Origin of the sequence: Streptomyces sp. NPDC005784 (assembly GCF_042871525.1) — a bacterium.
GTDB lineage: Bacteria > Actinomycetota > Actinomycetes > Streptomycetales > Streptomycetaceae > Streptomyces.
Window position 1 is genome coordinate 1 of record NZ_JBIAIQ010000043.1, and the last position, 56,799, is coordinate 56,799.

At 69.5% G+C, this 56,799-nt stretch carries 49 protein-coding genes and 7 pseudogenes; 32 read left to right on the forward strand and 24 right to left on the reverse strand.

The window, feature by feature from the left end:
- Positions 1-159: 159 nt before the first annotated feature.
- From ACFYR3_RS38675 to ACFYR3_RS38710, 8 genes are all read left to right on the forward strand, one after another.
- Positions 160-651: a GNAT family N-acetyltransferase gene (locus ACFYR3_RS38675; protein WP_389286710.1), complete on the forward strand. Its 492-nt coding sequence runs from the start codon at positions 160-162 to the stop codon at positions 649-651.
- Positions 652-878: 227 nt separating this feature from the next.
- Entirely contained in the window at positions 879-1,262 is a 384-nt protein-coding gene (locus ACFYR3_RS38680) for a hypothetical protein (RefSeq protein WP_389286712.1), read from the forward strand.
- Between the two features lie 82 nt (positions 1,263-1,344).
- Complete coding sequence (locus tag ACFYR3_RS38685; protein WP_389286713.1) at positions 1,345-2,430, forward strand: tyrosine-type recombinase/integrase; 1,086 nt, start codon at positions 1,345-1,347, stop codon at positions 2,428-2,430.
- On the forward strand, positions 2,427-2,747 hold the full coding sequence (locus ACFYR3_RS38690) for a helix-turn-helix transcriptional regulator (RefSeq protein ID WP_067344253.1): 321 nt from the start codon (positions 2,427-2,429) through the stop codon (positions 2,745-2,747). Before ACFYR3_RS38685 ends, ACFYR3_RS38690 begins: the two co-directional genes overlap by 4 nt.
- Before the next feature lie 245 nt (positions 2,748-2,992).
- Positions 2,993-4,462 (forward strand): hypothetical protein, encoded by a 1,470-nt coding sequence (locus ACFYR3_RS38695; protein WP_389286715.1) that lies wholly within the window; start codon positions 2,993-2,995, stop codon positions 4,460-4,462.
- Between the two features lie 62 nt (positions 4,463-4,524).
- Positions 4,525-5,094 (forward strand): DinB family protein, encoded by a 570-nt coding sequence (locus tag ACFYR3_RS38700; protein ID WP_356786868.1) that lies wholly within the window; start codon positions 4,525-4,527, stop codon positions 5,092-5,094.
- 257 nt (positions 5,095-5,351) lie between these two features.
- A protein-coding gene (locus ACFYR3_RS38705; protein WP_389286717.1) for an IS5 family transposase occupies positions 5,352-6,169 on the forward strand; the annotation gives its coding sequence in 2 pieces (ribosomal slippage) (positions 5,352-5,694 and positions 5,694-6,169; 819 coding nt in all).
- A gap of 431 nt (positions 6,170-6,600) precedes the next feature.
- Positions 6,601-7,287: a hypothetical protein gene (locus ACFYR3_RS38710; protein ID WP_389286719.1), complete on the forward strand. Its 687-nt coding sequence runs from the start codon at positions 6,601-6,603 to the stop codon at positions 7,285-7,287.
- Between the two features lie 413 nt (positions 7,288-7,700).
- On the opposite strand, the gene ACFYR3_RS38715 is transcribed toward ACFYR3_RS38710, so the two are convergent.
- The 5 genes and pseudogenes from ACFYR3_RS38715 to ACFYR3_RS38735 all read right to left on the reverse strand — a co-directional run bounded on the left by ACFYR3_RS38715 (position 7,701) and on the right by ACFYR3_RS38735 (position 11,151).
- A complete protein-coding gene (locus ACFYR3_RS38715; protein WP_389286721.1) occupies positions 7,701-7,964 on the reverse strand; it encodes a hypothetical protein in 264 nt (87 codons plus the stop codon).
- Between the two features lie 37 nt (positions 7,965-8,001).
- The gene (locus tag ACFYR3_RS38720; RefSeq protein ID WP_389286723.1) at positions 8,002-8,478 is read right to left on the reverse strand and encodes an NUDIX hydrolase; all 477 of its coding nucleotides are present in this window, start codon (positions 8,476-8,478) and stop codon (positions 8,002-8,004) included.
- A gap of 97 nt (positions 8,479-8,575) precedes the next feature.
- Positions 8,576-8,896, reverse strand: a pseudogene (locus ACFYR3_RS38725) (carbamoyltransferase C-terminal domain-containing protein); the annotation flags it as partial.
- Positions 8,897-9,119: 223 nt separating this feature from the next.
- Positions 9,120-9,701: a carbamoyltransferase N-terminal domain-containing protein gene (locus ACFYR3_RS38730; RefSeq protein WP_389286725.1), complete on the reverse strand. Its 582-nt coding sequence runs from the start codon at positions 9,699-9,701 to the stop codon at positions 9,120-9,122.
- Positions 9,610-11,151: a hypothetical protein gene (locus ACFYR3_RS38735; RefSeq protein ID WP_389286727.1), complete on the reverse strand. Its 1,542-nt coding sequence runs from the start codon at positions 11,149-11,151 to the stop codon at positions 9,610-9,612. Before ACFYR3_RS38735 ends, ACFYR3_RS38730 begins: the two co-directional genes overlap by 92 nt.
- 344 nt (positions 11,152-11,495) lie before the next feature.
- Between ACFYR3_RS38735 and ACFYR3_RS38740 the strand changes: the two genes are divergently transcribed.
- The 3 genes from ACFYR3_RS38740 to ACFYR3_RS38750 all read left to right on the forward strand — a co-directional run bounded on the left by ACFYR3_RS38740 (position 11,496) and on the right by ACFYR3_RS38750 (position 12,715).
- On the forward strand, positions 11,496-11,744 hold the full coding sequence (locus ACFYR3_RS38740; protein ID WP_356781560.1) for a hypothetical protein: 249 nt from the start codon (positions 11,496-11,498) through the stop codon (positions 11,742-11,744).
- A 150-nt stretch (positions 11,745-11,894) separates the two neighbouring features.
- Positions 11,895-12,176, forward strand: a complete 282-nt coding sequence (locus ACFYR3_RS38745; RefSeq protein ID WP_389286800.1) for a hypothetical protein — start codon at positions 11,895-11,897, stop codon at positions 12,174-12,176.
- A 26-nt stretch (positions 12,177-12,202) separates the two neighbouring features.
- Positions 12,203-12,715, forward strand: a complete 513-nt coding sequence (locus tag ACFYR3_RS38750) for a hypothetical protein (protein ID WP_389286728.1) — start codon at positions 12,203-12,205, stop codon at positions 12,713-12,715.
- A gap of 71 nt (positions 12,716-12,786) precedes the next feature.
- On the opposite strand, the gene ACFYR3_RS38755 is transcribed toward ACFYR3_RS38750, so the two are convergent.
- Positions 12,787-13,173, reverse strand: a complete 387-nt coding sequence (locus ACFYR3_RS38755) for a hypothetical protein (RefSeq protein WP_389286730.1) — start codon at positions 13,171-13,173, stop codon at positions 12,787-12,789.
- 352 nt (positions 13,174-13,525) lie between these two features.
- Here ACFYR3_RS38755 and ACFYR3_RS38760 point away from each other — a divergent pair, with 352 nt between their 5' ends.
- Positions 13,526-14,365 (forward strand): IS5 family transposase, encoded by an 840-nt coding sequence (locus ACFYR3_RS38760; RefSeq protein ID WP_389286732.1) that lies wholly within the window; start codon positions 13,526-13,528, stop codon positions 14,363-14,365.
- Positions 14,366-14,687: 322 nt separating this feature from the next.
- Here ACFYR3_RS38760 and ACFYR3_RS38765 read toward each other — a convergent pair whose 3' ends face one another.
- The gene (locus ACFYR3_RS38765; RefSeq protein ID WP_389286734.1) at positions 14,688-15,839 is read right to left on the reverse strand and encodes an ISAs1 family transposase; all 1,152 of its coding nucleotides are present in this window, start codon (positions 15,837-15,839) and stop codon (positions 14,688-14,690) included.
- 327 nt (positions 15,840-16,166) lie between these two features.
- On the opposite strand from ACFYR3_RS38765, the gene ACFYR3_RS38770 reads away from it, so the two are divergent.
- From ACFYR3_RS38770 to ACFYR3_RS38805, 8 genes are all read left to right on the forward strand, one after another.
- Positions 16,167-19,088, forward strand: coding sequence for an AAA family ATPase (locus tag ACFYR3_RS38770; RefSeq protein ID WP_389286736.1), 2,922 nt, complete (start codon positions 16,167-16,169; stop codon positions 19,086-19,088).
- A 93-nt stretch (positions 19,089-19,181) separates the two neighbouring features.
- Complete coding sequence (locus ACFYR3_RS38775) at positions 19,182-22,301, forward strand: AAA family ATPase (protein ID WP_389286738.1); 3,120 nt, start codon at positions 19,182-19,184, stop codon at positions 22,299-22,301.
- Between the two features lie 168 nt (positions 22,302-22,469).
- Positions 22,470-23,573: an MBL fold metallo-hydrolase gene (locus tag ACFYR3_RS38780; protein ID WP_389286740.1), complete on the forward strand. Its 1,104-nt coding sequence runs from the start codon at positions 22,470-22,472 to the stop codon at positions 23,571-23,573.
- 232 nt (positions 23,574-23,805) lie between these two features.
- Positions 23,806-24,609, forward strand: a complete 804-nt coding sequence (locus ACFYR3_RS38785) for an alpha/beta hydrolase (protein ID WP_389286742.1) — start codon at positions 23,806-23,808, stop codon at positions 24,607-24,609.
- Between the two features lie 108 nt (positions 24,610-24,717).
- Entirely contained in the window at positions 24,718-25,506 is a 789-nt protein-coding gene (locus ACFYR3_RS38790; protein ID WP_389286744.1) for an SDR family NAD(P)-dependent oxidoreductase, read from the forward strand.
- Between the two features lie 58 nt (positions 25,507-25,564).
- Entirely contained in the window at positions 25,565-26,578 is a 1,014-nt protein-coding gene (locus ACFYR3_RS38795) for an alpha/beta fold hydrolase (protein ID WP_389286746.1), read from the forward strand.
- Positions 26,575-27,054: a cupin domain-containing protein gene (locus tag ACFYR3_RS38800; protein ID WP_389286748.1), complete on the forward strand. Its 480-nt coding sequence runs from the start codon at positions 26,575-26,577 to the stop codon at positions 27,052-27,054. Before ACFYR3_RS38795 ends, ACFYR3_RS38800 begins: the two co-directional genes overlap by 4 nt.
- 85 nt (positions 27,055-27,139) lie before the next feature.
- Positions 27,140-28,012, forward strand: a complete 873-nt coding sequence (locus ACFYR3_RS38805; protein ID WP_389286750.1) for an alpha/beta fold hydrolase — start codon at positions 27,140-27,142, stop codon at positions 28,010-28,012.
- 25 nt (positions 28,013-28,037) lie between these two features.
- Here the strand turns inward: ACFYR3_RS38805 and ACFYR3_RS38810 are convergent, their stop codons facing one another.
- Both ACFYR3_RS38810 and ACFYR3_RS38815 read right to left on the reverse strand, forming a co-directional pair.
- Positions 28,038-28,370, reverse strand: coding sequence for a hypothetical protein (locus ACFYR3_RS38810; RefSeq protein WP_389286752.1), 333 nt, complete (start codon positions 28,368-28,370; stop codon positions 28,038-28,040).
- A gap of 358 nt (positions 28,371-28,728) precedes the next feature.
- A pseudogene (locus tag ACFYR3_RS38815) lies at positions 28,729-30,000 on the reverse strand (IS256 family transposase).
- 144 nt (positions 30,001-30,144) lie between these two features.
- On the opposite strand from ACFYR3_RS38815, the pseudogene ACFYR3_RS38820 reads away from it, so the two are divergent.
- Positions 30,145-30,688 (forward strand): annotated as a pseudogene (locus tag ACFYR3_RS38820) (DUF2637 domain-containing protein); the annotation flags it as partial.
- 1,467 nt (positions 30,689-32,155) lie between these two features.
- Positions 32,156-32,305 (forward strand): hypothetical protein, encoded by a 150-nt coding sequence (locus ACFYR3_RS38825; protein WP_389286754.1) that lies wholly within the window; start codon positions 32,156-32,158, stop codon positions 32,303-32,305.
- A gap of 444 nt (positions 32,306-32,749) precedes the next feature.
- Here the strand turns inward: ACFYR3_RS38825 and ACFYR3_RS38830 are convergent, their stop codons facing one another.
- The 5 genes and pseudogenes from ACFYR3_RS38830 to ACFYR3_RS38850 form a co-directional block, all read right to left on the reverse strand.
- Complete coding sequence (locus ACFYR3_RS38830) at positions 32,750-33,151, reverse strand: DUF6009 family protein (RefSeq protein WP_389286756.1); 402 nt, start codon at positions 33,149-33,151, stop codon at positions 32,750-32,752.
- Positions 33,148-33,330 (reverse strand): annotated as a pseudogene (locus ACFYR3_RS38835) (DNA primase); the annotation flags it as partial. The pseudogene ACFYR3_RS38835 and the gene ACFYR3_RS38830, both read right to left, overlap by 4 nt.
- A 518-nt stretch (positions 33,331-33,848) precedes the next feature.
- Positions 33,849-34,886 carry a hypothetical protein gene (locus tag ACFYR3_RS38840; RefSeq protein ID WP_389286758.1) on the reverse strand — a complete coding sequence of 346 codons (1,038 nt, stop codon included), beginning with the start codon at positions 34,884-34,886 and terminating at the stop codon, positions 33,849-33,851.
- 11 nt (positions 34,887-34,897) lie between these two features.
- Positions 34,898-35,818, reverse strand: coding sequence for a hypothetical protein (locus tag ACFYR3_RS38845; protein WP_389286760.1), 921 nt, complete (start codon positions 35,816-35,818; stop codon positions 34,898-34,900).
- 6 nt (positions 35,819-35,824) lie between these two features.
- Positions 35,825-36,286 carry a hypothetical protein gene (locus ACFYR3_RS38850; protein WP_389286762.1) on the reverse strand — a complete coding sequence of 154 codons (462 nt, stop codon included), beginning with the start codon at positions 36,284-36,286 and terminating at the stop codon, positions 35,825-35,827.
- Between the two features lie 239 nt (positions 36,287-36,525).
- Here ACFYR3_RS38850 and ACFYR3_RS38855 point away from each other — a divergent pair.
- The 5 genes and pseudogenes from ACFYR3_RS38855 to ACFYR3_RS38875 form a co-directional block, all read left to right on the forward strand.
- Positions 36,526-36,666, forward strand: a pseudogene (locus ACFYR3_RS38855) (thioredoxin); the annotation flags it as partial.
- Positions 36,667-37,868: 1,202 nt separating this feature from the next.
- A complete protein-coding gene (locus tag ACFYR3_RS38860) occupies positions 37,869-38,255 on the forward strand; it encodes a hypothetical protein (protein WP_389286804.1) in 387 nt (128 codons plus the stop codon).
- Between the two features lie 224 nt (positions 38,256-38,479).
- A complete protein-coding gene (locus ACFYR3_RS38865) occupies positions 38,480-39,019 on the forward strand; it encodes a 2Fe-2S iron-sulfur cluster-binding protein (RefSeq protein ID WP_355846153.1) in 540 nt (179 codons plus the stop codon).
- Positions 39,016-40,011, forward strand: a complete 996-nt coding sequence (locus ACFYR3_RS38870) for a xanthine dehydrogenase family protein subunit M (RefSeq protein ID WP_355846150.1) — start codon at positions 39,016-39,018, stop codon at positions 40,009-40,011. The genes ACFYR3_RS38865 and ACFYR3_RS38870 overlap by 4 nt, the downstream gene beginning before the upstream one ends.
- Positions 40,012-40,045: 34 nt before the next feature.
- Positions 40,046-42,364, forward strand: coding sequence for a xanthine dehydrogenase family protein molybdopterin-binding subunit (locus tag ACFYR3_RS38875; protein ID WP_389286764.1), 2,319 nt, complete (start codon positions 40,046-40,048; stop codon positions 42,362-42,364).
- 358 nt (positions 42,365-42,722) lie between these two features.
- Here the strand turns inward: ACFYR3_RS38875 and ACFYR3_RS38880 are convergent, their stop codons facing one another.
- Positions 42,723-43,601: a helix-turn-helix transcriptional regulator gene (locus ACFYR3_RS38880; RefSeq protein ID WP_355846144.1), complete on the reverse strand. Its 879-nt coding sequence runs from the start codon at positions 43,599-43,601 to the stop codon at positions 42,723-42,725.
- Between the two features lie 102 nt (positions 43,602-43,703).
- Here ACFYR3_RS38880 and ACFYR3_RS38885 point away from each other — a divergent pair, with 102 nt between their 5' ends.
- Positions 43,704-44,399 (forward strand): SDR family NAD(P)-dependent oxidoreductase, encoded by a 696-nt coding sequence (locus tag ACFYR3_RS38885; RefSeq protein WP_355846141.1) that lies wholly within the window; start codon positions 43,704-43,706, stop codon positions 44,397-44,399.
- Between the two features lie 198 nt (positions 44,400-44,597).
- Here the strand turns inward: ACFYR3_RS38885 and ACFYR3_RS38890 are convergent, their stop codons facing one another.
- From ACFYR3_RS38890 to ACFYR3_RS38900, 3 genes and pseudogenes are all read right to left on the reverse strand, one after another.
- Positions 44,598-45,326, reverse strand: a complete 729-nt coding sequence (locus ACFYR3_RS38890; protein WP_389286767.1) for a hypothetical protein — start codon at positions 45,324-45,326, stop codon at positions 44,598-44,600.
- A gap of 59 nt (positions 45,327-45,385) precedes the next feature.
- The gene (locus ACFYR3_RS38895; protein WP_389286806.1) at positions 45,386-45,628 is read right to left on the reverse strand and encodes a hypothetical protein; all 243 of its coding nucleotides are present in this window, start codon (positions 45,626-45,628) and stop codon (positions 45,386-45,388) included.
- Positions 45,629-45,748: 120 nt separating this feature from the next.
- A pseudogene (locus tag ACFYR3_RS38900) lies at positions 45,749-45,994 on the reverse strand (ATP-dependent DNA ligase); the annotation flags it as partial.
- 465 nt (positions 45,995-46,459) lie between these two features.
- On the opposite strand from ACFYR3_RS38900, the pseudogene ACFYR3_RS38905 reads away from it, so the two are divergent.
- Positions 46,460-47,307: pseudogene (locus ACFYR3_RS38905) on the forward strand (DNA polymerase III subunit alpha); the annotation flags it as partial.
- A 70-nt stretch (positions 47,308-47,377) separates the two neighbouring features.
- Here ACFYR3_RS38905 and ACFYR3_RS38910 read toward each other — a convergent pair.
- The 5 genes from ACFYR3_RS38910 to ACFYR3_RS38930 form a co-directional block, all read right to left on the reverse strand.
- On the reverse strand, positions 47,378-48,073 hold the full coding sequence (locus ACFYR3_RS38910; protein WP_389286769.1) for an MBL fold metallo-hydrolase: 696 nt from the start codon (positions 48,071-48,073) through the stop codon (positions 47,378-47,380).
- Positions 48,074-48,157: 84 nt separating this feature from the next.
- Positions 48,158-48,679 (reverse strand): 3-isopropylmalate dehydratase, encoded by a 522-nt coding sequence (locus ACFYR3_RS38915; RefSeq protein WP_389286771.1) that lies wholly within the window; start codon positions 48,677-48,679, stop codon positions 48,158-48,160.
- Positions 48,679-49,932 carry an aconitase/3-isopropylmalate dehydratase large subunit family protein gene (locus tag ACFYR3_RS38920; RefSeq protein ID WP_389286773.1) on the reverse strand — a complete coding sequence of 418 codons (1,254 nt, stop codon included), beginning with the start codon at positions 49,930-49,932 and terminating at the stop codon, positions 48,679-48,681. The genes ACFYR3_RS38915 and ACFYR3_RS38920 overlap by 1 nt, the downstream gene beginning before the upstream one ends.
- Positions 49,932-50,957, reverse strand: a complete 1,026-nt coding sequence (locus ACFYR3_RS38925) for an oxaloacetate decarboxylase (protein WP_389286775.1) — start codon at positions 50,955-50,957, stop codon at positions 49,932-49,934. The genes ACFYR3_RS38920 and ACFYR3_RS38925 overlap by 1 nt, the downstream gene beginning before the upstream one ends.
- On the reverse strand, positions 50,845-52,290 hold the full coding sequence (locus ACFYR3_RS38930; protein WP_389286777.1) for an MmgE/PrpD family protein: 1,446 nt from the start codon (positions 52,288-52,290) through the stop codon (positions 50,845-50,847). The genes ACFYR3_RS38925 and ACFYR3_RS38930 overlap by 113 nt, the downstream gene beginning before the upstream one ends.
- 124 nt (positions 52,291-52,414) lie before the next feature.
- Between ACFYR3_RS38930 and ACFYR3_RS38935 the strand changes: the two genes are divergently transcribed.
- Positions 52,415-53,107 carry a GntR family transcriptional regulator gene (locus ACFYR3_RS38935; protein WP_389286779.1) on the forward strand — a complete coding sequence of 231 codons (693 nt, stop codon included), beginning with the start codon at positions 52,415-52,417 and terminating at the stop codon, positions 53,105-53,107.
- A 198-nt stretch (positions 53,108-53,305) separates the two neighbouring features.
- Here ACFYR3_RS38935 and ACFYR3_RS38940 read toward each other — a convergent pair whose 3' ends face one another.
- On the reverse strand, positions 53,306-53,461 hold the full coding sequence (locus tag ACFYR3_RS38940; RefSeq protein WP_389286781.1) for a hypothetical protein: 156 nt from the start codon (positions 53,459-53,461) through the stop codon (positions 53,306-53,308).
- Positions 53,462-53,559: 98 nt separating this feature from the next.
- Here ACFYR3_RS38940 and ACFYR3_RS38945 point away from each other — a divergent pair, with 98 nt between their 5' ends.
- Both ACFYR3_RS38945 and ACFYR3_RS38950 read left to right on the forward strand, forming a co-directional pair.
- The gene (locus ACFYR3_RS38945) at positions 53,560-54,018 is read left to right on the forward strand and encodes a hypothetical protein (protein WP_389286783.1); all 459 of its coding nucleotides are present in this window, start codon (positions 53,560-53,562) and stop codon (positions 54,016-54,018) included.
- A 44-nt stretch (positions 54,019-54,062) separates the two neighbouring features.
- Complete coding sequence (locus tag ACFYR3_RS38950) at positions 54,063-56,723, forward strand: DEAD/DEAH box helicase family protein (RefSeq protein ID WP_389286785.1); 2,661 nt, start codon at positions 54,063-54,065, stop codon at positions 56,721-56,723.
- Positions 56,724-56,799 lie beyond the last annotated feature (76 nt).

Sequence of the window (56,799 nt, forward strand, 5' to 3'; positions counted from 1 at the left end):
AGCGGGGAGATATCTGGCCATCCGCGGGGAAACCGCTGGCCATCAGTGGGGCCGTAAATGGCCGCCTATGGGGAGTATGCCGAGGCCACGGTCAGCTCACCCCCGCCGCCTGACACGAAGCGATGTCCTCCACGTCGTCGACCGGGCACTATCAGGCACATGACACACACCAGGCGTGCTCGTCTCCGGCCCGTTTGGACCATAGCTCCCGCTCTGTACGACGATCCTGCGGTCCAGCGGCTCCTGCTGGGATTACACGACGAACAGCGCTCGATATACGGCTTCGCCGACAACCCCGCCGATACGCCCGTCTCCCAGTTCACTCCCCCGCGCGGACTGCTCCTGCTGACGCGAGACGAAGACGGGAGCCCCCTCGGGTGCGGCGGATGGTCGTTCCTGGACACGCAGACCGCAGAGATCAAACGGATGTATGTCCACCCCGCAGCCCGATCCCAGTCCCTGGGACGGAAGATCCTGCAGCGTCTGGAAGCCGACGCGAAACTCAGGGGCGCCACCCGTGTTCAGCTGGAGACGGGTATAGACAACACGGCGGCCTTGGCGCTGTACCGATCTCAGGGGTACACGCCGATCACTTCATACCGGCCCGACAGGAACCCCGACGTAAACCGGGCCCTCCGCAAGGATCTCTAACGTGCTGCCGCCTCGGCCAGGCCGGCGTTCACCGGCGATCAGGTTGGCCGTGTCGATGTGACGGTCCGCTGCTCATGCCGCTGCCCGGAGAGTCCTGGTCTCCACGAGCCGTTCGAGGAGGCCGTCGACAGCCCAGCCGATCCGACGTACCTGACCCACGACGATCTTGGACACCCGCGTTCTCGTCTCCGCAGGCACCCCTTGGACCACACCACCAGGAGGAACTAGTGTCATACCCGCAACTGCTTACCCCCGAGGAGAAGCTCGCCGACGCGAAGAAGTTGCTGAGTCTCCCGCGTATCGTCGTGATCTGCGGCTCCACCCGCTTCATGACCGAGATGACCGAGGCCGATCTGCGGGAGACCAAAGCCGGAAGGATTGTCGTCAAACCGGGCTGTGACATGAAGTCGCCGCACGAATTTTGGTCCGATCCTGTCGAGGCCGAGGCGCTGAAGGTTCGACTCGACGATCTGCACCGGGCGAAGATCCGGCTCGCTGATGAGGTGCTCGTTGTGAATGTGTGCCTGAGTTCCCCATCGCCCCGCTCCCCGCGGGCGGTGCCCCCGGTCCTGCGGAGTGCCTCGACGGCCCTGTGTCACCCTCAAGGGTGAACAGCGAGGAAGTCTCAGAATTCATGAGCTTCTATCCGGCAGCCTGAGATTCCGCTGGATATGGCGAAGTTGAGGGGGCGGGATGTCGCTCGCTGTCGTTGCACCGATCCGATCTCGACCGCTGTTGGAGTCGCCGCAGGACATAGCGGACTTCGAGCAGGACCTGCTGTCTGAGTTCGTGCTCGCCCGGGCTGCGGCCGGGATCGCCGACGAGACGATCTCCGGCGACGTGGATGCGCTGATGGAGGTGCGCGGCTGGTGCGGCCGCCCGTTCTGGGAGCTGGTCCCGACTGACCTCGACCGGTTCTTCGGTGAGGACCAGCGACGGCTGGCCACGCTGACGAAGGTCCGCAAGGCGCAGTCCCTGGCGACGTACTTCGAGTTCCTGGAGGTGCGGCATCAGGCCGATATCCACGCGGCGACTGGCGTGCTGGTGCAGTGCCCGGTTGATGAGATTAACCGCCCACGAGGCAAGACCAACATGCGGGTGCGGATCCCGCCGCCGGCCGCAGACGTCGATCGGCTCTTCGCCGGATGGCGCGACGATCTACATTCGGCTCGGAAGTACGCGCCGTGTGTCCGTAATTACACCGCATGCCGCCTGGCCAGCCTCATTGGCCCGCGGGTCTCGGAACTGTGCCTGCTCGAAGTCCACGACATCCGCTGGGACCTGGGCACCTTCGGCAAGGTGCTGCTGCGCGGCAAGGGCAGCCGCGGTCAGAAGAAGGAGCGCCTGGTCCCGCTCATCAACGGTTCTCGTGAACTCCTCGAATGGTGGCTCCAGGGCCCGCGGTGGGAGTTCGACGGGCACCTCGATGAGCCCGGTGCACCCCTGCTCCCCTCCGAGCGCCGCGATCCCGGTGGCCGCTGCAAGCGCGTGAGCACCAGCGCGATTCGGGGCGCGATGGCGGAGGCAGTGGAGCGCCACCTGCCTCGCTGGTCCGGCCGTGCTACTCCGCACGCGCTCCGGCACTTCGCCGCGTCCGATCTGTACGCACAGGGCATGAACGTCGTCGCTATCCAGGAGCTGCTCGGCCATCGCTGGATCAACACCACGATGATCTACGTGAACACGTCAACAAGACCCACATCGAGGACGCCTGGGCTTCCGCCGGCCAGCGGGCCGCATCTCGGTTCACCGGATAGCCCAGGACAGGAGCCGTCATGAAGTGGAACCTGCGGCTGGCCGCCGCGCAGCGCGACATCTGGAAGTCCTCGCAGCTGCAGTCGATGCTCGCCGACGCCGGCCTGACGATCAGCGCGGGGAAGATGTCCAATCTGTGGTCCGGGCAGCCGGTCACCATCCGTCTGGACGACCTCGACATCATCTGCGAGGTCCTGGGCTGCCAACCCAACGACCTTCTGGCCCCGGAGCCCGAGAAGGCTCGCGCTCGGCGTCCCGCAAGCACGTCCGCCCCGGCGGCGGTCGCGGGCGAGCACCCCAGGATCGAACGTCGGGTCGGTCGGACGGAACCACCGCTGTGAACCTGCGGCCCCGGCCGTGCAAGCAGTGCGGCGACAAGGTCGCGGAGTACGGCCGGCTCCGCTGCTTCAGCTGTCTGCATCCCGACCTTCCGCCGCCGACCTGCAAAGCATGCGGCAGCGACGCCCACTACGTCGGCGGCTACTGCCGTCGCTGTCATCCCCGTGTGCCGTACGCGGACAGCTGCAGCGACTGCCTCGCCTGGGGCACCTGGCACCGCCACGGCCGCTGTGCAGCCTGCACCTCCTTGCGCAACCGCGGCCACGAGACCGGCACTTGCGCGACCTGCCGCCGCACCGTGCCGCTCCTCAAGCACGGGGTGTGCCGGCTGTGCCGCTGCCAGGCCCAAGCCGTTCCACGGACGTGGCAGCGACCGGACCTCACCACTGCGGCCACCACCGGGCAGCAGCTGTTCATCGCCGATCTGGTCCGGCGGGTCCACCTTGCCGCCCTGACGCGGAAGCGCGGCTCACCCGAAGCGTACCGGCCCGTCGGCGGCTCATTCTGGGCGATGCCTCGGTGGCGTCAGGAGCCGCTGTTCATCGCCGAGCGGGACATGTCGCGCGTCACCGTGCCCGATGTCGAGCCCATAGACTCCGCCTTCACCGCCTACGTCTCCGCGCGGGCCGAGGCCAGCGCCGAGGCTCAAGGCTGGTCACCGGCCTTGCGCGAGCGGGTGCTGCGAAGCCTGTACCTGCTGACCGCCGTCCACGGTCCGCACGAAAGCATCAAGGCCAGCACCGTTGCCACTCTGCCGCGCCAGCAAGTCAGACGTGCCATCACCCGGGTTACCGAGGTCCTCGCTCACCTCGACCTCCTCGACGACGACCGCATTGACCCTCTCGACGCGTGGATCCACCGTCGGCTCAGCGACGTGCACCCGGAGATCCGTGCAGAAGCCCTCGTGTGGATCCGCATCGTCCGATACGGCGGGCCCCGTCGCCGGCCCCGTTCAACCAACACCGTCCGCAACCAGGTCAACGCCTCGGCCCCATTCCTCCTCGACTGCTCGAAGCGCTACCGCACCCTTCGTCAGGTCACGCGCGCCGACCTCACGGAGTGGCTTGCCCATTGCTCATCACCGCACAACGAAGCCGTCGCGCTGCGCAACATGTTCAAGACCCTCAAGAGCCAACGGTTGCTGTTCGTCGATCCCGCACGCGGCCTGCGCTTGGGGCCGAAGCCCACCTCGGTGCCCACGCCACTGAGCGCCGAGGCGATCCAAACTCTCGCCGCGGCCGCCGCCACGGACCCCGCCCTCAAGCTGCTGATCGCCCTCATCGGCATTCATGCGCTCTACCCCCACCAGGCCCGAGCACTGCCCTTGGCTGCCATCGACTTCACCGGCGGCCGACTCTCGTTCGGCGACATCGACCATCCCCTCGACGCCTTCACTCGCCAGGCCGCCTCCGATTACATCTACCTCCGGAACGCACGCTGGCCACACACCCGCAACCCCCACCTGTTCCTCAGCTCGCAGACCGCGCACTCTCGCACGCCGGTCACCATCGGCTGGATGCAGCCCCTGCTCAAGGATCTCCCCGTCACCGCACGACGACTTCGCGAGGACCGAATCCTCGAAGAGGCCGCCGTCACCGGCGCCGACCCGCAACACCTGTGCGCGGTATTCAACATCACCCCCGACACCGGACTGCGCTACACCAGGCCATTCCACCCCGACCCCATATCCGACCAAGACCAGGAGGACACCCCGTAGACGGCCGGTGACGGCGTCTGCGAGGGGCGCAGCCAGGTCTCCGTTGTATGTAGTGTGCGGCGATGACAAGAAGCGAGCGGCTCGCGGAGCAGTTGGACTGGTACTGGCGCAAGAACCTGCGGCCACGGCTGGAAGGTCTCACCGACGAGGAGTACTTCTGGGAGCCGGTGGGGGGCTGCTGGAGCATCCGCCCACGTGGCACGTCGGCCGCACCGATGTCGGACGGTTCGGGGGAATGGACGCTGGACTACGCGTCCCCCGACCTGGTGCCGGAACCGGCGCCGGTGACCACGATCGCCTGGCGCCTTGGGCACATCATCGTCTCGTGCCTGGCCTATCGGGTCGAGTGGTACTTCGGCGGCCGGGACTTCGACTCCGAGGCGTTCGCCTACGCGGGGACCGCTGACGAGGCGCTGAAACAGCTCGATGAGATGTATGGGCGATGGAACGCGGGGGTCCGCGAACTCTCGGACGCTGACCTGGACAATCCGCCCACGGTGGGTCCCGAGCGGTTTCCCATGGAGAACAGGGTCCTGCACGTCAACAGGGAACTGATCCATCACGGCGCCGAAATTTCCCTGCTGCGCGACCTCTATCGCTGGCAGGACGGAGCTATGCCGCGCCGAATGTGACCTTTCGGTAACCGGCGATCGAGCTTCGGAACCTTCGTGGACTCCGTGATGCTCCGCGGCTGCGAGCTTCACTGACCGTCTCGCTCCGGCCCCATGACCGACGCCAAGAATTCGACCTCGAATCCGCCGGAACCGAGCCGCCCACGGCCGAGAAGCCCGGGCGGCAGGGGCCAAGTTCGTGGTACCAGCGCCTCAGAAATCGCGAACTCAGGCGCTTTAGACGGTGTCCTACATGGCGGTTGGTCGTTGGGCTTTGTATGGGGCGGGGTACGTGGAGTTGGATTGTTCCGGACGGCTTGTGGGAGCTCGCCAGGCCGTTGATCCCGGAGGATCGGGTACGGCCGCAAGGCGGCGGGAAGCAGAACACGCCTGATGAGACGCTGTTCGCGGCGATCATCTACGTGCTGGTCAGTGGATGTGCCTGGCGAGCCCTGCCGCCGTGCTTCGGGATATCGAAGTCGACCGCACACCGTAGGTTCATGATCTGGTCGAGGGCCGGCGTGTGGGGCCGCCTGCATGAAGCCGTCGTTCACCGGCTCGATGACGCGGGCCTCGTCGATGTCTCCCGTGTGGTCCTCGACTCGGCTCATGTGCGCGCTAAAAAGGGGGCGAACACACAGGTCCGAGCCCCGTGGACCGAGGCAAGCCGGGTTCCAAGATGCACATCCTGTCGGACGCGCACGGACTGCCCCTGGTCGTGGGCGTCTCGGCCGCCAACGTCCACGACAGCCAAGGCCTGAAGCCCATGGTGGAGGGTCACCAAACGAAACATGACCCCTACCGCGGCCGCTACTTCAAGCCCCAACGCCTCCACGCCGACAAGGCCTACGACATCCCCGACCTGCGAAAATGGCTCCGCGGCAAGCGGATCGGAGTACGTATCGCCCGCAAGGGCATCGAGTCCAGCGAACGATTGGGCCGACGCCGATGGGTGATCGAACGGACCATGTCCTGGCTGTCCGGCTACCGCAGACTCAGCCCCCGCTACGAACGAGATCCCCGCAACTACCTGGCCTTTCTCGGCCTCGCCGCAGCACTCTGCTGCTACAAACGGCTCCTCAAACTCACCATGTAGGACACCGTCTTTGTGAATGTGTGCCTGAGTTCCCCATCGCCCCGCTCCCCGCGGGCGGTGCCCCCGGTCCTGCGGAGTGCCTCGACGGCCCTGTGTCACCCTCAAGGGTGAACAGCGAGGAAGTCTCAGAATTCAGAACGGTGGACCGGCCACCCCTCGATCGGCTACCAACAGGGCTACACGGCGGGGAAGTTGAGTACAGACACCACGGAGCAGGACTGCAGCCACGACGGCGGTCCGTTTCTCCTCTGAAGGTCTGACGCACCGACCATCGGACGTCAAACCTGGTTCGGGGCGGCGACCGGTTCGTCGGGCGCTCTCGACGGAGGCGCCGGGGGGCCGGTAGCCGAGGGAGGGCTGAGCCCGCGAAGGCACAGAACTAGCGACAAGAATACTTGTCACCTCACCGGGCGACAAGTATTCTTGTCGTTATGGAATCTACTCTGGACGCCTTCTGGCGTGACGTCATGACCCTGCATGAGCCCCCGTACCGGGAACCCGGCGATGACGAGGTCCTGCAACTCCAAGACGAGGTGGCTGAAGCCGCCCGCGTCCTGGCCCATGCGATCTCCACGCGCGAGTTCGCCTACCGCGCCGACGGCCAGGAAGTCCCCGACGGCATCATGACCTCGCCGGACTGGCAACTCTCGTACCTGTACGCCCTTCACGAGATCGAGGGCATCGCCAGGCGTCTTGCCGACGGCGCGGCGCGTACCGCCGGTGCTACCGGAGCCAGCTACGCGCAGCTCGGGGCGGCGTGGGGGATCACCAAGCAGGCGGCGAGGCTGCGCTGGCCCGGCGCCGTGCGCAAGCCCGACGGCACCAGTGGCGAAGGCGAACCGTTCGAGCTGCGGCTCGGCGGGGGTGTCGCCGAGATCATTCAGCTCCCTGGCGAGGAAGGATTCACCTGGGAGGCCACTGGAGCCAACGGCATCAGCGGCCAGGCCGGGCAACCATACGGAACCCGGACCGAGGCCGCAGCCCACGCCGGCGCCTTCCTTGCCCGGCACGCGACCCCGGGCGACGAAGCAGACGTTCCCGACGGAGCGCACGACGGCTGCGTCGAACCCCACCTCGGCCCCGACGGCTACGTCGACTGCGACGGCACGCCCCTCTGAATCCACGCGGCACGACGTCGTGGAAACGCCGCCGGGCTGGTGTGAAGCGAACATGCAAGACCGGCCCGGCCCCCGACAAGGCCGTATAAGGAGCGTCATGGACTTCCGCCGCATCTCGCGCGCCCCGAAGCCTTCCAGCAGTCCGCCACGGCCGAGGACATCGAGGCGATCGCCCTGCATGCCCCGACGCGTTCGGCGGCGATGCGGTAGACCCTGGGATCGGGTTTCGCGATGCCGATCCGGGCGGTGTTCACCACGGTGTGGGCAAGGCTGTCCAGTCCCTGGAAAGGAGAGGTCCTGCTCCAGCCATGTGGTTCCGTTCGGGCCCAGGGCGACGCGAGCGACGTCACGGACCTGGGTGAGCAGAGCCACCAGTTCCAGGTCCACGGACGGGGTGCGGTCGGGCCAGGCGGTCACGGCAGCGCCCGCTTGTAGGAGCCGCAGATGGTGGCGAGGTCGGCCGCCACCGCGGACCGCCACTGCTCGTCGGTGATCTCGCCGCTGATGGCGGGGTTGATTCGAGCAGGTGCGAAGGCTGCGGCCGCGAGGGAGCTAGCGGGCAGTCCATGGGCGTGCTCGATCTTGATGTCGGCGGGCCAGTGCCGCAGCACGCCGTCGACGTCGCAGAGTACGGCGGCATAGGGCAGGCAGCAGCTCGCTGGGCAGTTCTCAGTCACGCCCGCAGGCTGCTCCCCCGCACGGTGCCGGGACGGTTCATCCGGTCAACACGACGGGGCGCACGGGCGGACCGTGCTCGAGTGTGGCGGTGACCAGGTCGGCGAGTCCCACGGGGTAGACGGTCTCTTGGGCGGCGCGCAGTTCGGCGATGGTCCACCAGCGGTGCTCGCGGATGTTGTCGGGTTGCGTGGTGTGGGCCGGGTTGACGTCGGCTGCGCGGACGCGCGCAAGGAAGTACTTTTCCACCTGCCGGACTTCGCGCCCGCCGACCAGGTGATCCTGGCTGCGCTCGGCAAGCTGCGCCCCCAGTTCGACGGCCTTCGCGTCGAGACCGAGTTCTTCACGCAACTCGCGGAGCGTCGCCGTGGCGTGGTCCTCTCCGCCCTCCAGCGAGCCGCCCGGCGTTGCCCAGAAGCCGCCGTTCTCGTCGTAGCGCAGCAGCAGGACGCGGTCCTCCGTGTCGAGGACGATGGCGCGGGCGGCTTCCCTCAGCGGCGGAGTGGAGGTCGGCATGTCTTTCAGTGTGGCAGCCCCCGGTGCGAAGCCAGGACCGTTCGACCAGGTATGCGCCAATGCATGCCGCATCCAGATCACAGTCCTGGAGTGTGGCGAGCGTGTGGGCTGGGGTCTCGACGATGGGCTCGCGGTCGTTGAAGGACGTGTTCAGGACGACGGGTACTCCTGTCATCTGGTGGAAGTGGTCGATCAGCGCGCCGTAGGCGGGCGCGGCTTCGGGGTCGACGGTCTGGACGCGGGCGGTGCCGTCGACGTGGTCGGCGTGGTCCTTGCGTACGGGTGGGGCGAGCAGCATGAACGGGCTGGTCCCGTCGAAGTCGAACCAGGTCGTGGCGTGGTCGGTGAGGACGGCCCGGGCGAATGGCCGGAACGGCTCGCGGTGCTTGATCCCTGTGGTTGAGGGCGTCGGCGCCAGCGGTGGTGCGGGGGTCGGCGAGGATGCTGCGGGCCCCCAGTGCGCGGGGCCCGAGTTCGCTGCCGCCCTGGAACCATCATCTGGGCGGCTGTTTGGGCGATGTCGCTCTCGCGGCGCCAAGTGAAGGGTGTGCGGCGGCGTTCGACGAGGCCGGAGCGGGGGTTCCTGTTCAGGGCCTGCAGGATCTCCTCGTCGGTGTAGTCGCGGCCGAAGTAGTTGTTGGTCAGGGGACGTTTGGGCAGGTCGCCGGTGAGTCGGTGCCAGGCGAGCCGAGAGCCTGTCCGCGATCGGACGCGGTGGGTGGGGCGAAGTAGCCGGTGACCGTGTCCAGGCGGCGGATCTTGTCGGCGGCGACGCAGTTGAGGGCGACCCCGCCCGCCAAGCACAGGTTGCCGAGCCCGGTCGTGGTGATGGTCTGTTCGGCGAGGGCACACAGGGCGCGTTCGGTCTGTTCCTGGATGTAGGCGGCGGCGTTGACGCCGAGCTCGTGTCGGTCGCGGCTGCCCTGGGGGCCGAAGTCGAAGCCGGTCCGTTCGGCGAGGTCGGCGACCCCAGGTGCGTGGGTGTGGGTGAGGCGTCCGTGGACGTGGGTGTCGACGTCGAAGAGCGGGGCGAGGTAGTGGCCCGCGTCGCCGTACGAGGCGAGCTTTCGGCCAGTGCGGCGAGAGAGCGAGCCAGGCGTTGCGACGGGGCGAACCCTGGCTGACGCGGCACTAGCGTCGGCCGACCGGTCGGATGTGGCTCTCGGCGAGGTTGCGCAGTTCGGCGCGCGTGAATGCGGGGTCGGCAGCGGTCTCGACGGCACGGCCCCTCGGGAGGTAGCGGACGCCGTCGATCTCGCAGATCAGCGGGCCCACGCCAGTGTCGTGCACCAGAGCGTCGCCGACCGGAGCAGGGCCGCCGACGGTACGGCGCTCACTTCCGCGGGACCGTGAGATTCGCTGGAGGAGTACCGGTGCCGCCACGTCTCCGCCGTCCGGGCGGAACAGGACCAGTACCAGCTCTCCGGGGTTCGGCCGCAGCCGGATGTAGCGCATGGGCTGCCATGTGCCGTCCCCGGCCGCGGAACGGGCGGCACGCAGTACCGGGCCGCAGAGGGCGGACCGGTCCACGATGAACCAGCCGAGCCGGGCGAGGGAGACGATGGCGACCGTTCCGAACACGAGGAAGCGGCGGTGCCCCAGGTGGAAGGGGTCGTCGAGGACGGCGCCGCAGGAGCCCAGCAGGAAGTACCAGGCGCCGGTGCCGAGGACGGTGGTCAGCACCCAGATGCGCGGCGAGAGGGACGTACGGCCGAAGCCGCGGCGCGGCGAGGTCACCCGGGGACCCGGAGCGTGGCGATCGCCGTGACGGGCCGCGGCGGCGAGGCCCGCGTAGTTCAGGTCGTCCTCGAGGGTGGGCCATCTGTCCTCGCTCTCCTCGTCGTCCTTGTCGCTCGCGGCCGCCTGTGAGGTGATGGCGGGGCCGGCTTGGCGCGCCCTCCGGACGCGTCGGGCGCAGGCCAACGGGCTGATGACCAGCGCACCGCCAAGGCCGAGCAGACCGGGGCCGCCCCCGAGGACGGCGACCACGATCAAGGAGGTCCGCGTATCCATGGCCTCCCCCAGGAAGGGCCAGGGCAGCGCGATGATCGGGACGTGATCGCCGGAACGTACGTCTGCCCTGTCGCAGTCCACAGTCGTATGTTGCGAACCGCCGTCCCAGCTGACAATGCAGCCGTCCTCGGCCCGGTTCGGACGGACGACCTCGGCGGAGGTGTGTTTCCCGAGCAGGGCGAAGTCCGCTGCGGCCAAGCCCACGAACAGCGACGCCACTAGCGCCACCACCGCCCAGAGCGGCGCGGTCGGCAACAGCGGCCGGCGAGAGGGTGCGAGGGTCGGGTGGGCCTGTTCGCTCAGCCAGGCACCGATCGTCCGCGCGTCGTGTGTGCCCAGGCCCAGCCGCAACACCTGGCCGTCGGGTGTCCGGTAGCGCAGGCCGACCTTCTCGAAGGCGCCCTGGCCCATGGTGGTGACCGTCGCGTCCAGGGCCTCACCGCCGCGCGGTAGAGCAATGACACTGCCGGAGCGGTCGAGGAAGACGGGTCCGTCGAGGCGCGGGTCGGCCAGCAGCCGGCCCTTACGGCCGTCGAGTCGGCAGCGGAAGTGAACGGCCCGGCCCGCTGCCAGGCCGTGCCGCCTCCTTGCCGCCGCCCATCGAGCCAGCCCGGCCATGGCCAAGGGGGCCACCACGAGGGCCATAATGCTGCCGATCATCGATTCCGTCGTCTCTTCACTGTGTCTGATTGAGGTGAGTGAACGAAGAGTACGAGTGCTTCCAGGGGATCTGGACCGGCGGGCGTCCGGTTCCCGAGTACGGCTCCGTCACCGGCACCGCGTCGGCGCTCTAGGCCGACGGCGAGTCCACCGACGGCCTGGCGGACGTCACCTACTGGGGCAAGTACGAAGACACCGTCCATGCTCTATTCGGCGGCGACCGCATCCCACACCACGCCAGCGGACACGGACCGCGCGGATGGCTCGACCTCCCGTTGGTCGAGGCCGGGGCGGTCGCGGAACGGCTCCGGACCTGGACCCGCGAAGGGCCCGGGAACGGCCTGATGGTCTCCGTCGATGCCCACACCGACTTCCACCGGTTCCACCGGGCCGGATGGAGCCACCCACTGCTTGCGGGCACTATCGACCTCGGCGGGTGCGAAGTTCTCGGTCTCGGCTGGGACGGCGGGGACCACTCGATGCGCCACCGTGGAAAGCGGGCCTACGGTCAGGTCTACCCCGCCACCCTCGAATCCCGCGCAGGCGAAGCGATACTGCGCTGGAGCATCCCGCCGTACGACCCCGACAGGTGAACCGCACTCCGACTGGAAGCACGCCAGAAGAACCCAGTTGAGCAGGGCCGGTTCGGCCCGGCACACTCGCCCGATGAGCCCAGCACGCAGCCGGGCCGCTGGGATGGGCCCTGGTACCGGGTTCGCACGGAGCACTTCGAAGCCGCCTACCTGCCAAACGCCGGCGAGGACCTGGAGTCGGTGGACAACGTCGACGTCTTTGTGGACCTCAACGACGGATCCCGCTGGAGCGCGACCATCATCACCCTCGGACAAGTCGAGGTCATCATGGCGAGATGGGCCGAAAGCGGAGAAGCCCTGGGAGGTCGCTACTTCTGGTGCTCGGACGGCCTCATCGTCCGCGATCCCGGCATCAGCAACATGACCCAGGTACTCACGGGTCTGATCGAGTCCGACGAGTTCACGCAGATCCTTCACCGGCTCGACGTCTGATCCACTGATCAATGAAAGGGCCAATCGTGGCTGGTCAACGACTTGAAGCGGAATGGGTTCGGGCCTGGTGCGAGCAGGCGGATGAAGCACTCACGGAGCTGATGCGGTCGTTCCAGGAACGGCACGGCTTCCCTCCCGGCAAGAACGCGGTGGTGCTCGCGACCGAGGCGAACCACAATGCGACGGATGCTCTGGTGGAATTGACGCCGATTCCCTCCGACCTGACCACGATGTTCTGGGTGATCGACGAGGTCTCCCTGCCGGATGTGGACAGCGGCTACTTCATTCATTCGTCCTCGATGGTCGCGAGCCACTTCCGCGAGTACGGGGCCGTCCCGATCGATGGGGAGGAACCTGCCCTGGTGTTCGCCAGCGACGGCGGCGGCCACCTGTTCGCACTGGCGGGCTCTGGGCAGGTGTGGAGGTCGACTACCGCCTCTTGGTTCGATCAGTTCGACCTTGCTGCAGCCAGTCTTCAAGAGCTCTTCGAAGGACTGGCTCGCCGGATCAGCAGTCAGCGTTCGTCCGGTCAGGACTGACCGGGTAGGTCCCCGCTGCCATCGACGGTGGCGGGGAGGGACCTGGCTTCACCCCGAGGGGCAGGCGAGGGTTACCCCTCTTCCGTGGCCTGCCGCCCGCCACGTTCGCTGCGGAACTCATCCAGGAAGGAGAAGAACATCTCCATCGCAGGCACCTCTGCGATCTCCGCCGCCCGCTCGATCTCGACGGCCCAGCCCAGCGCGCTGGGGTACGACATGCCGAGCCGCTTCCACAACCACTCAGCGAACGGGCCACCGTTCCAGAACTCAAAACTCTCATCGATGCCGTGGATCTCCGAAGCGACCCTGTAGCCGACCAGCATGGAGTCCAGATGCTGCAGCGAGCTACGGCGGACCCACATGCCTGGACGAAGCCGCACCTCCCCCAGGAACTCGTAGACGTCACGTAGCTCACTCGGCTTCCGGGGCGCTCTCCTGCCCTTCGCTGACTCCGTCATGCGTGCACCCTACGCGTGTCAGCGCGGCCTGTGCCGGGTGAGGTGCGGCTGCTGGAGCAGTCGATCCTGTAGTAATTCGTCATGGACGTCGCAGCTTTGGAGCGCGCTCTCGATGAGGCGTTCGATCACGCCGTGGTCTATCACGGCTTCACCGACTACATGCGGGACTACGAGGTCATCGTGCACATGACCGCGGACCCCGGGACCGGGATCGCCCCTGCGTATTTTCGATACCTGTTCCGGTACTGCGTCGAGGCTGACTGCCGGACCACGGTGCGGCCCGAGGTCTGGCGTGACTCCCTGGACGACCGGCTGATTGATCACGAGACGGGCGTCGACCTGGAGCCCTTTCGTGAACCAGCGCAAGCCGTACCCCAGCGACCTGTCCGACGCCCGATGGGCGTTGATCGAACCGACCTTATCCGCCTGGAGGAACGCCCGACTCGATCGCAGACCCACCGGCCGGCCGGCCCAGGTCGAACTACGCGATGTCTTCAACGCAATCCTCTACATCAACCGCACGGGAATCCCCTGGAAATACCTCCCACACGACTTCCCGAACCACGGCACCGTCTACGCCTACTACGCCGCCTGGCGTGACGAAGGAATTCTCGCCCAGCTCAACTACGACCTGACCGGCCTGGCCCGTGTGAAAGAGGGGCGCAAGCCCGAACCGACCGCATCCGTGATCGACACCCAGAGTGTGAAGACCTCCACCAACGTGCCCCTGACCAGCCAGGGAACGGACGCCGCAAAGAAGATCGTCGGCCGGAAACGGGGCATCATCACCGACACGCTCGGACTCATCCTCGCCGTGACCGTCACCGCCGCAAGCCTGTCGGAAAACGCCGTCGGAATACAACTCCTCGACCAGGCCAAGAAGACCTACCCGACCATCTCCAAGAGCTGGGTCGACACCGGCTTCAAGAACGCTGTCGTCGAGCACGGGGCACAGCTTGGAATCGACGTCGAAGTCGTCAAAAGAAACCCTGAGATCCGCGGCTTTCATATCGTCAAAAGGCGCTGGGTCGTGGAGCGGAGCATCGGATGGATCATGATGCACCGCCGCCTCGCCCGCGACTACGAGACCCTGCCCACCAGCTCCGAAGCCATGATCCACGTCGCCTCGATCGACAACCTCACCAAGCGCATAACGGACGAGACCACCCCTACCTGGCGAGGAACCTACTAGGAAATAAACAGCAATTCGCCTACACCAAACGCCCTCTCAGAGGTCGTTTTCACCCAATTTGCATCGCCACACGCGCCTCAGGGCCGCATTCGCGCCTCTCGTGTGTCCGGTCCCGCGTGGGACACGGCGAGGGAAACCGTCGATATGCACACCCCTTGGAATGAGACAGACTTCAAAGGATGAAACCGTCAATACGGTCTCTTGTCGAGTTCCACCAGCCACGTTGGTGCACTGGCGCCCCAGGAGTTGCACTCCGACCCCAGAATGAGTTGGGATGAAACCAGGGCGATTGCAAAGTTCGTTGATCGTGCGTTGATGCAGGTCAGTTGAGGCCGAGGAGGGCCAGCGGTCGTTCGTAGGGGCGGAGGGCTGTCGTGCGGAGTCCGGCGGCGATGTTGGTGTGGCCCGCGGCACGGAGCCGGTTGATGGCGAAGCTGCGCAGGGTGGCCATGTTCTCCGGGCTGTGCCCGGTGCGGATCTTGGAGGCGTCTTCGCGGAAGGCGGTGTCGCGGACGAAGTGGAGCCTGTTTTCGATCACCCAGTGCGCCCTGAGGATCGTCGCGATGCGTTCCGGGGACGCCTGGCGGCTGGGCAGGTCGGTGATCACGTAGACCGTTTCCCGGCTCTGCTTGCCGGTCCGGGTGTCGGTGCGGTGACGTACGACCCTGGCGACCTGAGCGGCATGGGGGAAGTCGACGCCGAGGTCGGTGACGGTCAGCACCTGCACGACCCGGGTCTCCTTCCGGCCGTGCCCCTGGGTGCGGTCGTAGAACTTCGCCGTCGCCTCGCCCCAGGGCAGGGTCCGCATCTGTTCGTAGAGATTCTTCTGGTTCCGCTTCACCGTGAAGGCGTAGTGCGCCTTCTTCGCCTCGACGAGGAAGCGGGCGTGGTCGCGCTGAGTGTGCAGTGCGTCGCCGGTCACCGTGACTCCTTGCAGGTCATAGGGGTCCAACAGGGCGGCGAAGCACGTGATCTCGTTCGTCTTCTCGGGGACCCTGAGCTGGGTGACGGTCATGCCCGTGCCGGTCATCGCGGCCAGCAGATGGGCGGCCGGGGTGCTGCCCAGGCGCGAGCCGCGGGCGCTCTTGCCGTCGATCGCGAGGGTGTCGGTGCCGGCCGGGTCGTGTCCGAGGAGGTCGGCCAGGCCGCCGGGGCAGGTGTCTTTGATGACCCGGCGGATCGTCGCACCGCTGGGCGGGACCCGCACGGCCAGGACAGTCGCGGTGCGGGCACCGAACCGGGCCAGGGCATCCTGCGGGGCGTCGGCCGCCCACTCATCGATCGCCACGAAGCTCCTCGCCCCCGTCACCACGGCGGAGCAGGCGATCAGCAGCACTGCCACGAAGGGGTGACGCTTCCCGCGCCGGCACCGCGGATCGGCCAGCGTAGCCAGCCGATCGGCCAGCGGACCCGTCGCGCAGTGCTGACGAGTCGGCGACTTGACCAGGCAGACGGTGGCAGACTGACGGCACATCGAAGCTCCGTTGGGCGCAGGCGACTTGGCAAGGTCACCTCCACAACGGAGCTTCGATGCGTCCGGTCGCGCACCCTTCCGGCATCGTCACGCCGCCGTGACCTGCACACTCACGAGATCACCGCGACTTTGCAATCGCCCTGGGGATGAAACAGGCTTAACCGATAAAAACGCCCACTAAACAACAAGCTTAGCTCTGGACGAGCACGCGTCCGACCGGTGGGATCACTCCTCAACTCCCTGCCCCGGCAATGGCGTCGACGATAAGATGATCTCGCTCGTACCTGCGGCGCACGCACCGATCCGACCTCTCTGGGAGACCAAGACATGAGCGTGGCCGGCAGTGCGTCCGACGCGAGCACGAACGATGAACGTGAGGTTTTCGTCGGGCGGCGGTCCGAGTCCGAGCGGCTCGCGGCGTGTGTGGACAAGGTGCGCGGCGGTGAGGCGTGGCTGGCGGTCGTCGAGGGTGAGGCGGGGATCGGCAAGAGCGCTCTGATACGCCGGGTGGTCTCCTCGCTGGAGGACTTCACGATGCTGTGGGCGGTGGGCGATCCCTCGGAGACCGATCTGCCCGGTGGTGTGCTGAGCCAGCTGGTGAGGCGGGTGGACAGGGATCTGGCGGCCCGGTTCCCGCTGCTGGCGCGGCCGGACGCGGCGGGGGTGTCGCCGCACGCCCTGGGCGGGCAGTTGTTGCTGCTGCTGGGCGCACTGCAGGAGTCCGGGGGCAGGGTCGCGGTCGTCGTCGACGACGCGCACTGGGCCGATCCGCTGTCCTCGCAGGTGCTGGGATTCGTGGTGCGCCGCCTCTGGGCCGACCGGGTGCTGGTGCTGATGGCGACCCGTACGGACAGCGAGCAGAGCGTGGAGGCGCTGGAACGGCTGGTGCGGTCCGTCGACCGGGCGGCGCGGGTCGAGGTCGGCGGACTCGGACAGGACGAGGTCGACCAGTTGGCCCGGCGGCTGTTGGCGGTGCGTGTGACACCGGAGCTGGTGACACGGCTGCACGGCTACACGAAGGGCCATCCCCTCTACGTGCGCACGGTCCTGGCGGAGGTACCGCTTCAGGTGCTGGGCGACGAGTCGGCACGGCGGTGGCCGGTCCACCAGTCGCTGCGGGCGGGGATCGGGGCCGCACTGGGGCGCCTTCCCGCCGATTCGGTGGCCCTGGTGGAGGCGCTGGCGGTGCTGGACGGCCGGTTCCCCCTGGTGGGTGTGGCGCGGGTGGCCGGGGTGGACGACGCCGTGCGGGCGCTCGAACCGGCGCTGGCGGCGGGTCTGGTGCGGTGGTGGCCGGCGGATTCCGTGGGGCCGGTGGCCTTGGTGCACGGGTTGCAGCGGGACGCGGTCTACGCGGGGATCGGTCCCGAGCGACGGCGCGCGCTGCACAGCGCCGCGGCCGAGGTGGTGGGTTCGGGGGCAGCCTGGGCTCATCGTGTGGCCGCGGCCACGTCCGATGACCCTGTTCTGGCGGCCGACCTGGAGCGTTCGGCGAACGCCGAGGCCCTCGCCGGCCGCAACGCCCTGGCCGCCACCCGGTTGCTGTGGGCATCGTCGTTGTCCGACGACCGCCTGGAACGGGAGCGGCGTCTGCTCACGGCCTGTGCGCAGTGGCTGCTGACCTTGCAGCCGTGGGCCGCCGTGCGGTTGAGGGCGCAGGTGGAGGAGTGCGCGGAGGGAACGCTGCGCAGTTGCGTGCTGGGGGTCATGGACCTCCTGGAGGGCCGGCTGGCCGCGGCCGAGGCTCGGTTGACCGAGGCCTGGCAGGAGGCGCTCGCCGATCCGGACGCGAGCTGGGTGGCGCTCCTGGCCGGTACCTTTCTGACCGTCATCACGATCCGGCAGTGCCGGGGCGCGCGGACGGCCGACATCGCGGGCAAGACGCTGGCGATCGGTGACCTCGACGCGGGCACGTCCGATTTCATCCGCGCGGTGCTGGCCACGGGCCGGATGTGGGACCAGGGGCCCGGTGCGGCGCTGCTGGACATGGCGCACCTTCCCGTCGAGGCCGCCGAGGCGTCAAACGACCAGCTCGCGACGCTGGCCACCCGTGGTGTCATGCACCTGTTCCTGGGCCGGCTGGCCGCGGCGCGGGCCGATCTGGTCACCGTGGCGCACCGCGACCGGCTGGGCGCGGGGTCCAAGCTCAGCCATCTGGCGTCGTCGCTGCTGGCGGTGGTGGAGTACCTCGCGGGTGACTGGAGTGCCAGTGAGAGCGCGGCGGACCGGGCGCTCGCGATCGCCGCGGCCCACGACCACGTCCTCGGCGACGCGGCCACGTGGTTCGCGGCCGTGTGCGTACAGGCGGGGCGCGGGCACTGGGAGGCGGCCCAGGAGTCCGTCGAGGCCCTGGAGGGGATCAACCGGATGCTGGGAGATCCACCGGCGGAGCGTGTGTACGCCGGACTGGCGGGGGCGGTGCTGGCGCAGGCCCGGGGTGACCACGCCGCCATGGTGAGGTCGTTGGCTCCGCTGGTCGAGCCGGTGACCGGAGCCGAGGACGGGGGCGGGAACGGGGACGAGGCCGGGGCCGAGGGCGATCGAGTACGCCTGCGGTTCAAGCCCCTGTGGTTGTGGCAGCAGTCCCTGCTGGTCGAAGCGCTCACCGGGACGGGACGGCTGGCGGCCGCCGCCTGGGCCCTCGACGACTTCTGGCGCGGTTACGACGGCAGTGGATATCTGCGGGTCGTGGGAGCCCGGCTCAGCGGCCAACTCGCCGAAGCCCAGGGGCGGCCGCGTGAGGCGCTGGCGATCTACGCCCAGGCTCTGGGCGGGAAGACGGACGGCACCGATGGGCCCGACACCGCCGGGAGCCCCGTCGAGACCGGCGGGGTCGGTGACGCCGGCGAGGACGCCCCGCTGTTCCGCGCGATGCTGGAACACGGTTACGGCAGGCTCCTGGTGGCGACCAGGACCGGCTCCCGGCGGGAGGCCGCACGGTGGTTCAAGTCGGCCCACGACCGATTCGACGCCCTGCGGGCAGAACCGTTCCTGCGGCGCTGCGAGACGGACCTCGCCGCCATGGGACTCACCGCTCCCGCCCACGCCCGGCAGCACGTACTCGCGCTGACCGAGCGGGAGTTGTCGGTCGCCCACCTCATAGCCGGCGGAAAGACGAACCAGGAGGCCGCGACGGAGCTCTACGTCACCCAGAAGACCGTCGAGTACCACTTGTCGAACATCTACGCCAAGCTCGGCATCACCTCACGCCGCCACCTCGCGCAGGCGCTCCGAACCCCGCAGCCTTGACGGCATCGCAGCGGCGGAGGCAGCGGCACGTCGGCGGCCACACTAGGGGCGACCCCCAGGGGCTCGGGGACCCCGGGGTGGTCTCCTGAGGGAATGACTGAACGCTCCCGGGCCGGAGCCCGCACCCGCCGGGTTCCGCTCACCGGTCGACAGGAGGAACTGCGGGTCCTGTCCGACCTGGTCGCGGGCGTGCGTGACGGTATGAGCGCGGCGCTCGTCGTCGTCGGCGAGGCCGGTATCGGCAAGACCACGCTGCTGGACCACCTCGCTGAGACCTCGAACGACCTGCGGGTCGTACGCACCGCCGGGACGGAGTCCGAGGCGCGGCTCGGATTCGCGGGCCTGCACCGTCTGCTGCGGCCCTTCCTGGACGGTCTGGAGTCGCTGCCGGCCCCCCAGCACGAGGCGCTGGCCTCCGCGTTCGGAATGCTGGCCGCGCCTCGGGCCGATCGCTACCTGGTGGGTATGGCCGCCCTGACGCTGCTGGCCGACGCCGCCTCGGCACGGCCGCTGCTGTGCCTGGTCGACGACGTGCAGTGGCTGGACCGCGAGTCCCGCGACGCGCTGGCGTTCGTGGCCCGGCGGCTGGGCGCGGAGGCTCTGGGCCTGGTGATCGCGGGCCGCGAGGAACCGGGCGGACCAGGCGCGTTCGAGGGGCTGGAGACTCTGACGGTCGGCGGACTGGCCGGCGCCCAGGCGCACGAGCTGCTCGGGCACAGCGTGGAGGGGCGGGTGGACGCGGCGGTGGCCGCGCGCATCGTGGCCGACGCTGGCGGCAACCCCCTGGCACTGATGGAGAGCGCCCAGGCGCTGAGCCCCGCGCACCTGGCCGGGACGGCTCCGCTGCTCGAACCGCTGCCGGTGGGAGCCCGGCTGGAGAACCACTTCGGACGTCTGGTGAGGGGCCTGCCTCCGGAGACCCGGACCTTCCTGGTACTGCTGTCGGCCGCGCCGCCCGAGGACGCGCTGCTGCTGTGGCGGGCGGCGGCGGAACTGGGCGTCTTCGCGCAGGCCGCGGACGCGGCGGTATCCGCGGGCGTGCTCACCGGCGGGCGGCTGCTGGAGTTCCGGCACCCGCTGATCCGCTCGGCCGTCTACCGCAGCGCCCCGGCCGGTGAGCGCAGGCGCGTCCACGCCGCGCTCGCCGCCGTCAGCGATGCACTGCGCAACCCCGAGCGGCGGGCCTGGCACCGCGCCGAGGCGACAGTCGGGCTCGACGACGAGGTGGCCGACGAACTGGTCGCGGCGGCGGAACTGGCCCGCGGGCGCGGCGGCTATGCCGAACGGGCCGCCCTCCTGGCCCGAGCGGCACAGCTCTCCCAGGCCAACCGGGCGGTGCGGCTCGTCGAGGCCGCCCGGGCCCATCTCGTGATGGGCGATCCCGCTACCGCCCAGTCCCTCCTCGCGCAGGCCCAGCCGCTCCTGGCCGGCGGCGACACCGTCCTGCGGGCCCGTGCCCTGCTCACCCAGGCCACCACCGACATCTACTTCGGGCGGCTCGCGGGCCTGGGATCGCCGCTGCTGGCCGCGGCCGGCGTGGTCGCGGACACGGACCGCGTTCTGGCCCGGTCCATCCTGCTGGAAGGACTCCTGGCCGTGCTGTGCGGTGAACACGACGCGACGACCCGCCAGGAACTCGGCGTGACGATCCTGACCTCGCCCGCCCTGAGCCCCCTGGCCCCGAGCCCGCCGGCGCTGCCCGCGCCGGTCGGGTCCGCGCCGGTCGTGGTCCCGACCCCACCGGCCGTGGCCACGAACCTGCCAGCCGCGCCCCCGCCAACCCTGGCACCGCCCGCCCTGTTCGCGCCGACCGTGACCCCGCGTGCCCTGGTACCGGCGGCTCCGGCGCCGGCGGCCCTGGCACCAGCGGTCGTCGCCCCGCCGGCCGAGACCTCGTCCCTGACCACGCTGACCGTGGCCTCACCGTTCGCCACCCCGCGAGCCGCCGCCCCGCCGGCCGTCACCACGGCGGTCGTACCCCCGACACCTGAGCCGTCCGCCCTCCCCAGCAGCGCCGACCTCCTCCTCGAAGGCTTCGCTCTGCGGATGCACGGCGGCTACCAGGCCGCCCTGCCTCTCCTCCAGGCCGCACTCGCCGCCCTGGAACGGGACACCGACGTGGTCGGGCACGGCCTACGCGCGGCGACCCTGGCCCTCTACGCCGCCGAGGAGGTCTGGGACGAGACCGGCGGCGCGGAGGCAGCCCGGCTCGTGGAGGCACACGAGCGCGCCATCGGCGCGCTGGGAGCACTGCGCTCCACCCTGGTGGTCCGGTCCACCTGGGAGCTCCGGGCCGGCCGGTTCGCCACCGCCACCGCGTGCCTGGACGAGGCACAGGACCTCGCCGCCGTCATCGGCCAGCCCTCACCCGGCCTGGCCTACCGTGTGGAGCTCTTGGCCTGGAGCGGCCAGGAATCGGCGGCCCGCACGGCCGCGGCCCTCCTCGTACGCGACCTGGCCAGCCGGCACGCGCACGGCGGTCTGGCCGACTGGGCCCGGAACAGCCTGACCGTCCTCGAACTCAGCCTGGGGCACTACGTCCAGGCCGCCGCCCACGCGCGCGTCACCTTCGACGCCGACAACCCCGGAGGCGCCCCCCGCGCCCTGCCCGATCTCATCGAGGCCTCCACCCGCTGCGGCGACCGGCCCACGGCCCGACAGGCCCTCACCCGCCTCGAAGAACGCGCCCTGCCGGCCGGCACGCCCTGGGCCCTGGGACTCCTGGAACGCTGCCGGGCCCTGGTCTCGGCCGACCACGACCGGACCGAACCCCACTTCGCCCAATCCCTGAACCTCCTCGACCGCACCCAGGTACGCACCGAACTGGCCCGCACCCACCTCCTCTACGGTGAATGGCTCCGCAGGCGCAAACGCCGCACCGACGCCCGGACCCAACTGGGCCATGCGTACCGGATGTTCACCGACATGGGGGCAGCCGCCTTCGCCGAGCGGGCCCGGACCGAGCTCCTCGCCACCGGCGCGCACCCCCGCAAGCGCGCCGGCCGCTCCCCGCACGACCTCACCGAGCACGACCTCACTCCGCAGGAACGGCGCATCGCCACCCTCGCCGCGCACGGAACCACCAACACCGAGATCGCGACCCGGCTCTTCATCACGCAGTCGACCGTCGAGTACCACCTCAACAAGATCTTCCGGAAACTCGACATCACCTCCCGGCGACAGCTCAACTCCTTGCTGACCAGCGAGAACTGAGCCTGTCGCCCGCCACTGGCGGATGGCACCCCAGTCCGGTCGGGGGCCGGGCGCGCGCCGGGACTGGGGGTTCTCCCTGATACGAACCAGGAAACGCGGGTGATGTCCTGCGGTCGCCGCACCCGCCGCCGACGACGACTCCGCCAGCCCCCTGGAAGGCCCCGACCCATGACACCGGAATCCCGCCCCACCACGACCGCGAACCGCCGCGCGTTCCTCAGGACCGCGACGGCCGCGCTGGCGGTCCCCACCGCGGCCGTCCTCGGCGGCGAGGTACTGCCGGGCACGGCACACGCCGCCACCTCCACCGCCACCGCTTCGACGGATCTCCCCGACTTCGCCCCGGTCCCCACCGCCGCGACCGGCCCCGCGCTCAACGAGCAGGGCTACTTCGTCGGCCGTATCAAGGGCAACCTGTACTGGGTGACCGACGCCTACTACCAGGCGATGTTCCTGAGCACCCGCGAAGGGGTGGTGCTCGTCGACGCGCCGCCGACCATCGGGAACAACCTGCTGCGCGCCATCGCCGAGGTCACCCGTGCCAACGGCCGGCCGCCGAAGGTCACCCACCTGGTCTACACCCACACCCACGCCGACCACATCGGCTCCGCCCACCTCTTCGGCAAACACGTCGTGCGCATCGCGCACAGCGAGACCCGCCGACTGCTCCGGCTGGAGGCCGACCCCAACCGGCCGCTCCCGACCGTGACCTTCGACGACCACTTCGACCTGCGCGTCGGCGGAGAACGCCTGGAGCTCGCCTACCACGGCCCCAACCACTCCCCGGACAACATCTTCGTCTACGCGCCCGACCACGCGACGCTGATGGTGGTGGACGTCCTCTATCCCGGCTGGGTGCCGTTCAGGAACCTGGCCGTCTCGCAGGACATCCCCGCCTGGGTGAAGGCGCAGGACACGGCGATGAGCTACCCCTGGACGACCCTGGTCGGCGGACACCTCGGCCGGCTCGGGGTGCGCGCCGACGGCGACGTGCAGAAGCGGTACATCGCCGACCTCACCGACGGTGTGAAGGCCGCGATGTCCCTGGACCCGACGCCGTTCTTCCAGAAGTACGGCCCGTCCGGGAACTCCTGGGCGATCTTCAAGACCTACCTGGACGCCGTCGCGCAGCAGGCGGCCGGTCCGGTGATCGCCAAGTACACCGGAGTCCTCGCCGCGGCCGACGTGTTCACCCTCGACAACGCGGCCACCATGCTCGAATCGCTGCGGATCGACGCCGGGCTCCTGGGCCCCTTCGGCACCCGTCCGTAGTCGCAGCTCCCGGGGGTGGGGGTGGGAACGGACGCGCGAGCAGGCGTGTCACCCGGCCCCACTGCGGAGTCCACCCCGATTCCGGCACCGACGCACTGGGGTCTTTCCCCGGTACGAACGCCGTGGCCCCCGTGGTGTGCTGGCCCGGCGCCGGACACCTGGCCGTATCGGCAGCACCGCTGTATCGATCACATCGCTGGACCCACCGCACCGTCCGAACCGAGAGGTCGTCATGACGCCATCGAACCCCGTCCCCGTCATCTTCATCCACGGCCTGTGGCTGCACGCCTCCTCGTGGGCCCCCTGGCTCGACCTGTTCCAGCGGGAGGGTTACGCCCCGGTCGCACCGGGCTGGCCCGGCGACCCCGGCACCGTCGAGGAGGCCAGTGCCAACCCCGAGAGCATCGCCGACCACGGAATCGACGAGGTGGTGAACCACTACGCGGCGATCATCCGGGAGCTGCCGGCCCCGCCCATCGTGATCGGGCACTCGTTCGGCGGCATGATCGCGCAGAAGCTCCTCGGGCAGAACCTGGCGGCCGCCGCCGTCGCGATCGACGCCGCCCAGATCAAGGGAGTGCTCCCGCTGCCGCTGTCCGCGCTGCGCGCGACGCTGCCCGTGTTCAAGAACCCTGGCAACAAGCACCGCTCGGTCTCCCTCACGGCCGATCAGTTCCGCTTCGCGTTCGGCAACGCCGTGTCCGAGGAGGAGTCGGTTGAGCTGTTCGAGCGATGGGCGATCCCCGCCCCGGGCAAGCCCCTGTTCGAGGCCGCCGCCGCCAACTTCAACCCGCACTCGCCGGCCAAGGTCGACACCGCCAACGGCTCGCGCGGACCGCTGCTGCTGATGACCGGCGGCAAGGACCACACGGTGCCGGAGGCCGTCGTCCGGGCCACCCTCAAGCAGTACCGGCACTCCGAGGCCGTCACCGACATCACCGACTTCCCCGACCGCGGACACTCGTTGACGATCGACGGCGGCTGGCGCGAGGTCGCCGACACCGCACTGGACTGGCTGCGTCGGCACTCCCTCTGAACGGCGCTTCCGCTGAACGGCAACTCCGTTGAACGAAGCCTCCGTTGAACGGCGCTTCCTCCGAACCGCACTCCACCGACAGCACCGGCACCGTCGAAGGGCCCTGGCATGAATCTGCACCTGACCGGCAGGACCGCGGTCGTCACCGGCGCGAGCCGCGGCATCGGACTCGCCGTGGCCGGGGCACTCGTACGTGAGGGTGCCCGGGTCGTGACCGGTTCGCGGGAGATCACCCCCGAGCTGCGGGCGCTGGCCGCCGAAGGCGACGTCCTGACGGTCGCGGTGGACCTGACCGCACCCGAGGGACCGGCCGAGTTGGTCGCCGCCGCGACCTTCGCCTACGGCGGCCTGGACATTCTGGTGAACAACGTGGGTGCCGTCCGGCCCCGCACCGACGGCTTCCTCGCGGTGACCGACGACGACTGGGCCGCGACGCTGTCCGTCAACCTCCTGGCCCCCGTATACACCACCCGGGCCGCGCTCCCGCACCTGCTGGAGCGCGGAGCGGGGAGCATCGTGACGGTCAGCTCCGTCAACGCGTTCCTGCCCGACCCGCTCGTGATCGACTACAGCGCGTCGAAAGCCGCACTGTCGAACTTCTGCAAGTCCCTGTCCAAGCAGGTGGGCCCGCGGGGCGTCCGCGTCAACACCGTGAGCCCCGGCCCCGTCACCACCGGTCTGTGGCTGGCGCGCGACGGGGTCGCCGCGACGGTCGCCGCCGCCACCGGCGGCTCCGCCGACGACGTGGCCGAGCGGGCCGCCGCCGACGCCGCCACCGGCCGGTTCACCCGCCCCGACGAGGTCGCCGACCTCGTCGTGTTCCTCGCCGGCGACCGGGCCGCGAACATCACCGGCTCCGACTTCGTCGTCGACGGCGGTCTCGTCAGCACCCTGTAGCCCCAGCCGCAAGCACTCTCATCGCCACAGCCACGCCTTCCCCTTGACTGGAGCACCTGTGAAGCACCGTCATGCCTTCTTCCGGCCAGGCGTCCTGGCACCGCTCGCGATCGCCGCGGCGTTCGGCCTCGGCACCGCCACCCTCTCCGCCGCCACCGTCTCCGCCGCGACCCCGCACACCAAGACCGCGACGACCGTGACCCCGTCCGCCGCCCCCCTGGTACCGGCCGGGTTCACCGAGCACAAGGCCGCCGGCCTCGACTACGTGATCGGCGGCCACGGTCCGACCCTCGTCCTGCTCCACGGCTACCCGGAGACCTGGTACGAGTGGCGCGCCCTCCTGCCGGAGCTCTCCCAGCACTACACCGTCATCGCGCCCAGCCTGCCCGGCGCGGGCAAGAGCGACGCCCCGGCCGACGGCTACGACAAGAAGTCGATGGCCGCAGCCGTCCACACACTGCTCCGCAGGATCGGGCACGCCGACGACATCCGGCTGGTCGGCCACGACATCGGCTCGATGGTCGCCTACTCCTACGCCGCCGCACACCCCCGCGACGTGAAGAAACTCGTCCTCAGCGAGGCCCCGATCCCGGACGCGAGCCTCTACAAGTTCCCGTCCCTGACCGCCGCCGGCCCGGCCGCCTGGAACTTCGGCTTCTTCTCCCTCACCAACGGCCTTCCCGAAAAGGTCGTGGCCGACCGCGAAGAGGAGTGGGTGGGCGGATTCGTCGACAGCCTCGAAGTCCGCAAGGGCTCCGTCACCGACGACGACATAGCCGTGTTCGCCGAGGCCCTGAAGGACCCGGCCCACCTGTCGGCGAGCTTCAAGTGGTTCCGGACCTTCCCCCAGGACGTCGAGGACAACGCCGTCAACCGGCGGACGAAGCTGACCATGCCGGTCCTGGCGATCGGAGCCTCGGGCAGCCTCGGCGAGGCCGTACCCGACCAGGTCCGCCGGTACGCGAAGAAGATCACCGGTGTCGTCGTCCCCGACTCCGGCCACTGGATCTACGAGGAGCGCCCCGTGAAGATGACCGCACTCCTGCTCTCCTTCCTCGGGCGCACGTCGTGATCGCGCCCTTTCCCGACAACACCTTCGCCGGAGCCGACAGCGAACCCTTCTGGTTCCTCGGCGGCCGGGCCCGGCTCCTGGTCCCCGGCAGCAGGACCGGCGGAGCCCTCAGCGTCATGGAGTTCTTCGACACCGCCGGCCACGCGCCCCCGCGCCACATCCACGCGGACGAGGACGAGGTCTGGATCGTCCTCGACGGAGAGGTCTCGTTCTTCGTCGGCGACCAGCGGCACGAGCTCGAACCCGGCCAGATCGCGTTCGGCCCGCGCGGGGTGCCCCACAGCTACCTGGTCCGCTCGGAGACCGCACGTCTCGCCGTGGCCTTCACACCGTCGCGGGTCGAGGGGTGGTTCAGCGCGAACGGCACTCCCGCCACCCGCCTCGACGACGTGGCCCCCGCCTTCGACATCGGGAACATCCTCGCCTCCGCGGAGTCCTTCCGCGTGAGCGTCGCGGGCCCGCCGCCGACCGCCTGACCGCCGTCCACCCCTGCGACGTGCGATCCCGTACGCCGCGCACTGCAGCAGACGCCAGCGGCCCTACCAAGAGAAGGACTCCGCCATGCCCGAAACCCCGTCAGTCCCGCCGCACGGAAACCGCTGGTTCCACCGGCGCGTGGCTATCCCGGCCGCCCTGGCCATCGCCGTCCTGACCGTGTCGGCCGTCTCCCCGGCCTCCTCGGCACCGGCTCCGTCGGCGGTGGCCGCGCAGGCCCGGCACGCCCCCAAGCCCACCGTCGTCCTGGTCCACGGCGCCTTCGCCGACTCCTCCGGCTGGAGCGGGGTCGTCGCCCGGCTCCGGCACGACGGCTATCCGGTCATCGCCGCAGCCAACCCGCTGCGGGGCCTGGACTCCGACGCGGCCTATGTCAGCAGCCTCCTCGACTCCGTCCCCGGGCCGGTGGTCCTGGTCGGCCACTCGTACGGCGGTGAGGTGATCACCAACGCCGCGGTGGGGCACGCCAACGTCAAGGCCCTGGTGTACATCGCGGCCTTCACTCCCGACCAGGGCGAGAACGGTCTGGCGCTGGTCGGTCTCAACCCCGGAAGCCAGCTCGGCGAGGCGCTCGTCGTCCGGCCCTACGCGGTCGCCGGCGGCGGCGGCGCGGACGGATACGTCGACCCGGCGAAGTTCCGCACCGTCATGGCGGCCGACCTGCGAGGATCCGACGCCGAGCTGCTGGCCGCCCAGCAGCGCCCGGTGGACCTGGCCGCCCTCCAGGCGCCGAGCGGCGTACCGGCCTGGAAGACGATCCCGTCCTGGTACCTGGTCGCCGGGGCCGACCGGGCGATCCCGGCCGCGACCGAGAAGTTCATGGCCCGGCGGGCCGGCGCTCACACCGTCGTGGTCGACGGCGCGTCCCACCTGGTCATGCTCTCCCACCCCGGCCGGGTCGAGAACCTGATAGTCCAGGCCGCCAAGGCGACCGACTGACCGTCGAGTTCGGATGAAGCTGACCTCAGGGGAGTTCGACGGTCTCGATCCCGGGGTGGACCTTGTGCGGTTCGGCCGGGTGGGCGGTGAGCACCGGCCAGCCGGGGCGGCGGAGGGCGAGGTGGGCGGCGTGGGCGGTGGCGAGGTCGACGCCGGCCATGGTCGCCAGTTCCGAGACCGCCAGCGCGGTGGGGCGGTCCACGTCGTGGAACTCGAAGACGGGTGCGGCGAGGGCGTCGTCGGCCTGCCCGCGCCGACGGGGCGAGATGTCACCGCCGACCAGGCCGGCGGCCGGCGCTGTGGTCGGGACCAGGAGGATCTGGATCCGCTCGACCGAGACGACCACGCGGGCGACCATGGCCGGCCGACCTGAGGGGCCCGCCGCACGCCGGCCAGCTGCCGGAGCTCGGAGCGCGCCACCGGCACCGAGGGCAGGGCCGCCCAGTAGGGGTGCCACCACGCCCTCCGACCGTGACGGTCCGAACCGCTCCGCGGCGGCACCGGGCGGGCGAAGCTCCTTCGCGCACACGGGCGCAGCCCTGGCGGAGCTTCGTAGTCGTTCACGCCGATTCGCAGCCAGACAGTTTCCGGGCTGCGGGTTCTCCCAGGTCCGCCATCGGGACGCCCTTGAGGCGCGTCACCTTCATCTGTTTTTGGACCGACAGCCCCCCTCAACGGGGTCTGTAAAGCGAGCGGTGTAACTGGGCTTGGTGTGGCTAGAGTTGGCCTGCGGTGAGGCGGCCGTCGAAGGCGATGTCGAAGGCGTTCATGGCACCCTTCCAGCGCATGGTCCAGCGTTTACGGCCGGCGCCGGTGGGGTCGAGGCTCATGACGGCCATGTACACGCATTTGAGGGCGGCCTGTTCCGTGGGGAAGTGCCCGCGGGAGCGGACGGCCTTGCGAATGCGGGCGTTAACGCTCTCGATGCTGTTGGTCGTGCATATAATGCGGCGTATTTCTGCATCAAACTGGAGGAAAGGCGTGAACTCTGCCCAGGCGGACTCCCACAGCCGCACGATCGCCGGATACTTCGTTCCCCAGACCTCGGCGAACTCCAGGAACCTTGTCGTGGCCGCATCCTCGCTCGGAGCGGTGTAGACGGGCTTCAATGCCTTCGCGATCTTGTCCCAGTCCTGGCGGGCCGCGTACCTGAACGAGGCCCGCAGCAGGTGAACTACACACGTTTGCACCACGGTGCGCGGCCACACCTCACCGACCGCGTCGGGCAGCCCCTTCAGCCCGTCGCAGACCAGCATGAGGACGTCTTCGACGCCCCTGTTCTTGAGCTCGGAGAGTACTCGCAGCCAGTGTTTCGCGCCTTCACCGCCGTCGCCGGCCCACAGGCCGAGGATGTCGCGGTGTCCCTCGGCGGTGACCGCCAACGCCATGTAGATCGACCTGTTCGCTACTTGGCCATCGCGAATCTTGACGTTGATCGCGTCAATGAAGACGACCGGGTAGACGCGGTCGAGCGGCCGGTTCTGCTATTCCGCCATGCCGTCCATCACCTTGTCGGTGATCGTGCTGATGGTCGTCTTGGACACGCTCGCGCCGTAGACCTCGGCCAGGTGCGCGGAGATTTCCCCGTGCGTGAGGCCCTTTGCGGACAGCGAGAGGACCATCTCGTCCACGCCGGTCAGCCGGCGCTGCCGCTTCTTGACGATGGCCGGCTCGAAGGAGCCCTCCCGGTCACGGGGCACGTCGATCTCGACCGGCCCGATGTCCGTCAGCACCGTCTTGGACCGGGTGCCGTTACGGGAGTTGCCGCCGTCCTTGCCCGCCGGATCGTGCTTGTCATAGCCGAGATGGTCGGTGATCTCGCCCTCGAGAGCGGACTCCAGAACCCTCTTGGTCAGCTGCTGCAGCAGGCCGCCCTCGCCGGTCAGCTGCAGCCCCTTGCTCCGGGCCTGCTCGACGAGCTGGTCGATCAGCCTCTGCTCGACCGCCGCAGCCTCCGGTGACGGATCTGCCTGATCATCGGCGGCCACGAACTCGGTCACGGTGTCAGTCACTTGATGTCTCTTCCATGATCATCAATTACACCGGTGAGCGTACAGACCCCGACGCCATCGACCTCCTCGGCCGCGCCCTCGACCCAGCGTCATTGCATGATCGAGATCTGTCCGGGTTCGTCAGGTGAGACCGTCCTGCTCGCTCTGGACCTGCTACTGACCTGGATCCGCATCCCGTTCCCCCTGCTGCGCCAGACCGCGTGGCTGCTGACGGTGGCGACGATCGCCTTCAACGGCGCGGCGGCCTGGCCGGACCCGCTGGGTGTCGGCATGCACGCCGTCATCCCGGTCCTGTTCGTGGTCTCGGTCGAGGCGGCCCGCCACGCGACCGGCCGAATAGCCGACATCACCGCCGACAAGCACATGGAGGGCGTCCGCCTCACCCGCTGGCTGCTCTCCCCGCTCCCCACGTTCCTGCTGTGGCGCCGGATGAAACTGTGGGAACTGCGCTCCTACGAACAGGTCATCAAGCTGGAACAGGACCGACTCGTCTACCAGGCCCGCCTGAACTCCCGCTTCGGCCGCGCCTGGCGCCGCAAGGCCCCCGTCGAGTCGCTGATGCCGCTGCGCCTGGCACGCTACGGCGTCCCCCTCTCGGAGACGGCCCCGTCGGGTCTGGCGGCGGCGGGCATCAAGCCCGCGCTGCTGCCGCCGGCACCCGTGGCGGTCGAGGCGTCCGTTCAGGCCCCGGCGGCCCCCGCTGCGCCCGAGCACTTGGACCTGGAGGTGAACCGGCCGCCGGTCGGATACGCCCAGCCGACCCCGGATCAGACCAAGGCGCAGACCCGGGCCCGGATGCAACAGGAGCAGATGTCTCGGGCGCAGGCTCAGATGCCCCTGGCGCCGATGTCGGCTCCTGCATTCCAGGATGCCAGTGAGAGTGGTCTGTTCGCGGACGCCTACCAGTCGTGGGTTGCTCAGTTCCTCGGGGTGCCCACGCCGGGCCAGTTCGCCCTGTTCCTACGGGACCGGTTCGCCATCACCACAGCAGCAGGCGACCCACTGTCCGATGAACAGCTGTCCCCCATTTTGGCCAGCCTGCAGCAGCGTTATGAGCCGAACACCCCCGATGCTGCTGAGGGCGGGCGTGCCAGCGATGACGTGGACTGGGAGGAGTTCTTCTACCGGGCCTGGACCGACTTCGCGCATGAGTACGGCAGATACCCGGACGCGGCCGCACTGGCTCGCTACGTCTTCGAGCGCGACGGCATCACCACCACGGCCGGCGAACCCCTCGTCGCGCAAGACCTTCACGCCTTCGTCCACGCCTTTCAGCAGCGGGACTTCGGTGAGGGCGGACCGCCCAACAGCGAGACGCTGACGGACCCTCGCAAAACGAAAAACGCTCCGGATCCCGCCCCCACGGTGCCTCCTGCCAGCACGGGAGTGCCGGCAGCCCTGGAGGTACCCGGCCCGAAGGTGAACGCAGCCATCGACGAGCCACAACCACCCGCGAGCGAAGACAACGCCCTCACGGTGGTCGACCGGTACTACCTCGCGTGGAAGAACTACGCGAACGTGCACGGCCAGGAGCCAACAGGCAAGCAGCTCTCCACACGTCTCGCCAGCGAAGGCGTGACCGGCCGCGGCGGCAATCCGATCAGCCCGTCCACGCTGCGCCGCTACTTCCTGCCCTTCCGCATGTACCACGTCTGGGCCGACCACCGGACGCGCGCGGACAGTCCCTCAGCCGAGAGCGTGGCCCAGGACTGCGCACACCGGGGAGTCACCGCCCAATACGGCAGACCCATCACCGCCCAGGACATCACCCAGCAGGCCGGCGACTTCGAACGCCGCTGGCACGCCATCACCAACAACGCCAGCGAAATGTAGTCCAGCCGGGAGTGCAGGTGTCACGCCACCCTGCGGGGCTCCTTCACCTGCCGGTATCGCGTCTGCGGCATGTCGCCCTGGTGCGCCTCGTTCAGGTCCCGGGCGGGCTCCACCCTGCTCCCGTGCGCTGCTCGGAGTCCGGGCTGAGGCTACGGGTAGGTGGCGGTCGTGACGGCCGTATCGCCGCGCAGGTCGACCTCCACCGGTAGCGCACGGTTCCGTCCGGCCAGTTCTGCCGGGCGGCGATGGGCGCATACCGCCACTTCCCGGCCGATCTCAACTCACGACGTGGGAGTGGATGCTCCCCGGCGAGAGAGCGCCGACCGGACCGGACCGCCGGGGCGCGAAGCCGCCCGCCGTCCCCGTCGCCGCGATCGACGACCCGGCGCTGCCGGAGGTGCTGGCCGAGCTCGCGGCGTTCCCCAAAGCCGCAGCCCACTTGGACTGAGAGCGGGTCCGTCAGTAGGAGCAGCCATTCCGCGATCTCGTCGTCGAGCGGGCTGGCAGCTGCCGCGCCACGCGTACCGTCGAACCCCGGGATCGAGGCGCCACCCGCGGCGAGGGTTGCACCATAAGCATCGCCCCAGTAACAGGGCACGATTTCCGAGTCGGAAAAAAGCGCCCTCAATCCCGACGCGACAAGGCTGGCCAACGCATCGAAGCGCTTGCGGCGCACGCCAGTTCCGTGAACGAAGATGAACCGCATGCGGACCAGCCCTCCCCCATCGTGCTGTCTGCTGGCAGGAGAATATCCGAACGCGCGGCAATCGCCGCATAGACCCGAAAGGCCGGATGTCAGTCGACACCGTCCGGGGCAGCTCTCTGCGGCGCGGCGCCACGGGATTCCTGGGTCTTCGCTGCGACCCGCAGCCGCGGCACTTTCATCGGCCTGCTACAGCGGGAGTGTTATGCCAAGTTCCTGCATAGCGGTGGAGGGCGGGCCGCCTTCGGAGCGTTCGGTCTTGTAGCCCTTCACGCGTGGCTCGAGCGTACGAGGGTCGACGGCTTCGGCGGGGGCGCCCTTGGTGTAGAGGCCCTCGGGCTCGGAGTCACGATCGTGGGGCAAGAGCCAGAAGACGCGGCGGCGGAAGGTGCCGGAGGCGCGGGAGGGTTTGGCGGTGGGGCCCAGCAGGGCGTAGCCGACCATGCGGCCGTCGCGGTGGTAGGGGGGTTTGGCTTTGCGGGTGGGCAGGCGGTCCAGGCGCTGGCGGACGTAGTCGAGGTCGGTGACGTCCTCGAGCCAGACGAGTTCGGTCTCGTGGTTGATCTCGTCCTCGGTGATCAGGGAGCTCATGCGGTGGCTTCCCTCTCCTGGTCGGCGAGCAGTCCGATGCCCGGGTAGTACTTGCGCTGGTTGGACGTCATCATCTGCTTCGGTGAGGCGAGCCCCACCAACTCCCGTGTGCGGGCAGCGAACGCGCGGGAGGACAGTCCGGGTGCTCCTTCATTCTGACACCACGTCCGGTAGGCGCTTCGTCCCAACCGTGGACATGGCCGTCCGCGCACGGAATCAGGCGGCCATCGAGGATCCAGCGCACCGCGTGGGTCAGGCTGACGCTGTCGACCGCCTGCCAGCCGGATTCGGCCTTGTAGCGGGCGATGACGCCACGCACCAAGCGTGGGGTCTCCGAAGGACCGGTCAGATGCAGGGAGGGTACCGCCGATCATCCACGGCCGCGGGCGGTCTCGGTCGTCGAACCAGCACACCTGCACCCCGTCCGTGGCTTACCGGTCGGTGCGCTCGTGTACCTCACGTTCGCTGATCGGTGAGAGCTGCGCCTCCAGCGTGAAACGGCGGCCGTCTGCACAGACCGCCAGAACATCAGCCCGCCACCCGCCGTGCGGAGCGGCAACCTCCAAGGTGGCGTGCCAGCCGGCAGCGCGGGCCGCGGCCGCCAAGTCGGCCTTGAGCAGGAGATGTCCCGGACTTTCTCCAGCGAGGGGACAGTCTGGCGTCCGGCTCTGACGTGGCGGGGGTGTTCCGGTTGGGTTCAGCCCCCGAAGGGCGAAGGTGCCACTTCGGGTGGAACGGTCGCCGTGGCCAGAGCGACCGTCTCTGGGTTGATCAGGCCGCTGAGATCGCGGAGATCGAGCGTGGCGGAGCCGACGCCGCAGCCGTAGGCGAAGAGGTAGTAGGGGGCGAAGTCGACGACGAGTTCACCGCCGGACTGCACCCCCGTCTCCATGCTCTGCTCATAGCTGCTGGGCGTGACCGTTCCCTCGGGCATCTGGCCGCCGGCGAGGAGAGTCGCCGCGTCTGTAGTGCAGGAGCCACCGTTCGTGCCCCTGATCTTCGGGGCGATCAGCCTGGCCAGCCTGGTGGCACCTGCGGCTTGCCTGGCGGCGGGAAGAAGGAGCTGATTCTTGTCCAGAATCGTCCAGGTGTCTGTGTCGATATTGATCCAGTCGTCGATCACCGCACCGTGGGAGCCACCAGCGTATTCCTCGCCGGTGAACTGAATCACGGCCAGTCGGCCGACCTGGTTGATCCTGGGCAGCTCGGAGAGGGTGAAGGCCCCACCCTGAGCCTCGTCGGACGTAGCCTCGCCGACGGTGGCGAGGAAGCCCTTGACGTCATCGTTGATCCGGCTCCTGATCGTCGAGTTGAGCGCGTCGACAGCCTGGTTCGCCGACCAGAAGACCGGCAGGGTCGTGTCGACCTTGTACTGGACGCCTCCCGCTCCGACTCCACTGCGCGTGACCTTGGTGGTGCAGCTGCGCCAGGTGGCCGTGGAGAACAGGAGCTCGACCTTCGGAGGCGGGGCGGTGACGACGTTCGGTGCGGCGGCGCACCAGGCGGACGGCTTGTCGCTGGTCGGGCTGACGCTCGGTACGGCCGTGGACCTTGCCGTGGCGCTGGCTGTCGGATCCACGAAGGCGCCGGTGGTCACGCTGACCGAGGGTGTGGCGGATCCAGGAGCCACAGCACTCCGGTATCTCACCAGGTACCCGACGAGCCCGGCCGCGATCACGGCGCCGACCAGCACCAGCGTCATCCTGCGATTCGTGCTCCTCTCGGCCAGCTTCATCTGCTTCTCACCTACCTCGCCGCAGCCGCGGCGCCCTGGACCAGTTCGACCGTGCACGGTGTGCCGCACATCGAGTCCATCGCCTTCGCGCGGTCAGTGACGGCGAAGGCGCCGTCCTGACTGTCTGGGGCGACCGCCTGGTCGTAAGCCGAGGCGAATCCCCTGGTGTGGAATGGCCGGGATCTGTCAGTCAGTGTCTGCGTGGTGCGCGTGCCGTCGACGACTTCCTCAAGCACGAGTTCGTAGGTGACATCCCACTTGACGCTCTGGAAGGTGAAGCCGAAGTTCACGGTCTCACCCTCCTTGAGTGAGACCGTGTGGTCTTCGAAGAAGCGTCCGCCGAATGCCTTCTCCTCGGGATCGGCGTTCCGGGGGACGGGGATCGGTTCGTCGAGGTTGAATCCGATCTTGATGTTGGTGTCCTCGCCCTGGGGCGGATAGACGAGCAGGGTCCCGCCCGGAGCCGGGGGGACCTTGCTGAGGATCTTGATGTGCATACCCGTGATGTCGACGGTGTGGCTGCGGTTGCCTTCGGCAGTCACCAGCGTGGTCGTCTCGTAGGTGTCCACCTTGTCGGACCGCTTCGACATGATCGCGGACAGTTGGTCGGTGGAGAGCGTCTGTCCGGCCTTCAGCAGTCTTCCCGGGAAGAGCCACGCCCCATTGTGGTTCGCGACAGTTTCCGTGGTCTGGACCGTGACACGCAGGCGCGGGCCACTGGCCAACGCGTCCCTGACATCCGGGTCGCCGGTGAGGTAATAGACCGCGCCGAAGGCGACGACTACGGCGAACGCTATCGCCCCCGCCCACTTCGCCCTGTAGTAGTGATTCGTTACCTGCAAGTCGCCCACGTCGCCTGCAGCTAGGACGTTGACACTCTCCTTGCCGGAGCGGACCTGCTGACGCACCTCTCGGCGGTCCCCATCGCCCACCGACTGCTACCTCCTTTCCTCAGGAGGGAGCACGACGTTTCCGCCGCCCACGATGTTCCGGCTGCGGCGGCCCGACTTCACGCGCTGATCGAGCGGCGGCGCCGGCACGCTTCGCTTGGCCGATCCTGGCGCGCCCGTCCCAGCGACGCTGATGTCCCCGCGGGCCACGATGTTCTCGCTGTCCCGACCTGCCGTGACCTCCTGCGTATCGGTCGAGCCGGTCGTGGTGGGCCCGGTCCCGGGACCGGGCGTATCGCCGCTGCCCCGGGCCCACTCAAAGGCGCTGACCGCCAAGCCGCCGAGGAACACGGCAACGACCATCGCCACGGCCCACCGGTCGCTGTCGGCTCGGGGGGTCCAAGAGAACCTGAGCGTCATCATCACCGTCGCGCTGCCCCCGAAGACCAGGACCGCAACCGCCACCCGCCACGCCACCGGCCGCCAGGGCTTTGCGTCAAGGTCGCTCATACGGTCAATGTTCGCACGCCACAGGTAAGTTGGCATCGGGAACAGCTCGACTCCGGGGGCCTGAGGGTCAGTAGCTCTGCTTGCCGTCGGCGACGTTGACGACCGGGTTGAAGACCTCCTTGTGGCCCGGCAGGGAGTACTCGGCGAAGGCGGACCTGCCCTCGGAGGCGGCCACTCGCCGCGCCTACCCGAAACACCTCCCGAGCCTGCCCTCAGCTTGGATAAATGCCAAGCTCAGGATGAGCGGAGTACCGGCCCTCGCATACTTCACCGGGACATGGCCCAAGGCGATCGAGCCCTGCCGGGCGATGGACCTTGTCGTGGGTTGCATCGCCGACGAGTACACGGGCCGTCTGACGGCCGTCCGCAGCCCGTGGACAGCTCAGCAGCGCATAAATCAAGCTCGACGGCCACCGGACGGTGCTGTGGCGGTCGGCGGAGACGGTACAGCTCCAGGCCCGGTCCGGACGGGAGGTGACGTCCGCCTGGATGGACATCGCGCTCGTCGGGATGGAGCTGCCGCCGGGTGTCGTTCTCGACGGTGTTATGTCACCTGCTGGGCTGTCTCAGCCTTCCGGTCTCTCACCCAGTTCGGGACTGATGGCCAGCCAGTGCAGGGAGAGCTGCCCCGTCATACCTCCGGAACGCGCCGGTTGTCCCACCTGAAGGTGCCCGTACCCTTTGCCCAGCTGAGCCCGTAGATCCCCAGCGGAGCCAGAATTTCGGGCGCACCTGCTGCATCTTGTCGGGGCCGGTGGAAGCGGGTCACAGACCAGGCGCCCCGGCTCCAGTTGCGGCAGTACTGCCAGGGCGGGACGTCGCACTTGGAGCATGCCACCCCGGCGCACGCGTTCCAGGCCCGGCGCAGGACGGCGTCAACGGTGTGAATGTCTTGGCCCGTTGGTTTTGCGGTGAGGGTGAAGTACTCCATCAGCCGATGATGGCAGCCGGTTCAGCTGCACGTCATACGAACCGTCTGCTCCCAGAATGAACGGCTGCCCCTCGCGAACGCCCACACGATCGAACAGCGGCGCCGGCTCGGGCGCGGCGGCTGGCAGAGACGCATCCGGCACTGTTCACCGTGTGGGAGGGGGCGGGACGGGGTCTTCGACAGAGCCCCGGGCAGGCCTTGGACCTCGCCGGCCTGCAGCCCTCGGGCAGGCCGGCCGCGACGCGCATTCAGGAGATCCGAGACCTCGCCACCCGGCACGGCATCGGCCCGAACGGGGTGTGCGGGCGCTGGAGCACCCAGCACCAGCTCAAGTACGTGGACGAGCTCCTGAACAAGGCAAGGAACCGTCTGCGCAGAACGTCTGGCAGATCTGCAGCGGCTTTGCTCACGGCCGGGAATGGGCCACGCTGGGTCTGCTGGAACGCACGGTCCACAGCCACGTCGGGAACGTTGTCCAGGTGCGCCTGTCCAACTCCGGCGAGGTCCTGCTGAACATGCTGGCCATGACGACGGCGCTGTCGGCGGAGGCCAGACGACTCTTCGAGGAGCGCCGCATCAGTCACCAGTAGGGTGCAGGCGAGAAGCCTTGCAGCCAATCGGGATGGAGCGTGTCGGGTGGCTAGGGTTGCGGTGTTCTCCGCAGGATCGTGGGGGACGGCCATGGCGAAGGTCTTCGCCGACGCCGGCAACGGCGTCATGGTCCACGCGCGGCGGGACGAGGTCGTCGACGCGATCAACACCCGGCGGCAATCCGATCAGCCCGTCCACGCTGCGCCGCTACTTCCTGCCCTTCCGCATGTACCACGTCTGGGCCGACCACCGGACGCGCGCGGACAGTCCCTCAGCCGAGAGCGTGGCCCAGGACTGCGCACACCGGGGAGTCACCGCCCAATACAACAGGCCAATCGCTACCGACGACATCCTCAACCACACAGCCGACTACGAACGCCGCTGGCACGCCATCAGCAAACACCAAGCCGAAACCCTGCCCTGAATCCGGCCACCACATCAGCTTGAAGTCCTGCTCCGTCTCGGTGAGTGCCTGGGCGCCGAGGGACGAGGTGGAGTCCGCCGCGTCGCTGCTGGACGATGACCGAGCCCTTCCCCCGGCGCCGACCGGCCGACCGGCCCGGCGACGGGGGCCGCGGGGTGCCCTGGAGTGGCCGGGACGCGTGAGGCGTCGCAGCCTGGATACGCGGTGTGCACGGACACCCCACCCCGTCCGGAAGACCCTCCTTGCCATGACCAGCGAAAAGCCGCTCGACCCGCACTCGAAGATCACCCTCCGGGTCAACGGCAAACCCCATACCCTGCTCGTCGACCACCGGCGGGTCCTGCTGGACCTGCTCCGCGAGGACCTGAGCCTCACCGGGTCCAAGAAGGGCTGCGACCACGGCCAGTGCGGCGCCTGCACCGTCCTGGTGGACGGGCGCCGCGTCAACGGCTGTCTGCTGCTCGCCGTCACCCTCGACGGCAGCGAGGTCACCACCATCGAGGGCCTCGGCGGCGACGGCGAGGAACCGCACCCCCTCCAGCGGGCTTTCCTGGAACGCGACGCCTTCCAGTGCGGCTACTGCACACCCGGGCAGATCTGCTCCGCCGTGGGCATGATCGCCGAGGCCGCTGCCGGTCACCCGTCCCACGTCACCGACCCGGCGGAGCCCTCCGGCCGGCCCGTGCCGCTGGACGGGACAGAGATCCGCGAGCGGCTCAGCGGCAACCTGTGCCGGTGCGGCGCCTATCCGCGCATCGTCGAGGCGGTGGAGGACGTGATCGGGTGAAAGGCTTCGGATACCTCAGGCCCACCGGCGTCGAGGAGGCCGTCGAGGCCTACGCGGCCCACCCTGGCGCCCACTACCTCGCCGGCGGCACCAACCTCGTCGACCTCATGAAACTCGGCGTGGAGACCCCTGGCGTCCTCATCGACGTCGGCCGGCTGCCGCTGGACTCGGTCGAGGAACTGCCGGACGGCGCGCTGCGCGTAGGCGCCACCGTCCGCAACAGCGATCTCGCCGCCCACCCGCTGGTCCGCGACCGCTACCCGGTGCTGTCCCAGGCGCTCCTCGCGGGCGCCTCCGGACAGCTCCGCAACGCCGCCACGACCGGCGGCAACCTGCTCCAGCGCACCCGCTGCCCCTACTTCCAGGACCTCGACAAACCCTGCAACAAGCGGCAGCCGGGCAGCGGCTGTGGTGCCCGCGACGGCGTGCACCGCGATCACGCCGTGCTGGGCCACTCCCCGCACTGCATCGCCACCCACCCCTCCGACATGGCCGTCGCCCTGGCGGCCCTCGACGCCCGGGTCGAGCTGTACGGCGCCGAGGGCGGGCGCAGCATCCCGGTGGCCGACTTCCACCGGCTGCCTGGGGTCCGTCCGGAGCGGGACACCGAGATCCGCCCCGGTGAGCTGATCACCGGCGTCCTGCTGCCGGCCGCCCAGGCCGGTGTGCCCTCCGCCTACCGCAAGGCCCGCGACCGTGCCTCGTACGCCTTCGCCCTGGCCTCCGTGGCCGTCGTCCTGCGGGTCGCGGACGGCGTCGTGGACCAGGTGGGGCTCGCCTTCGGCGGCCTCGCCCCCCGGCCCTGGCGAGCCCACCACGCGGAGACGGCGCTGCTGGGCGCGGCAGCGACCCCCGAGGCCTTCGAGGGCGCCGTGGCCCTGGAACTGGACCGCGCCGAGCCGTTGCGCGACAACGCCTACAAGGTGCCCCTCGCCCGCAACCTCGCCCTGGACGTCCTGAATCGCCTCGCCCCCGCACCCGCGACGGCCTGACTTCTTCCGGACCCGCCCGACCCCAGGAGAACCGATGGCGAACGACCCACTGGAGCACGGCGGCCCGCTGCCCGGGTCCGGTCTGCCGCACGACGATCCGATGGCCGCCACCGGACCGGCCCGGGACGATCCGCGGGCCGGCGCCGCTCTGCCGCACGACGACCTCCTCACCCGCGCCGCCTCCGCCGCCTCGGGTGAGTCCGACGAGGGCCGGCAGCCCCCTACCGGCGCCCTGGAGCAGGACCCCCACCCCACCCCGCGCCCCGGCACCGCCCTCGGGGCGCCCGCCGGGCGGCGGGAAGGGCGGGAGAAGGTCACCGGTACCGCCCGTTACGCCGCCGAGTACCCGGTGCCCGGCCGCGTCCACGCCTGGCCCGTGCCGGCGGCCGTGGCCCGGGGCCGGGTCACCGGCGTGGACACCTCGGCCGCGCTCGCGCTGCCCGGCGTCCTCGCCGTGCTGACCCCCGGCGACGCCCCGCGCCTCGGCGAGACGGACGACGCCACCCTCGCCGTCCTGCAGAACCGCCACGTGCCGCACCGGGGCTGGTGCGTCGCCCTGGCTGTCGCCGAGACCCTGGAGGCGGCCCGCGCCGCCGCCCGGGCCGTCCGCGTCGGCTACGCCACCGAGCACCACGACGTGGTACTCCGCCCCGACCACCCGGACGCCTACGAGCCCCAAGGGGGCGCTCAGCCGGGCCGCCTCGAACACGGCGACCCATACGGCGCCTTCGCCGCCGCCGACGTCCGCCTGGACACCGAGTACCGGGTGCCGCCCTTGCACAACCACCCCATGGAACCGCACGCGAGCACCGCGCACTGGGACGGCGACCGGCTGACCGTGTACACCTCCAGCCAGGGCAGCACGACCGTCCAGTCCGTGCTCGCCGGTCTCTTCGACCTGCCCGAGGAGCACGTCACCGTGGTGGCCGAGCACGTCGGCGGCGGCTTCGGCTCCAAGGGCACCCCGCGCCCCGACGTCGTCCTCGCTGCCATGGCCGCACGGCACACCGGCCGGCCGGTCACGGTGGCCTACCCCCGCCGGTACATGCCCACCGTCGTCGGCCACCGGGCCCCCACCCTGCACCGGCTGCGCCTCGGCGCCACCGCCGACGGACACCTCACCGCGGTGCTGCACGAGGTCACCACGCACACCTCGCACGTCAGGGAGTACGTGGAGCAGGCCGCGGTGCCGTCCCGCGTCATGTACACCGCACAGCACCTGCTCAGCTCCCACCGGGTGGTGCCGCTGGACGTCCCCAGCCCGTCCTGGATGCGCGCCCCTGGCGAGGCCCCCGGCATGTACGCCCTGGAGTCGGCGATCGACGAACTCGCCGGGGCCCTCGGTGCGGACCCCGTCGAGCTGCGGATCCGCAACGAGCCGGAGAGGGAACCCGGCAGCGGCAAGCCGTTCAGCAGCCGGCACCTCGCCGAGTGCCTGCGCGAGGGCGCCCGCCGCTTCGGCTGGGACCGGCGCGACCCGCGCCCGCGCTCCCGGACCGAGGGCCCACTGCTCATCGGCACCGGAGTGGCCGCGGCGACCTACCCGGTCCTGATCCGGCCGTCGACCGCCACCGCCCAGGCCCTGCCCGACGGCACCTTCCTCATCAGGGTGAACGCGGCCGACATCGGCACCGGCGCGCGCACCGTCCTCGCCCAGGTCGCCGCCGACGCCCTCGGCGCGTCCCTGGACCGGGTGCGCACCGAGGTGGGCCGCAGCGACCTGCCCCCGGCGTCGCTGGCCGGCGACTCCTCCGGCACCGCCTCATGGGGCTGGGCCGTGCACGAGGCGTGCGCCGCCCTGGCGGCCCGGCTCGCCGAGCACCCAGGTCCGCTGCCCGCCGAGGGTCTCCTGGTCCGTTCCGACACCGCCGGCCGGGCGGACGCCGACTCCCCGTACGCCCGGCACGCCTTCGGCGCCCACTTCGCCGAGGTCGCCGTCGACACCGTCACCGGCGAGGTACGGGCCCGCAGGATGCTCGGCGTCTTCGCCGCCGGGCGGATCCTCAACGCTCGCACCGCGCGCTCCCAGTTCGTCGGCGGCATGATCATGGGCCTGGGCATGGCCCTGACCGAGGGCAGCACCATGGACGGCCCGTTCGGCGACTTCACCGAGGCCGACCTCGCCTCCTACCACGTGCCCGCCCACGCCGACGTCCCCGGCATCGAGGCCGACTGGATCGAGGAGGACGACCCGCACCTCAACCCCATGGGCAGCAAGGGCATCGGCGAGATCGGCATCGTCGGGACCGCCGCCGCCCTCGGCAACGCCGTCCACCACGCCACCGGCATCCGGTTCCGCGAACTCCCCCTCACCCCGGACCGCGTCCTCACCGGCCTGCTGGCCGAACGGTGACGACCGCGACGAGGGACACCGGAAGGGGAACCGCCCGAGTGCCGGGACTGCTGTGGGAGCGAGGGCTACGACCCCGCGGAGGAACGCCTGCGGGAGTCTGTGCACCCTGGGCAACGGCTACTTGGGTGCGGCTCTTCCTCAGCGAGCAGGTGATGCCGTGCGCCGTTGCCGTGCGTGCGCGGACGGCGGATCGTCGTGTTCTGAGACGTGGTCTTGGAGGCGGCTATGGTGTCGTGGCTGGAGAAGCTCGACCGGCGGGAGGCTGCCGCGCGGGAGGAATTCGAGCCTGCTGTGTGGCCGCCCGTACACCTTGGCCTCGGCGTGTCTTCTGTACGCCCGTATCCGGCCGGCCCGATCGTTAGGACGTAGAGAACAGACCAGGCCCCGGAGGCGAGGAGCCCTCGGCGCGGACGCCATTGGTGACCCGCAGGAACTCCAGCTTTTCCGCATCGGCGGAACCCGCGGCCACCGTGTAGACGACGAGTCGGATGTCGCAGCCTGGGACGGTGAGCACGTCGCAGTCGCAGATCACCTCACCCACCTGGGGGTGTACCACGGTCTTGCGGGCCGAGACGTGCGGGCCGACCGTGCCCTCGTCCCACAGACGGGCGAACTCCGCGCTGGTGAACCGCAGTTCCTCGACGAGGTCGGTCAGGCCCCGGTCCCGGGGGTAGTCGATGAGAGCTGTGCGCAGGTCGGCGACGAGGGCAGGTTTGAGGGCATCGTCGTCTTGGAGCACGGGCCAGGACGCGAGCCGGCTGGGCCCCGTGGCGAAGACCGCTCGTGCCAGGTTGCGCTCGTCGTGTGTCCGTGCACTGGGGTCGCCCATCAGTACTGACCATGCGGGGGTCCAGTACAGCAAGGTCCAGTCGGCGCTGAACACGCCCACGGGGAACTCCCCGAGGCGGGCCAGCATCCGTTGGACCCCGGCCGGAACATGCGTGGAGACCGTTCCCTCCTGGGGAGGCAGGAGGCCGGCCAGCCGGAAGGCGTGATCGCGCTCCATGGGCTGCAATTGCAGTGCCCTGGCCAGGCTCGCGACGACCTGCGCCGATGGGCTTTTGGCGCGGCCCTGTTCCAGGCGGACCACGTAGTCGACCGACAGCCCGGCGAGTTCTGCCAGCTCCTCGCGTCGCAGCCCCACCGCGCGTCGTCCGGGCCGCGAGGTCAGTCCGACGTCGGCGGGCGAAAGGCGGTCACGCCAGCGGTGCAGTGCCGTGCCCAGGGTCTCGTCCACTCGGCCATTGTGTCTGCCGGACCGTCGTCGTGCCTGGTACTGGCTGTCCTACCGTCACGGAGAGCACTGGTTGTCCTCTCGGCACGGGCCGAGAGTGGACGCATGCCTACAACATTCATCACCGGAGCCAACAAGTCCCTCGGGTATGAGACCGCCCGCCGCTTGATCGAGGCCGGCCACACCGTCCTCATCGGTGCGCGTGATCCAGAGCGCGGCCGGGCGGCCGCCGACGCACTCGGTGCCCGTTTCGTCCAGATCGATGTGGCAGATGACGCGTCGGTGGCTGCGGCCGCCGCCGATATCGAGGCTCGCGAGGGCGGCATCGACGTCCTGATCAACAACGCAGGCGTCTTCGGGACGCACAGCCCCGCCGACCAGATCACAGCCGCTGACGCCAGTGAGGTGTTCGAGGTCAATGTCGTCGGGATCGTCCGGGTGACGCACGCGTTCCTGCCTCTGCTGCGCAAGTCCGCGAGCCCAGTCATCGTCAATGTGTCCAGCGGTATGGGATCGTTCGCGGCCACCCACGACGCAGAGCGCGTCGAGTCGAGGAACCTCGCGCCGCTCTACACGGCGTCGAAGGCGGCCGTGACCATGCTGACCACGCAGTACGCGAAGTCCTGGCCGGACGTGAAGGTGAACGCGGCCGACCCGGGCTACACCGCGACCGACTTCAACGGGCACAGCGGCCCGCAGACAGTGACCGAGGGGACCGACGCGATCGTCGAACTCGCCGCCATCGGGTCGGACGGACCGACGGGAACCTTCCGCGACCGTCACGGTGAGATGGCCTGGTGATCCACCCCTGAATTCGGGGCGTGCCCGGCACGGACCAAGGTTCCAGAGTGGCGAACTCGTGCAGAGATCTTTCATCTCGCCGGGCATCCCCAGGGTCGTCTTGGTGGGCGTGTCAGCGATCAACGGCTCTGTCACGGCAGCTGCAGTTCGTGAGAGAGGGCGCTGCGTCCGGTGGCCCCCAGCCGTCCGCGGCGGGGTTCAGCCAAGCCCGTCGCCGGGCGCCACCGGGTGCGTCTCCAGCTCCGGAGCGGCCAGCAGATCGGCGATCAGTGCCCGGGACCCGCCGACGTAGGTACTTACCAAGTCCACGTCACCGCCCAGGCACCAGGCACGGTCCTGCGGCCACCACAGGTCGGGCAGTTCGGCGAACTCGTCCAGAGATACCGGCGAGACGGCATCGGCCAGCGTCCCGGCGAGCAGCACTTCGTCCCGGCCTGGAGTCTCGAAGGAAGGAACTTGGTCGAAGTCCCACCGTCCGTAGCCGCTCCACAAACCGAACCAGCAGTGCTCGGAAGTCCGGGTGTGCCGGGCCAGGATGGGGATCAGGGTCTGGGCGACAGCGGGCGGAGTCGGACCTTCCGTCGGATGCTCGTCCCAGATACCGGGCAAGCCGTACTCGGCGGTGTTGTGGTAGTCGCGGTCCATCCCGATCAGCTCGTGCCAGTCTGTGCCCGGTGTCACCTCGCGCTGGTAGGCGGCAGCCACCGCCGTCCACCGCACCGGCCGCTCGCTCAGGGAAGCCGGATGCAGAACCCGGGCGTAGGCGGCGAATCCGGGCGCGGCGACGCCCGCCACCGTTCCGAAGTCGCCGTGCCCTGGGACACGCTCGGTGAGCCAGCGGGCCGGGCCGAGATCGACGGTCTGCACGCGCAGGCGTCCGTACCATTCGGGAGCGAGATCCCGGTCCACCGGTCGATAGTTGTCCACCCCGCACAGTCTGCCTGGCCGGCCGCTGGTGACACCTACCGTGCGTCGGCACATTCCTGTCATGCGATGGCCACTGCCGTGACGTTGTTCCAGCGGCGGTGGCAGTCAGCTGCGCGATGCTGGTGTCGGCGACGCCAGTGTGACCAGCGCAGGGCATGTGCCGGGTCGGTGTCCTGGTGGGGCCGTGGCAGGGTGAACACCCGGAACAGGGCGAGGAGTTCGCGCGGGCTGATGGGCACCATGGCCAGCTCGTCGGCGAGTTCGACCCGGTCGCGTGCCTTCGCGGAGGGTGCCGACGGCACAGTGAGGCGACCCCCGTGGTGTGGCGCCTGCTGGCGGTTCTCGGTAGCCGGCACCGCGCGCAGGATGGCTGGTCCTCCCTCGAGGAGACGCAGCAGTTCGGCGCGGCGCTCGGCGTATGGCTGGGGGCGCCAGTCCCTCTCTCCGACAGCGAGGACATCGAAGAGCGCGACGTGGACAGTGAAGTCGGCGCCGGCTCGAGGGCCGCGGCTGGCAGTCCGGCTCTGCAGACGGTCGAAAGCCACGCCAGATCCGTCATTGAGCACTGCGACGAGCTCGCCATCAAGGACGGCGTCCTGCAGGTTCGAGGCGGCCTGCGCGACGTCGGCGAACTGGCGGGAGAGATCGGTGCTGTGGCGGCTCCACACCCGTCCGGCCGCGGTGTGAATCTGGCATCGCCACCCGTCCCACTTCTGTTATGCGCTGTTGAGCTGTCCGCGGATACCGTCCGGCGCCATGTCGATCAGGGGTGGCGGGTGCACTTCACTCGCCGCGAGAGGCCAAGGCCACGCGCTGCCGGACGGCCGCGTACGCCTGTGCGCGGCGGCGCGCACGTCATCGAGCCGCCGTTGCGGACCACTCTGCTCGCGCAGACCGTGGCCGGGTGAGCTCGGCTTTGCCGACTGGTGTCCGCCGCGCACGCCGAGGCCGACGGCGCGGCGCCGGTCGTGTCCTGGCCCACCCTGCGCGCGCACGCCGATCAGGACCTGGTGGTACTGCTCGGCCCGGCCTCCGAACTGGTGCGGGCCCTGTCTATCGGCCGTCCCGACGTAGCCGAGCAGCTACTGGCGCCGTGGCGGGAGCTGGCGGGTGACCGGCTGCGGCTGGAAAGTGTGTACCTCGGCCTGGAAGGAACCGGGGCCGGCTCGCTGCGGCTGGCGGCGCGCACCGTGGGCCTGGGAGACCAGCTCGGTGTCCGGACAGTCCTGTCCAACGTGGTCCGCTATGCCGACTCTGGGCAGCGTCGGCTGGCCGATGTCCTCGATGCTGCCCGGCTGCTGCGGCCCATCGACCGCCGCCAGTTGGACGCCGGCGAGCGGTGGCTGAAGGGCCCGGAGATGATGGCCGCGGCCGCCGAGCGGATCGCCCGGGCTGTCGGTGGTGAGCGGGCCCGGGCGGCGCGCCTGCTGGCCGAGGCCGAGGCCACCGGCCAGTCGTGCACCCTCACTCCGGCCGAGCTCGGTCTGGGGCGGCCGCACTTTCCCGAACCGTCCGTGGTGGGCGCCGGGGCGGAGGCGGGTTCGGCGATGCGGCTGCTGCGGCAGCGCTGCGAGGCGGGCATGGTCGCCCGCGGCCTGGAGGGCGATGAGCCCGCCGTCCGGCAGCTGGAGTACGAGCTGGACGTCATCGGCCGGCTGGGGTTCGAGGGCTACTTCCTGGCCGTGGCTCAGGTGGTCGCGGACACCCGCGGCCTGGGGATCCGGGTCGCCGCGCGCGGGTCGGGCGCCGGCTCGATGGTCAATCACTCGCTGTTTGTCGCGACGGCGAACCCGTTGGAGCACCGGTTGTTGTTCGAGAGAGATTTCTGAGCGAGCGGCGTACGTCGCTGCCCGACATCGACCTGGACGTGGAGTCTGAGCGCCGCCTGGAGGTGTACGACGCGATCATCAGCCGGTTCGGGCGGGAGCGGACCGCGGTCACCGGCAGGCCCGAGACCTACCGGGCCCGGCACGCACTGCGCTTCCCTGTCAACTTCTGCGTGTTGAAAGTGGGGTCGGCCTGTAGAGCGGCCGCCGTCTGGGTGTCCGGGCTCAGGATTCCGAGCGGAATTGCTGCAGGAACTCCTGGAAGGAGTGCGCCTCACTGCCCGTTAGTGGGGCGCCGTGGGCAAAGCCGACTGCGTTGAGGTTCTGGGGGATGCGGGCCAGGCTGCCGGGCCTGAGGTCGGGATCGGCGGCGAGTGCGGCGGGGCCGATGGCGAGTTTGCCGCGGTTGAAGGCTGCGTCTCCCATGAGGATGGTCTTGCTCGGTTCGTGCAGCAGCACGATGTGGCCGGGCGAGTGGCCGGGGGTGTGGATGACGCGCAGTCCGTCGCTGCCTTCCACTACTTCACCGTCGGAGACGGTGCCGTCTGCGGTGGTGGGGGTCCAGTGGAGTTTGGGCAGGTGGTCGATGAGGCGGCCGATGGTGCCGGAGCGTCCCTCGGCTGGGACGCGTCCGGCTTCCAGCCAGGCGCGGTCGGCGTCGTGGATGAGGATGCGTGCGCCGGTGTTGCGGCGGAGTTCGGCGGCACCCTGTACGTGGTCGGGGTGGGCGTGGGTGAGGATGACGCGGCGGATGTCGGAGGGCTTGCGGCCCAGGGCGGCGATCGTGTCGAGGAGTGCTTCGGGGGCTTTGGACCAGCCGACGTCGATGAGGGTGAGGCCGTCGTCGCCGTCGATGAGGAAGGCGTTGTCACGCTTGCTGGTGGCGATCTGGGTGACGCCGGGGGAGAGCTGGCTGTGCATGAGGGTTCCTTGATCGTGGAGTGTGCAGTCCCTGACGGGGAGGGAACGGTGTTGGGGCGGCGCCGACACCGCCCCGACACCAGCTCAGTGGCCGCGTGCGGCCGCCGGGGCGGGTAGGTAGCCTTCGCGGGCGAGTTTGGGCAGGATGCCGCCGTTGGCCAGGATGTCGAGGACCAGGGGCGGCAGTGCGCCTCCGTCCAGGCGGGTTCCGGACGTGGTGTTCTCGGCCCAGCCTTCGGCGAAGTCGAGGCGTGCGGTGTCGCCGTCGGTGAATGCCTTGGTGGCGCCGGGGACGGTGAGTGCGGGCAGGCCGTGGTTGATGCAGTTGCGCAGGAAGAGGGAGTTGAACTCCTCCGCGATCAGTGCGGCGATACCCAGTTCGCGAAACAGTGCGGCGACGGGGCGCGATGAGCCGAGGCCGAAGTTGCGGCCCGCCACCACGATGTCGCCTGCCTTGACCTGGTCGGTCCAGCCGGGCCGCAGCTCGTAGAAGATGTGGCGAGCGGCTTCGGGTACGGGCAGTTTCATAGCGAAGGCGGGGTACATGGCGTCGGTGGTGACGGAGTCGCCGACGACCCAGACGTGTCCGGTGATGAGGGTGTCCATCAGCTGAGTTCTCCTCGCGGGTCGGTGACGTGGCCGGTGAGGGCGGAGGCGGCGACGGTGGCTGGGGAGGCCATGTAGATCTCGGCGTCGGGGCTGCCCATGCGGCCGGTGAAGTTGCGGGTGGAGGAGGTCAGGCAGACCTCGCCGGGGGCGAGGAGTCCCATGTGGTAGCCGAAGCAGGCTCCGCAGGTGGAGTTGGTGACCACTGCACCGGCGTCGGCGAGGTCCTGGAGGTAGCCGGCGCGCATGGCGTCCTTATAGACCTCCTGAGAGGCCGGGGTGATCAGTAGTCGTACTCGCGGCGCGACTTTGCGGCCCCGCACGATGTCGGCGGCGATCTTGAGGTCTTCGAGTTGTCCGTTGGCGCAGGACCCGATGAAGCACTGGTTGACCGGACGCTTCTCGATCGCGGATATCGGCAGCGAGTTGTGGCTGACGGTGCCGGGGCGGGCGACGTAGGGCTCCAGCGACGAGAGGTCGACGGTGCGTACGGCGGCGTAGATGGCGTCCGGGTCCGGATCGGCTGCTGTGTAGGAGCCGTGGGCGGCGCCGTGGGCGGCGAGAAAGTCGCGGGCGAGGTCGTCGATGGGGAAGGTGGAGAAGTCGGCGGAGATCTCGGCGCCCTGGGTGGCGATGGTGCGCCGGTCGTTCATGGGGATCGAGGCGAGGCCCGCTCCGCCGTACTCGAGGTTGTGGTTGGTGGCGTCACCGTAGGTGCCGGCGATGTACAGGAAGATGTCCTTGCCCGAGACAGCGTCCGGCTTGGTGCCGGTGAACTCGTAGCGGATGGTGGGCGCGGCCTGGAACCAGGTCTTGCCGGTGCACAGGATCGAGTACACCTCCGCCGGCCCCAGGCCGCGGGCGGCGGTGTTGTAAGCGCCGCCCGCGCAGGTGTGGGAGTCGGTGCAGGCGAGGATCTCACCGGGGCGGGCCAGGCCGTTCTCGGCGATGACCTGGTGGCAGATGCCGTGCCGGCCGACGTCGTAGAACTTCTCTATGTGGAAGTCGCGGGCGAACGCGCGGGCGTGGGCGCCGCCGATCGCGTCGTGCACGTGGGGTGCGGGCACGGCGTGGTCCATGATCACCGCGACCTTGTCCGGGTCGTTGATCTTCAGGGGCTGGACCCAGCTGGTGGCGAACTGCAGGTCGATCATGACGGTCATGTCGACGTCGCAGACCACCGTGTCACCGGCGCTGACCTTCTCCACGCCCGCTTTGCGGGCGAGGATCTTCTCCATCATCGTCATGCCCATCAGGCACCGTCCTTCGCGTTGTCGTGGTAGCGCTCGCCGATTGCGGACCACTCGCGCAGCCCGACGAGCTCGAACAGACCCTGCGGGCCGGGCGTGGCCTGGGGCATGGTGCCGCCGAGGCGGCCCAGGGCCTCCAGCCCGTGCAGGACGTAGGGGGCGAGCAGCGCGCCGGGGTGGATAGCGATGCGGTAGCCGAGCTCGGCGAGCCGGTCGGGCGCGGTGTCGGGGGTGAGGCCGTCCTGCACCATGTTGATCAGCAGCGGGGCGTCCACCTCGGCGGCGATCTTCTCGATTTCCCCGATGTTCTGAGGGGCTTCGACGAAGAGGACGTCGGCGCCTGCGGTTGCGTAGCGGCCGGCGCGGTCGATCGCCTCGTTGATGCCCAGCGGTCCGCGGGCGTCGGTCCGCGCGATGATCACCAGGTCGTCATCGGTGCGTGCCTGGAGCGCGGCGTCCAGCTTGTCGGTGAACTCCCCGGGGGTGACGAGCTCTTTGTCGGGCAGGTGGCCGCACTTCTTGGGAAATGCCTGGTCCTCCAGGTGGAGGGCGGCGACTCCGGCCTTCTCGTACTCGCGTACGGTGCGCGCCACGTTCATCGGTGCGCCGTAGCCGGTGTCGGCATCGGCGATGAGCGGGATGCCGTCGAGTGCGGTGACCACGATGCGGGCCCGCCCGGTCATCTCGCTCTGGGTGAGCAGCCCGATGTCGGGCAGGCCGAACCCGGCGACGGACACGCCCGCGCCGCTCAGGTAGGCGGCGCTGAAACCGGTGCGCGCCACGAGGTGGGCGGAGAGGCCGTCGAACACGCCCGGGGCGGTGATCAGACTGTCCTGGGCGAGCAGCGCGCGCAGCCGGCCGCCCGCCGTGCTTGTTGAGACGGTGACATGGGGATTCCTCGCGGTTCGTGGCGGGTCAGTCGAGGACGCTGCGGGCGGGTGCGGCCAGCAGTTCCACCAGACGGTCGAGATCGGGTTGTTCTTCGAGGTCCAGGACGATGCGTTCGAGCTCTGCGGCCCGGTCGGCATCGATGACTGTGGTGGTCAGCGCCCGGTACTTCTCACGGATTTCCGTGTTGGTGAGCGGGTCGTCCGGGCCGCCGTGGGGCTGGTTGAGGGCCTGGGTGAGGACCTCGCCCCCGCGCAGCGTGATCGTGAGGCGGGTGTTGTAACCGCGCTGGGTCCAGGCGGGGTCCTGCGGCTCGTCGACCTGCTTGACCTCGGTGCGGCCGATCAATTGCCAGACGTCTTCGGCGTCGATCCGGGCGGGCGTGAACTGCTCCGGCCGCACGTGGCAGTCCAAGAGGGCCACGGCGGCGGCGTAAGCGATGTTCATCTGGGCGCCGATGGTGGTCAGGGGGCGCTCGGGGGTCCACCACCCGTGGTGGTAGATCGCGTCAGGGACCTCGATGAGGATGGAGCCGATGTCGTCGGCGCTCAGCGTGCGGCCGTCGGCCATCGCGATGGCGGCGTCGATGGCGGGATGGAGCCCGCCCATGGCCGCGTGGATCTTCACCGTGATCTGCTCGGTGTTCCATACCTGGCCCAGGCCCTTGGTGATCTGGGTGGCGTCGGGGTCGTGGCCTTCACCGAAGGTGGAGAGGAAGCCGCCGTAGGGGCGCTCGAAGACCCTCTTGATGCCGGTGTAGCCGGCCTGGGCGAGCCCGGCGGCGTAGAAGCCGTTGCGGGAGGCCAGACCGTGATGCATCCGCTTGGACATGGCCTCGTACTGCGCGGCCATCAGGCCCGCGGACTGTGTGGCGGCCAGGCCGAGCGCGTCCTCGAATGCGGCGGCATCCAGGCCGCGCAGGACGCCGGATGCGGCGGCGGCCGCATGCGTGCCGAAGACCGAACCCGAATGCCAGCCACGGGACAGCATTTGCGAACCGTGCAGGGCCAGGCCCACCCGGGTGCCCGTCTCGAAACCCAGGACCGACGCCCTCAGGAACTCCGCGCCCGTGACCGACGGCAGCTGCGATGCAGTGGACAACAGTGCCGGCAGGACCAGGGAAGTGCTGTGCAACGGCGCGGCCGGGTAGTAGTCGTCGAGCTCGAAGCCCTGAATGAACGTGCCGTTCAGCACGGCGGCTGCCGGGCCGCTGGTGGTGCGCCCCCAGCCGATCACCGGGACGTTGCCGGAGCCCTCCAGGTTCAGGACCGCTTCTACAGCGGTGCGCGACCAGGGCAGCTGGGCGCCGATCAGTGCGCAGGCCAGGCCGTCGAGCACCAGGTGTGCGGCCCGCTCCCGCACGTTGGCAGGGATCTGTTCCAGCGAGGTGGTGGTCAGCCAGGTGGCCAGCTGCCCCGTGGGGCCCTCAGGGTTGGTGGGCTGTCGGGCGGTCGTTGGCGTCGGTGCGGACACCGCGCTCACCTCCAATGTCGTGGGACTCGGCTCGGGCGGAAGGAGTGGTCCGGACTCCCGCGACGCTCTCATATTACAATTTATAATATCTAGTTTTCAGCGGGTCGGTGGGTAGCATGGGCGGGTGGCACTGAAGCGAACCTCTCTTCCCCGTACCGCCGAGGCTGTGGCCCTAGCGGAACTCCGCGACGCGATCGTCCGCGGTGACCTGCCCCCCGGCGCCCCGATCCGCCAGAGCGCTGCGGCCGAGGAACTGGGGCTGAGCGTCATCCCGGTCCGCGAGGCCCTCAAGACGCTGGCCGGGGAGGGGATCGTCACCTACGTCCCGCAACGCGGCTACACCGTCACCGAGTTGAGCCCACAGAGCGTGGACGGCATCTTCCGGATCAGGGAACTCCTGGAGGGCGAGGCCGAGGCGAACGCGGCGGCCCGCATGCGGCCCGAGGACATTGCCGCGATGCGCACCGCTCTTGAGGCCCAGCGAGCCGCCGTCGCCGGAGTCGATGTGCCGGGCACGATTTCCGCCAACCGGAATTTCCACTTCGCGCTGCTCGACCGCTGCGACAACGAATGGATGCTGCGCTTCATACGGCAGCTGTGGGAGGCCCTGGAGCCGCACCGGGCGCTGGCCTACCGGCGGGCAGCCGCGGCAGGGGACGCCGTCCGGGCGGAGGCGATCCTCGGCGAGCACGAGGGGATCGTCGCCGCCTTCGAGCAGAACGACTTCCCTCTTGCCCTGCGCCTGCTTGCCGAGCACCGCACCGGCGGCCGGTCGGACTTCCACCGCCTGCTGGTGGTGGACGCGGCACCGGTATAGGCGCACCGCACGACATCGTCCAGGCCATCGGCCGCGCGCTGCGGCAAAAGCCCGGGCAGGGGCCGTGACCTTCTGAGCACGGTCACCTCCGTCCACGAAGCCGGCGACGCCCTCGGCCTGAGCGCCGAGCACATCCGCCTCTACTGCGACCTCACGGACGTCAGCACGACCGCCCCCAGTGCCGCAATCGGCAACCTCTCAAACCAGCTCACGCCCGTGGCTGCCGAGGTCCGCCAAGGCGTTCTTGCTCCGGAACAGCTCCGTGACTTTTACGAAAACCAACAACTGGAACTCGCGCACATCGCACAGATGGCGTCCTGCAACCCCGATACCGTCCGCGCGCTGCTGATCCACGACGACATCCCACTCCGCCCGCGGCCCGACCGCCTGCCCCGCGTCCCGACATCACCCGCGCATGGCTCCACCGCGAGTACGTCGAAAAGCGGCGCAACATGGCCGAACTCGCCCGCGAACGCCGCGTCAGCCACTACCACCTGACCACCCTGGCCAGAGGATGGGACCTCCCGATCCGCAGCACCGAACGCCGCTACAACGCCATCGGCCACCTCGACCTGCCCTGGACCCCGTCCCCAGCCATGCAGGCCGTGACCGCATCCCCCACGGCACTCGACCGGCTGCAAACCATCGTCCAAGTTCCAGGCCATCCCAGCCTCGCCGCCGCGGCGCGGGCCATCTACGACGGACGCGACGGCGCTCTCAGACAGCGCATCACAAAGATCGAAAAGGTTGCCGGATTCCAGATCATCGACCGCTCCGCCAGCCGCCTCACCCCCACCCCACGCGGATACGACTTCCTCCGCGAGGCCACCGAGATCCTCCACATCGCTGACAAGACCCGTCCCAAATGCCAGGAAGCCCTGGAACAGAGACGCCGGGAGAGGGAAACCTGACTGCTTTTGCTGCGTGACGCACGCGCAGTCTGGATCATGGGAGCGTGGAGGACTGGTCCGACTGCTTCGATCCCGACGAGTTGCGTATCCGTCTCGACGTGGCGCTGGAGGAGAACGCAGAGCTACACGAGGAGATCGCCCGGCTGAGAGCTGACAACGCCCGGCTGTGCAGCCTCCTTGGCCGAGACATCCAGACCGTACCTGCCGGCATGCCGCCTGTCTCCGAGCCCGTCCCGGCGCCGCCACCAGCCAGGGCCGGTGGGCTGCCGTATGCGGATGCCTCCTCCAGCGCCGAGGCGAAGATCGTCCTGTTCAGGGCCCTGTTCGCAGGCCGCGAGGACGTTTACGCCAAGCGATGGGTAAGCGCCAAGTCCGGCCGGACCGGCTGGAGCCCGGCCGAAGACAACCCGTTCGACAAGAGCAAGGCCGACGAGGACCGGGTGTTCTGGCCGCTGACCGATGAGGCCGTCTACCACCATCTTGACCCGACCCGGCAGGGGCGCAGCGAGCTGCACATCGGGCTGTATCCGCTGCTGGCCGACGACACCTGCCGCCTGTTGGCGTGCGACTTCGACGGCAAGGACGGCAGCGACTGGCGCGCCGACGCCACCGCCTACATCGCAGCCTGCCACGAGGCGGGCGTCCCCGCCCTGCTCGAGATCTCCCGCTCCGGAAAAGGGGCGCACGCCTGGACGTTCTTCACCGACCCGGTCGCCGCTGCCACCGCCCGCGCACTGGGCATGGCTCTGCTGCGCAGGGCGATCGACGCCCGCGGGCGTATGGAACTGTCCAGCTACGACCGGCTCTTCCCCGCGCAGGACTTCCTGCCGACCAAGGCGAAGGGCAGCTTCCGGTTCGGCAACCTGATCGCGCTGCCGCTGCACGGTGCCTGTCGGGCCAAAGGCACCACCGTCTTCGTGGACCCCGACACCTGGCAACCGTACCCGGACCAATTCGCCCACCTCTCGCACACCGAACGACTGTCTCCGGCCGACGTCGAGTCGCTCGTCGGCAATCTCGGCCCCGTCAAGGCCGGCCCATCCCCAACCGCCCCGGAACTGGGACCCAAGCCCCGCCGCAAGGCCCTCGGCAAGGCGCCCGCGCACGTTCAGGCCCAGCTCTCGGCGATGCTGGCGATCTCCACGACCGGGCTGCCGCCGCAACTGCTGGCCGCGCTCAAACACGCGGCGTCGTTCCACAACCCGGAGTTCTACCGCAAGCAGAACCAGCGCTTCTCCACCTTCAACACCCCGCGCCTCATCTGCTGCTTCAACGCATCCGATCCAGACTGGCTCAAGCTGCCCCGTGGCTTGGCAGACGAGGCCACCCACCTCATTGCCACCGCCGGCGGAACTCTCACCATCACCAGCGACCTACCGGAACCCCCACCAATCACCGCTCACTTCACCGGCAAGCTGACCGCCACCCAGCAGGCGGCCGTGAAGGCAATGACGGAGCACCCGGCGGGCACCCTGGTCGCACCGCCCGGCTCCGGCAAGACCGTCATGGCCTGCGCCCTGATCGCCCACCACCACACCCCGACCGCAGTGATCGTGAACCGGGCAGAGCTGCTGGCCCAGTGGAAGGAGCGGCTGACCGCCTTTCTGGACTTGGGCGACAGGCAGGTCGGCTCGCTCGGCGGCGGCAAAGACCGCCGCAGCCACATCGTCGACCTGATCATGCTCCAGACACTGTCCCACCGCGACGCCCCCGACGACCTACTCGACGGCTACGGACTGATCATCGTGGACGAGTGCCACGCCGTGGGGGCGCCCGGCGCCGAAGCCTCGATCCGCAGAGCGAAGGCGCCGCTGTGGGTCGGCCTGTCGGCAACCCCCTACCGCGCCGACCAGATGGACCCAGTGATCACCATGCAGTGCGGGCCGATCCGCCACGAGATCGAAGACACCAGCACCTTCCCCAAACACCTCGTCGTGCACCCCACGAGCTTCACGACCGATGAGCCGGGCACCGACGGCGCATCCATCCAAGCCATCTACAACGAACTCGCCCTTACCCCAGGCCGCAACCATCTGATCGCGGCAGACATCGCCGACGCCGCCAGGCGCGGCCGGTGCAGTCTGGCCCTGACCAACCGCGTCGAACACCTCCACCAGCTCGCCGAAGCCCTCCAACCACACGGCATCACCCCCCTGATCCTGCACGGCGGCATGCCGCCGACCGAACGCACCCAGGTCCGTTCTGCCCTGTCCGAGGAGCACAATGAGCCGCTGGTGCTCCTGGCGATCGACAAACTCGCCGGCGAGGGCTTCGACGCACCGCGTCTCGACACGCTCTTCCTGACCAGCCCCATCTCGTTCAAGGGACGCGTCATCCAGCAGGTCGGCCGCATCATGCGCAACACCGAAGCCAGGAAATCCCACGTCGAGGCCCACGACTACCTCGACGCCGACGTCCCCCTCCTGGAGCGCATGCACCACAAACGCCGTCGCACCCTCGAACGCCGCGGCTTCACCCCCACCACTCCAGAGAACCTGCCGCCCACGCCGCCCCGCGCGCTTGTCCGCGCCACCCGTCGGCTCCGGTCCGCGACTCCGGCGCCGAACGTGGCCGAGGTACGGGCCTGGGCCCGCGAACAGGGCATGGACGTACCACCGCGCGGCAGACTCCGCGCAGAAGTCTGGGACGCCTGGCAGGCCACCCACCCAGCCCCGGACGGGCAGGACACCCGCCTCACCACATAGCCGACGAACCCCGGTCAACGAAACCGGTGATCATCAAGACGATGGATACCTCACTCGCTGTCACCGACTCGACCGA

Excerpts from the sequence above, each read along its gene's own strand:
- ACFYR3_RS38875 (WP_389286764.1), top strand. The coding sequence starts at position 40,046 with ATGGCGAACGACCCACTGGAGCACGGCGGCCCGCTGCCCGGGTCCGGT.
- ACFYR3_RS38925 (WP_389286775.1), bottom strand. The coding sequence starts at position 50,957 with ATGCCGACCGGGCCGCAGAGCTCGAACGCATCGTCCTGGACCTCGAAG.
- ACFYR3_RS38690 (WP_067344253.1), top strand. The coding sequence starts at position 2,427 with ATGAAGTGGAACCTGCGGCTGGCCGCCGCGCAGCGCGACATCTGGAAG.
- ACFYR3_RS38685 (WP_389286713.1), top strand. The coding sequence starts at position 1,345 with ATGTCGCTCGCTGTCGTTGCACCGATCCGATCTCGACCGCTGTTGGAG.
- ACFYR3_RS38830 (WP_389286756.1), bottom strand. The coding sequence starts at position 33,151 with ATGAGCTCCCTGATCACCGAGGACGAGATCAACCACGAGACCGAACTC.
- ACFYR3_RS38865 (WP_355846153.1), top strand. The coding sequence starts at position 38,480 with ATGACCAGCGAAAAGCCGCTCGACCCGCACTCGAAGATCACCCTCCGG.
- ACFYR3_RS38850 (WP_389286762.1), bottom strand. The coding sequence starts at position 36,286 with ATGAGCGACCTTGACGCAAAGCCCTGGCGGCCGGTGGCGTGGCGGGTG.
- ACFYR3_RS38710 (WP_389286719.1), top strand. The coding sequence starts at position 6,601 with ATGGAATCTACTCTGGACGCCTTCTGGCGTGACGTCATGACCCTGCAT.
- ACFYR3_RS38740 (WP_356781560.1), top strand. The coding sequence starts at position 11,496 with ATGGTCTCCGTCGATGCCCACACCGACTTCCACCGGTTCCACCGGGCC.
- ACFYR3_RS38840 (WP_389286758.1), bottom strand. The coding sequence starts at position 34,886 with ATGAAGCTGGCCGAGAGGAGCACGAATCGCAGGATGACGCTGGTGCTG.
- ACFYR3_RS38810 (WP_389286752.1), bottom strand. The coding sequence starts at position 28,370 with ATGGTCGCCCGCGTGGTCGTCTCGGTCGAGCGGATCCAGATCCTCCTG.
- ACFYR3_RS38825 (WP_389286754.1), top strand. The coding sequence starts at position 32,156 with ATGCTCCCCGGCGAGAGAGCGCCGACCGGACCGGACCGCCGGGGCGCG.
- ACFYR3_RS38780 (WP_389286740.1), top strand. The coding sequence starts at position 22,470 with ATGACACCGGAATCCCGCCCCACCACGACCGCGAACCGCCGCGCGTTC.
- ACFYR3_RS38700 (WP_356786868.1), top strand. The coding sequence starts at position 4,525 with ATGACAAGAAGCGAGCGGCTCGCGGAGCAGTTGGACTGGTACTGGCGC.
- ACFYR3_RS38765 (WP_389286734.1), bottom strand. The coding sequence starts at position 15,839 with ATGTGCCGTCAGTCTGCCACCGTCTGCCTGGTCAAGTCGCCGACTCGT.
- ACFYR3_RS38885 (WP_355846141.1), top strand. The coding sequence starts at position 43,704 with ATGCCTACAACATTCATCACCGGAGCCAACAAGTCCCTCGGGTATGAG.
- ACFYR3_RS38775 (WP_389286738.1), top strand. The coding sequence starts at position 19,182 with ATGACTGAACGCTCCCGGGCCGGAGCCCGCACCCGCCGGGTTCCGCTC.
- ACFYR3_RS38735 (WP_389286727.1), bottom strand. The coding sequence starts at position 11,151 with ATGATCGGCAGCATTATGGCCCTCGTGGTGGCCCCCTTGGCCATGGCC.
- ACFYR3_RS38675 (WP_389286710.1), top strand. The coding sequence starts at position 160 with ATGACACACACCAGGCGTGCTCGTCTCCGGCCCGTTTGGACCATAGCT.
- ACFYR3_RS38785 (WP_389286742.1), top strand. The coding sequence starts at position 23,806 with ATGACGCCATCGAACCCCGTCCCCGTCATCTTCATCCACGGCCTGTGG.
- ACFYR3_RS38945 (WP_389286783.1), top strand. The coding sequence starts at position 53,560 with ATGGCCGAACTCGCCCGCGAACGCCGCGTCAGCCACTACCACCTGACC.
- ACFYR3_RS38755 (WP_389286730.1), bottom strand. The coding sequence starts at position 13,173 with ATGACGGAGTCAGCGAAGGGCAGGAGAGCGCCCCGGAAGCCGAGTGAG.
- ACFYR3_RS38770 (WP_389286736.1), top strand. The coding sequence starts at position 16,167 with ATGAGCGTGGCCGGCAGTGCGTCCGACGCGAGCACGAACGATGAACGT.
- ACFYR3_RS38915 (WP_389286771.1), bottom strand. The coding sequence starts at position 48,679 with ATGGACACCCTCATCACCGGACACGTCTGGGTCGTCGGCGACTCCGTC.
- ACFYR3_RS38790 (WP_389286744.1), top strand. The coding sequence starts at position 24,718 with ATGAATCTGCACCTGACCGGCAGGACCGCGGTCGTCACCGGCGCGAGC.
- ACFYR3_RS38720 (WP_389286723.1), bottom strand. The coding sequence starts at position 8,478 with ATGCCGACCTCCACTCCGCCGCTGAGGGAAGCCGCCCGCGCCATCGTC.
- ACFYR3_RS38910 (WP_389286769.1), bottom strand. The coding sequence starts at position 48,073 with ATGCACAGCCAGCTCTCCCCCGGCGTCACCCAGATCGCCACCAGCAAG.
- ACFYR3_RS38920 (WP_389286773.1), bottom strand. The coding sequence starts at position 49,932 with ATGGGCATGACGATGATGGAGAAGATCCTCGCCCGCAAAGCGGGCGTG.
- ACFYR3_RS38805 (WP_389286750.1), top strand. The coding sequence starts at position 27,140 with ATGCCCGAAACCCCGTCAGTCCCGCCGCACGGAAACCGCTGGTTCCAC.